Origin of the sequence: Pseudoflavonifractor sp. An184, from assembly GCF_002160305.1 — a bacterium.
In the GTDB taxonomy this organism is placed as follows: Bacteria; Bacillota; Clostridia; order Oscillospirales; family Oscillospiraceae; genus Lawsonibacter; species Lawsonibacter pullicola.
Genome location: NZ_NFKI01000031.1, coordinates 1 through 40879 on the forward strand (window position 1 = coordinate 1; position 40879 = coordinate 40879).

Sequence of the window (40879 nt, forward strand, 5' to 3'; positions counted from 1 at the left end):
GCCCCCAACTACACCTTCACGGCGGACAACGCCATGGACATCGTGCGCAAGGAGACCGGCCTGGTCTTTGCCCAGGTGCTGGAGTGCGCCGGCGTCTATAAGCGCACCCCGGAGGGACAGGCGGCCTTCCTGCGCTTTATCCAGCAGGTGTAAACGGACGCGGTCCAAGAGAACAGAAAACATCCCGGCTTCGGCAGACCGCCGAAGCCGGGATGTTTTTTGCATGCCATTTCGTCAGTAGTCGAATTTGCAGTAGTCGTAGGCGTTGATGATGTTGGTTGTCCCCCGCACCGTCCACTGGGGGATGTTGACCCCGTAATTTCGGTGGATGTGGCCGTGGACGAAGTACTTGGGCTGGTACCGGTCCAGAAGCCCCACGAAGCACTGAAAGCCCTGGTGGGAGGGGGTGTCAAAGTCGTTGATATGCCGGGCGGGGGCGTGGGTGAGCAGGATGTCGAACCCCTTGTTTTTCCACAACTGGAACTGCATTTTCCGGATGCGGCGGCTCATCTGCCCCTCGGTGTACATATTGCGGCCGTTCTGATAGCGGTGGGAGCCGCCCAGCCCCAGAATCCGCACGCCGCCGCAGACCACGATGCGGTCCTCCGCGCAGATGCAGCCCTCGGGCGGTGAATCCAGAAAGCTGTCGTTGTGGTTGCCCCGGACGTATACCACCGGGCAGCGGGCCAGGGTGGCGAGAAATTCCAGGTACTCCCGCCGCAGATCCCCGCAGGCCAGAATCAGGTCAAACTCGCTCAGCTTGCCCGGGGTGTAGTAGTCGTAGTAATAGGAGGACTCCTTGTCCGCGACAGCCAATACTCTCATGTCTCCGCCCTCCTGTCCAGACAGCGGGCGGCGTTCCCCCATCCGGTGTTAAGTGTCAGTCTGTTTTTCCTTGGTGGAGGGGACCCCCACAATGCCCACCGTGGCCTTGGCGGCCTCGCTCAGCTCCTCATAGGTGGGAATGGCGCCCACAATGTTGTCCACCAGCCAGTCCATATTGATGATGTCCTCTGTGCTCAGAGTGTCGGAGGCTCCGATCACCTGCCGGCCGCCCTGTGCGTACAGGGGACCGTGGAAAGGATGGCAGTTCCCGCTGCAGATCCCGTCCCGGAGGATGGCGGCCAGCTTCTGGGTGCTGTCCGGCAGCTTATCCGAGCAGCACAGCTCCACCACGCCGGCGGACATGCCCCAGTAGTAGTTCAGGGCCTTCCGGCTCTCCTGGTACTCCGCCTGGAAGGACTTGTTTCGGATGCGCCGCAGCAGCTCCTCATAGTACACGCCCCACCGCCAGACCGGCATGGCCAGGTTCACCTGGCCGTCCTCCCCCACCAGGGAGAGGCCGAAGCTGCTGTCCTTCCAGCCCCCCAGCTTGGTGAGGTCCTGGGCGGAGATGAGGCGGATGCCCCGGTCGGTCAGACGCTGGACCGCCGTCTCCCCGCTGGACACGGAGGACCACTCCAGATAGACCCGGGTGCGGGGATTGGTCAGCTGGACCCCCAGAGCGAAGGCGTTGATGGAGGCCACTTGGCCGAAAATGGGGTAGTCCCCCACATAGCCGATGCTGTCTCCGCCGGCCAGCGCCCCCGCGATGGCGCCGCTGATGAACTTCACCTCGTACATCCGGGCGTAGTAGGTGCGGATGTAGCGGTGGGAGGTGTTCAGCGAGCAGTTCAGGATGAGCGCCTCCGGGTGGTCCACCGCCGCCCGCAGGCTGGAGGGGAGGAGACGGGGGGAGGTGGTGAAGAGCACCTGACAGCCCTCTGCGATGGCCTGTTCCATCACCACCAGGGGGTCGCCGTCCAGGGTGTTGCAGTAGGCGCAGGTCGCCACCTCGCCGGCAAAGACCCGCTCCAGATGCCGGCGGCCCAGCTCATGTCCATAGGTCCATCCGGAGGTCTCCGGCGCCTTGTCGTGGAGAAAGGCCACCTTCAGGGGCTTTGGGGCCGCCTTCGGGAGCATCTTGGAGAGCAGGTCCCGCTTCCGGGTCTCCTCCTCGGGGGTCAGCTTCACGTCGATGGGCTCCTCCTCCTGCTGGAGGGTGATCTCCTCCCAGGCCCGGGCCACCGCCCGCCGGATCTCCTCGCCGCTGACGCCCCGAAGGCTGGGGTAGCCGTAGATCTCCATGTAGGCCAGCATGGCGTCCCCCACCGTGGAGGTGAGCTGCCGGCCGCCGTTGTCCTCATAGGCCCGGCGGAAGTAGTAGTAGGCGGTGGAGAAGCCGCTGCGCTCCTCGTCGGTCCAGGGGTCGCCCACCCGCTTGCCCACCAGCTCCTGGAGCCGGATGTAGCTGCCCGGCTTGGAGAACTCGATGAAGTTGATCCGGCTGCACCGGTAAAAATCGATCAGCTCATAGTACAGCTCGGACTCCCGGCTGTCCGTCCGCTTGGGCAGGATGCGGGTCACATGGGCGTAGATGCTGTCCGCCTCAAAATACTTGAGGACGCTGACCCGCTTGTTCCCCTCCGTCACATAGTAGCGGTTCAGGTACTCATAGGCGGAGATGGGGTCCCGGATGCCCTCCTCCAGCTGGGACTGGCACAGCTTTTTCCACTTGAAGGCAAACTCCGACTCCTCCTCCATCAACGGCATGAAGTTCCGGGCGAAGGCCTGGGTCCGCCCGTCCGTCTGGGTGCCCACCACAAACTCCAGCGGCACCTGGATGGTGCCCAGATCCACCGTCCGCAGCAGATCCTCTTGTGAGACAAATTCGTCCAGAACAGGGAGGTAGGGGTACTCTCCCTTGGCGGTGCAGGAGCGAAATTCCTTCTGCGCCCGTTTCAGAGCGTCACGGTAATACTCAGAGGGCATAGCGTCATTCCTTTCCAGCGATAGAAGCGATCGGCGGATTGAAAGGGACAGTTGGTGAGGGGGACGCGGAGCCTCAGGCTGTGCTGGGCGAGATATTCAGATTTTTCCTTGCCCTGTTGGCGGAAATACGATCTCCTCTGTCCGTCGGAGCAGGGACAGGCCCTCACCCGGGCAGCCGTCAGAAAATAGTTCCGCATGTGGATCTCCACATAGGGCGTCTCCCGTTTCCTCTATGAGGATATCACAGCCGCCCCTGAAATTCAACTGAAACGAAGCACGGTCCGTTTCCTTATGCCCGGTATGCTTGGCAGGCCCGCCGGGCCAGCTGGGCGTAGTGGTGGTAGAGCACGCCGAAGCGGTAGACATAGCCGGGTTTCCACGGCTTGGCCTTTCCGCAGAAGTGGAGGATGGCGGTGTGCTCCATCACCCAGGGCAGGTCGTGGGCCCCGGCGCTGCGCAGCCGGTAGTTGTTGTAGTTGCGGGCGTCGTAGTTCCAGAGGGCGTCGTCCAGGGGCAGGATGCGCCGGCCGTACAGGGCGTTGAGCAGGTCCTGGTCGGGGAGCAGCAGCTCCTTTTTATGATCGGCTACATAGCGGAAGATCTCCTCCGGGGCGATCTCCCGGCGGGCGGCGGCCAGGTCCATCAGCAGTACGCCGGAGTTGTAGTAGTCGCTGCCGCTGTTGAGGCGCATCCGGTTGACGCTGTTGGCCAGCTCTGTCTTTCCCGTGTGGGCGGCCGCCGCAAAGAGGTTGCCCTCCAGATCGGTCTCCCACAGGGGGCGCAGGGGGTTGAGCACCAGAATGTCCGGGTCCAGGTAGAGCACCCGGTCCAGCGTGTCCGGCAGCAGGCGGGAGGCCAGCAGCCGGTAGTACATCTCCTTGGGGTACTGACGGCTGACAGGGGCGCCCTGAAACAGGGCGTCATCCACCCGCACCGGGAAAAAGCCATAGCCGAAGGCGGCGCACAGCCGCTCCACTCCGGCCAGCCCCTCCGGAGAGACGGCGCTCTGGAGCAGATACAGATCCATGTGCTCCCCGGGGTTGTTCAAACGAAGGGAGGTGAGCAGAACATGGAGCTGAGGCAGATAGTGCTCGTCCAATGCTGCTAAAATGGAAATGGCGTCCATGAAAAATTTCTCCTTTCCGATCCCGGCCGCGCGGGAAGCGTTGGGAATCAGTTGTATGGTTGCAGTAGATGGAAGTCAAAATCACTGGGAAGAGTGGTAGAGAGGCTGTTTCCGAAGCGTGAACGTCAACCTCCAGGCAATTTGGAGGCAGGAGTCTCCCCCATCAGACGAAGAGCCGCGCCCCGGACGTGGTCCTTCAGCAGCTGATCCACAAATTGGATCAAAGCCTCCGGGCTCTCCTGGATCTCCCCCAGCAGCCAGTCCTCCATCATGCCGGCCAGCGCCCCCACATAGACCTTGGTCAGCAGCGCGACCTCCCGCTCGTCGGCCGGGTACCGCAGCTCTGCGGCGATCTCCCGGATGGTGTTCTGGATGATGGCCTGGAGATCAGTCCGGAAAAAGTCCTTCAGGTGTTCCCGGCTCATGGAGTGCAGGGCGCACAGACAGACCGCCCGGTTTTCCTGAAGATATTGGAACAGCTGAAGCAGGCCGTCCTGCCACAGGGTGACGCCCTCGTGTTCCCGCAGCAAGACCAAGGCCTCCTCCTCGAACATCCACCGCACTGCGGCGTAGATATCCTCAAAGTGGTAGTAGAAGTGCTGCCTGGCCATGCCGCAGGCGTGCATAATCTCAGTTACAGTGATCTTGGTCAGCGGCTTTTGTGCCATCAGCCCCTTGAGGGCGGCGCAGATCTCCCGCTTGGCGGTATCGCTCGCCAGATAGGTCCGTTTTTTCATACCTGCCCCCCATGCTCTCCCGATGGGATCTCTTTTTCCATTCAAACTTATCACAGATTCAAAAATAGGTCAAGTGTCAGATTTCTGACACTTGACTATATTCTGCATCTTGTATTTACCGCTTCCATCTCATATGCTGAAAGAAAATAGGGGCAGCCCGGCTGAGAGACGGAGGGCCTTCCGTCCGGCCGGAACCACAGCGGGACAGGGCGTCCCTGACCCGCCGCAAACCGCTTGCGGCGGGTCCTTTCGATTTGTCCGGCGCGCCCCGGCGGACAACTGCAGTATTCAGGAGGAATCAACATTGTGAGCAAAGACACCGGAACAACGTCCTTTTTTGAAAAACTAGCCACATTCATTGTGGATAAACGCAATCTCATCTTCTTTCTCTACGCCTGCGCCCTGATCTTCTGCCTGTTCTCCCGGAACTGGGTCAGTGTCTGCAACGACATCACGGAGTATCTGCCTGAAAGCACGGAGACCCGCCAGGGGCTGACCCTTATGGAGGAGGAGTTTACCACCTTTGCCACCGCCCGGGTCATGGTCTCCCATGTAACCTATGAGATGGCGGAGAACTTGGCGGAGCAGATGGAGCAGATCGAAGGGGTCTCCTCGGCCGCCTTTGGGAGCAGCGATGTCGGCGCGGACACGGAGGAGGACAGCGAGCCGGAGACGCCGGAGGACATCGCGGAGTATTTCAAGGGGGCGGACGCCCTGATCTCCGTGACCTTTGACGGGGAGGAGGAGGACGAAATCAGCCTCGCCGCCCTGTCCGCCATTCGGGAGCTGCTGGAGCCCTATGACTTCTACATCGACAGCGCCGTGGGAAACTCCCAGGCCGCCTCCCTGGCCAATGAGATGGGGATTATTCTGGCGGTGGCGGCGGTGATCATCGTGCTGGTGCTGCTGCTCACCTCCCGCTCCTACGCGGAGATCCCGGTGCTGCTGCTCACCTTTGTGGCGGCGGCGGTGCTGAACCTGGGGACGAATTTCATCTTCGGAGAGATCTCCTTTGTGTCCAACTCGGTGACCGTGGTGCTGCAGCTGGCCCTGGCCATCGACTACGCCATCATCATGCTCCACCGCTTCCTGGAGGAGCGGGAGTACGCCGGGGACCGGGAGGCCTGCATTGCGGCGGTCAGCGCCTCCATCCCCTCCATCTCCGCCAGCAGCCTGACCACCATCTCCGGTCTGGCCGCCATGATGTTCATGCAGTTCCAAATCGGGTTTGACATGGGAATCGTTCTCATCAAAGCCATTTTGTTCAGCATGCTGTCCGTTTTTACTCTGATGCCGGGCCTGCTGATGCTCTTTTCCAAGGCCATGGAAAAGACTCAGCACCGCAGCTTTATCCCCAAAATTGACCGCTGGGGCAAACTCACCCTGAAACTGCGCTATGTGGGGGCGCCCCTGTTCGCGGTGGCTGTTGTGGCGGGCTTTCTGCTGTCCAACCAGTGCCCCTATGTGTACGGATACAGCCAGATCGAGACTGCCAGGCAGAACGAGACCCAGATCGCGGAGCAGCGGGTGAACGAGACCTTCGGCACCCAGAATATCATGGCCCTGCTGGTGCCGAAGGGCGACTACGCCAGCGAGAAGGCCCTGCTGAACCGTCTGGAGACCTACGACCAGGTGGACTACGCCATGGGACTGTCCAACGTGGAGGTCATGGACGGCTATACCCTCACCGACGCCCTGACGCCCCGGCAGTTTTCTGAGATGACGGACCTGGACTACGAGCTGGTGTGCCTGGTATACGCGGCCTATGCGGCGGAACAGGAGGAGTACGGCCGGATCGTAGGCGGGCTGGACGACTATGCGGTCCCTCTGATGGATATGTTCTTCTTTGCCTACGACAAGGTGGAGGAGGGCTATGTGAACTTGGACGAGGAGCAGCAGGCGGATCTGGACGACCTCTACGTGCAGCTGTCTGACGCCCAGGAGCAGCTGTTGGGAGAAAATTACACCCGGATGCTGGTCAGCCTGAACCTTCCGGAGGAGGGGGAGGAGACCTTTGCTTTCCTCCAGACCATCCACCAGGAGGCGGAGCGGTACTACGACGCCGGCAGCGTCTATCTGGTGGGGGACTCCACCAGCGACTATGACCTGTCCGTCTCCTTCGCTCGGGACAACGTGATGATCAGCGTGCTGTCGGTGGTGTTCGTCATCATCGTCCTGCTGTTCACCTTCCAGTCGGTGGGGCTGCCCCTCCTGCTGATTCTGGTGATCCAGGGTAGCATCTGGATCAACTTTTCCTTCCCCGGCATCACCCAGCAGCCTATTTTCTTCATGAGCTATCTGGTGGTGACCTCCATCCAGATGGGGGCCAATATTGACTATGCCATTGTGATCTCCTCCTGGTACAACGAACTGAAGGGGAGAATGTCCCGTCGGGAGGCGGTCATTCAGGCGCTGAATCTGTCCTTTCCCACCGTGCTCACCTCGGGGAGCATCCTGTCCGCCGCGGGTTTTCTGATCGGCCGGATCACCACGGAGCCCGCCATTGTAGGCATCGGAGAGTGCCTGTGCCGGGGAACGCTCATCTCCATGTTCCTGGTCATGTTCATCCTGCCCCAGATCCTGTTTTTGGGGGACCAGGTTGTGGAGCGGACCCGCTTCAATCTCAAGGTTCCGGAGGTCGGCCGGACGGTCCACGGCACGGTCTATGTGAATGGCCGGGTTCGGGGCCGGATCTCCGGCGTGGTGGACGCCCATATTCAGGGCGTGATCTACGGCGACGTCTCCGGCATGCTGGAGACCGGAAACTATCAGAACAAGGAGGCTTCAAAAGACAATGAAACGGAACATCAGTAAAATTCTGAGCCTCCTTCTGGCGGCGGTTCTGATTCTCTCTCTCGTTGCCCCAGCCGCTCTGGCGGCTGAGAGCGCCGGTTCCATCTACCTCCGTACGACGGAAGATCTGGCGGAACTCTCCCGGAACTGTACCCTGGACAGCTGGTCCCAGGGGAAGACGGTCTATCTGGAGGCGGACATTGATCTGACCGGCGTGGATTTTTCCCCCATTCCCACCTTCGGCGGCACCTTTGAGGGACAGGGCCACACCATCTCCGGCCTGTCTATCACCGGCAGCGGCAATGTGCGGGGCCTGTTCCGGTACATACAGCCCACCGGCGCTGTGCGGGATCTCCATGTCTCGGGCAGCATCGCCCCCAGTGACCGCAAAAACACCCTGGGCGGCCTGGCGGGGGAGAACCAGGGGACCATCACCAACTGCACGTTTTCCGGGGCGGTCAGCGGGGCGGACAGCATCGGCGGAATTGCGGGCATCAACGAGGTCCAGGGACAGATCATCAACTGTTCTTTCTCCGGCTCAGTCACCGGGGAGCACTATGTGGGCGGCATCGCCGGACAGAACTACGGCTCCGTTGTCCAGTGTGAGAACAGCGGCAGCATCAACACCACAGAGGTGGACGCGGAGCTGAACCTGGACAATTGGAATCAGGACCAGCTCAACGCCGCGGAGAATGTGCCGGTCTGCACCGACATTGGCGGTATCACCGGTTTTTCTTCCGGCATTCTGCAGGGCTGCGTCAACACCGGGGCGGTGGGGTACGCCCACGTGGGATACAACATCGGCGGCATCGTGGGGCGGCAGTCCGGCTATCTGAACGGCTGCACCAATTCCGGGACGGTTTTGGGACGGAAGGATGTGGGCGGTATCGCCGGACAGCTGGAGCCGGAGGTGCGTCTGCTCTACAACGAGGGACAGGTGGGTGACCTGCTGGATGAATTGGATGTGCTGCGCGCGCTGATTGACCAGACGGGGGACGACGTCCGCGGTTCCTCCGATGAGATCTCGGAGCGGATGCAGGCCATCTCCGACCGGGCGGGGGAGGCCCAGGAGGCCATGAGCAATTTGATGGACTCCGCCACAGACTGGACCAATGAAAATATTGACGAGATCAATGACCTGTCCGCCCGGCTCTCCTGGCTCACGGATGAACTGGCCCCCATTCTGGACGACGCCACAGATGCGATGGATCTGATGGAGGAGCTGGCCGGCCAGATGAATGATGTGATGGACGAGGCCCAGGAGGCCGGCGGCCTGGCCCCAGATGCGGCGGACCGGTTTGAGGACGCCATGGGGGATTTAGGCTCCGCCGCCCAGCATGGCCGGGACGCTGTGGAGCACCTCAAAACGGCCCTGGCCCATCTGCGGAATGTGCTGGGAAAACCGGACGTGGAGACCGCCCTGTCGGAAATTCAGAGGGCAGTTTCTGAACTGTCCACGGCGCTCTCAGACATTGCCGGCTGCTTTGCGCGGATGCACCAGATCCTGCAGGAGGCGGAGAGCGAGCTCCAGGGGACGCCGGAGTGGGATGTGATACAGGAAAAGCTGGCGGCATTTCAGACCGCCTGCGGGGCTCTGCCGGGCTGTCTGCGGGAAGTCGGCGACGCGCTTGCCCAGGTGGTCCGGACCGGCGCGGACGATCCGGACGCCCTGGTACGCCTGCAAACCGCAGCCGGGAATCTGCTGGCCGCCGGTCAGGCATTTGGGGAGGCCGGCGCGGAGCTGGCCAAGGCGCTGGCGGATGCCGGCCCCGGCGGGGAGCCGGATTTGACCTCCGCCTATGAGAGATTGCAGACGGCGTCCCAGCAGCTTGCGGCTGCGCAGGCAGAGGTGGACGACATCCTGAAACATTTGGGAGACACTGAAGCCGGGAAGGATCTGCAAACAGCGCTGGATGAGCTGAATAATGCCATCGCCGCCGCAGAGCAGGCCGCTGCGGAGGTGGAGGACGCCCTTGCGGCACTGGCCGGCACGGAGGCGGCCCAGGACGCCGCCGAAGCGCTCCGGGCCGAATTGACCGCCATCTATGCCAGCCTGGGAGACGCGAAGACAGCCGCGCAGGAACTCGGAGCGGCCGCGGTGAAGCTGGTGCTGCCCTCTGTGGATACTGAGGAGCTGGAGGCCGCCCGCCGGGAGGTCCGGGCCGCCGGGGATAGTCTGGCCTCCGCGCTGCGGGCGCTGGAGCGCGGCGTGGACAGCGGAGAGGACGCCGTCCGCCGGCTGCGGGAACTGCTGGAGCAGGCCGGAGACGTTATGGATGAGCTGCAAAACGCCGGAGATACCATGGAGGAGCTGGCCTCTCTGACCTCAAATCTCAGTGAGGACCTCTATGATGTACTGCATGAGCTGTCTGAGATGCCCACCATTACCATCCACCCCATCAGCAGCGGCCTGCGGGAGCAGGGGGACGCCCTGGGGGACATCTTCTCCGGCCTGCTGGACGACGGGGACGCCCTGCGGGAGTCCATGTCCAGCAGCATGGACATTCTGCTGGACGATCTGGACGCCATCAACCAGCAGTTCGGCGTCATTACCGATCTGCTGCGGGACATTCTGGAGGGTTCGGATGAGGAATTTGAGGACCGCTTTGAGGATGTGTCGGACGAAGCGCCCGAGACCACGGATACAGGGTATCTGTCCGACGCCCGAAATGACGGAACTGTGGAGGGAGATATCAATGTGGCCGGAATCGTGGGCTCCATGGCCATTGAGTACGATTTTGACCCGGAGGACGACCTGATCCAGGAGGGGGACCGCTCTCTGGACTTCCGGTATCAGACCAAAGCCGTGGTCGCCTCCTGCATCAATACGGGAGAGATCACCGGAAAACAGAACTACACCGGCGGTATCGTGGGTCTGATGGATCTGGGACGAGTGGGGAACTGCGAAAATTACGGCGCGGTCTCCAGCAGCGACGGCGACTATGTGGGCGGCATCGCCGGGGCCTCCTGGGGCAGTATCCGGGACAGCTGGAGCAAGTGCCGCCTGTCCGGCGGGGACTATGTGGGCGGTGTGGCTGGACTGGGGGCCACTCTGGTCAGCTGCCATACTCTGGTGACCATCGCCGAGGGCTCCGCCTATCTGGGCGCTGTGGCGGGAGATGTGGACGGAGAAGGTACCATATCCGGCAACACTTTTACCAGCGAGAGCATGGGCGCTTTGGACGGCATCAGCTATGCCGGGCAGGCGGAGCCGGTGGATTTTGACGCCCTGTGCAGCACGGAGGGCGTGCCGGAGCTGTTTTCCCAGCTGGAGCTGACCTTTGTGGCCAATGGTGTCACGGTGGCCGTCATTCCCTTCCAGTATGGGGAGGGGGTCGAATCTCTGCCGGAGATCCCGGCGAAAAAGGGGTACTCCGCCTCCTGGCCGGATTTGGATTATACCCATCTGACGGCCAGCCAGACCCTGGAGGCGGTGTATACCCCCTATACTTCCGCCCTGACCGATGGAGGAGAACTGCCGGAAATTCTGGTGGACGGCAGCTTCAGCAGCCGGGCGGAGGTCTCCCACACGACGGAGGATGTAACCTGGACCGATGACCGGGGACGAACTCACGCGGGCACCTCCTATACCGTCACGGTAGAGGACCCTGACCTGGAGCAGGTGTCCTACACGGTGCACTACCGCCTGCCGGACTCCGGGAAACGGTATGACCTCTGGGTGCTGGGGGAGGACGGCTGGAACCGAGGGGAGCATGAGATCGACGGTCAGTATCTCCTCCTGACCAGCCGGCAGGCGGAAATTACATTCTGCGTTCTGGAACGGCCGGTCAACCTTCTGGCCTGGGGCGCGGCGGCAGGCGCTCTGCTGCTGGCAGCGGGAGCCTGTGCGGCTGTTCGGTTCCGAAAGCGTCGGCATTGAGCAGGCTGGAGAAAGGAATGGCGCAGTATGGGAACGGAGTAAATAAAGATTCAGGCTGAGTGCCGTCCATCTCGACCGGCGACAATCCTTACTTGGAAGTGCCGCCCAGAGCGAGCAAAAATTAAGACTTTTCTGGCGGAGAATCTGCAAAAGATGGCATATTCTGAGTGTCAGCAATCACTTGAACAAAAACACAGGATCCCGATAAAAGGGACCCTGCGGCACTTATTTTTCTGTTATATCCATAAAAATCGGATGGAGAATACATTTTGGGGGTCAAAGATAAAATATTCGCAATTATATCGATGCTTTGTCCGCTGATTTGGAACGGTCTGTTTTATCGTGAAAATACCATGATCAAATCGAGAGATTGCACGGAGTTTAGGCCATAAATGGCTGCCATCAAAGATTCCCTCAATTTGAGACTGATTAAGACCACTGCCTCAAAATAAGTTTTATCGCTTATTCTTCTTCCGTATATTCGTAAAAGGCGTTAAAAATATAACCTTGATCCAAATCCTGGTCGCCCAAATGTTTTCCAAAATACTGGCAGAAAACTCTGGGCGGTTCCTGAGAGAAAATATCGATCCATGTGTCCTCGGCGGCAATGACATAGTGAAAAAAATCAGTTTCTCCCTCAAAAAAGCCCTGCTGCATACACCAATTATAGTAATTGGAGTATTTACACCGGTAGAAGTGAAAAATAGGCTGCGGCAAGTTTGCTGCGGCAGACCGATGCTGCAGGTCAAAAAGTTTATTTTCCTGATGTACTGTCATCGCAAACATCCGCATACTTTTGATGGTACAGGGAAAGACCATCTTCAGCGTGAAGGAGCGCGGATTGAAATTGTCCCCATCATTATATTGAAAAACAATGCCGCATTCATTCCAGAAAAATCCATCAAAATAGACAGCAGTATTTGGCGACAGGTTGGGGCAAGGCGTTAGGAATTCTACGCAGTAGCGGGGGTCCATTTCTTCAAAGTCATAAATAAGATTGCCTTCGTAAGCCGGCAGCTGTTGTTCCATGACACGGTCCTCTTGTTTATTGATTTAACGGTATTTTACTGATGGTGTGCACAGTATAACATAACAAATTGTGCAAAGATTTTAATTATTTCTTAATTCCAGCTTCTTACCGCCCGCCAGAGTCAAAGAAGCGCCGGGCCGCTTACGGCCCTTTCCCACCTGTTGCCGCTGTTCAGAGATAGCTAGCAAATCTGGCTCGTACAGTCGATGGAACGCAAAAAACCCGCAGAGCCCGATCTGATGGGCTCTGCGGGTTTGAAATTCTAATTATTCCCACTCGCCGAGTTAAATCCATTTCTAAACTTTTTTGTATAGGGAATTTAATTCGTCGTGGTTTTATTTGATGCAGATTATCCTTATCCTAAGGTCTATTCGGACTTTTGCTATCAAAAATCTATCCGGGCCATCCTATCAAGGGTTTTGCTTGAGACGGACGATTGGGTGGCTTAGGAGTATTATAGCATGATTTTATCGAATTTTCCATAGAAATTTCATTTTGCCTAATCAGACATTACTCGCTCATATAATCCAGCATTTGCTGATTCAGGGTTTCCTTTACTACTCGCCACTCCGGAAAAAAGGTATCCATATACTTCTGGAATTGCTCGTTGTGATTTCGCTCCAGCAGGTGTACCAATTCATGGGTCACAACATAAGCGAGACACTCTGGAGTTTTCTTTGCAAGCTGGAGGTTAATCCAAATTCTTTTCCGGTCTATATTGCAGGTTCCCCACTTGGTACGCATGTTTTTGACCTTCCACTCATATGCATGGACACCTACAACCTGTTCACATTTTTGAACTACTTCCGGCAGCTTGCTTTTTAGCTGCTCCCGATACCAATCATTCAAAACACGCTCGCGCTGCTCCGGGGTGCTTTCAGGCCGCACTTGTAAAATCAGATGCCCGCCTGTAAGGGATACCTCATTCCTAACATTTGAGTATTGCACATCCAAACGATAACGCCGCCCCCAGACATAGTAACTCTCGCCAGTCACATACTGTCGCTTTGTTTGACGTGCTTGAGCCTCAAAGCTCGCACGCTGCTTTTTAATCCAGGAAATTCTGGATACCGCAAACATTCGGATCGCGTCATCCCCAGCAGAGTGCGGTACAGTAATTTGGACTTTCCCATCGGGCGGCAGAACGCGGATGTACATATTCTTGATGTTCTTTTTTGTAACGGCAATACTCATGTTGCCGATTTGCAGTTCATCCACTAGAATTCACTCTGCTCCTTTACCAATGCAAGCAACTGATCGGCTTCCTGGTCATCTTTTACGACAGCACGAATAGCCCGCCAGATTTTACGCTCTTTGATTTTGCTTCCCCGGAAATTGTCCTGTTTGCTTGACATGACTGCGTCATATATCTGATTGGCAACAGCCGTATCCCCATTAAGATGGTCATAAAAGGCTCGCTTGGCAGCACTCTCCCGGATTTCCGGAGGATATTCTGCGCCGCTTTCCGGCTTATGTACCTTTCTTGCCAGTTCCACAATCTGACGCAAATACTCCTCATAGTTGATCACGTCATTTTTGCGCTTTTCAATCAATTCTCGAAGAAGCGCAGACATCTTCTCGTAGTATTTGGGGTTACTTTGGGTTCTTTCAACAATTTCCTTGCCAATATTGTTTTCAATAGTCTCTGCAACTGCTTCCTGCTCTTTGGGTGTGGAGGCAGGCATATCCTTCAGCGCGGAAATCCCGTTGTCTACCAGCAGCTCGACCAGTGTTGCTCCTCCAAAAGAGGTCAACACACGACTGGGATCAGCCGACAAATAGGTATCGATTAAATGGCGCATGTCCGGATCATATTTCTTCAAATCCACATAGTCACCGCTGGCCAGACGCACATCGTCACGCACCTTGATGTAGTAGGTAACTTCTCTCTCCAGCGCTTTGATCTGTTCCACAGTATAGTGGTACTTTTCCTGTAATTCGCCCGATACTTCACCAAAAGCGCGAAGAGCTGTCGCTGACAGATTGTAAAGCTGTTCCCGCTTAGGCATATTCTCTTCCAATTCATCCAAGTCAAAGGCTTCGGTATTGGTACCGCAGAAATAATGGTAGTAGTCCACCATATCTTTAGGTGGAGCTACAGGCTCGCACAGCGCGCGCAGAGCTTCCAGTGAATCCTCCAACTGTTCCTTAGCCTTGTCCAAGCGATCTGTCAGCAGGCCGGAGACATCTTCCTTATCGTAGCTGTCAAATGCTTCGGAAGTATAGTCTGCAACCGCATTTTCCAAGGAGCGAAACAGGTCTTTGTAGTCAATAATATATCCAAATTCCTTATCTTCACCATCCAGGCGATTGACACGGCAGATTGCCTGGAACAAGCCATGGTCTCGCATAGACTTATCAATATACAGATAAGTGGCAGGCGGAGCATCAAAGCCCGTCAGCAGCTTGTCCACCACGATCAGCAGTTTCATCTGTTCCGGCTGCTTGATAAACTTTTCCTTGACCTCCTTTTCAAATGCCTTCGGGTCTTTTCCACCCAGCATCTTCATGTAGATCTCGTATTGCTCCACCGCCTCGGTCTCGCCATCATCACCTACGGTTTCAGTGCGAATATCGCCCACCGCCGGTTCGTAAGAGGTCACGATAGCGCACTTCCCCTTCAGCTCGGTCTCCTGGAACAATTCATAAAATTTGCACGCCTGATAGATACTGCCAGCCACCAGCATAGCATTACCCCGCCCATCGTGCAGGCGTGGTTTTGTCTCCATATCGAAAACAATATCCGCTACAATCTGTCCCAATCGGGCCTTGGAACTGAACATCTTTTGCAGATTGCCCCAACGCTGTTTCAGCTTAGCTTTTGCCACACCGGTCAGCCCGCGCGTTTTTGCCTCAAACCAGGCGTCGATCCGATCCTGCTGGACAACATTCTGCTCCACCTCTCGGGCCTCATAACGCAAATCCAGAACTACCTTATCCCGCACCGCTTCATCAAACTTGTAGCGATGAATATAAGGGCCAAATACCTCCAGACTGGTCTCCTTATCCTTTTTCATCAATGGAGTACCGGTGAAACCGATAAAGGTGGCATTCGGCAAAATGGTTTCCATCGCTTTGTGGAGCTTGCCGGATTGGGTACGGTGACATTCATCCACAAAGACATAGAAATCGCCTTTGGGAGAAAAGTTTTCCGGCAGCGAGCGTTTCAGCTCCTCAATAAATCCAGTATAATCGGACTCGCCGCTTTTGCCTCTGTTTTTCTTGCCAAACTTGTGAATCAGGGAGCACATCATGACAGGCGAGGTGTCGTTGATCTTCTGAATCAATTCGCTTCCCCGGCGAATACGGACAATGCTCTCATTGACCCCGGCAAACACCTGCTCGATCTGCACATCCAGCTCGTCCCGGTCGGTGATAATCAGAATACGGCTGTCAGAAATATTTTCCTTAATCCACTTGCTGAGCCACACCATGGTCAAGGATTTTCCGGAACCTTGGGTGTGCCAGATAATCCCGCCATCATGACGCCGCACAAAATCCCGCGCTGCCATATTGCCAAAGAACTGATTAGGCCGACAGGTCTTTTTCACTCCGCTGTCAAATACGATAAAATTGTGCAGCAGCTCTACAAGCCGCTCTTTCCGGCACAGAGAAATCAGGTTTTTGTCCAGACGCAGGGGATATTTTTCGATTTGAGTGCGTACCGCTACGGAAACCTCATCTTTGGCATTGGGATCTTCTTTCCAGGAAAGATAATACTTTTCTGGTGTGCCGGTGGTACCGTAACGCGCCCCCTCCGAATCATTGCCAGCCAGGACAAGCCCAATGGTGGCAAAGAACTGCATGATCATATCCGGGCGCTGGTTGGTCAGGTTCTGGCGGATGCCCTCCGACATGGAAACTGTGCTGCGCTTCAGCTCAATGACGGCAAAAGCGATGCCGTTGATGTACAGCACCAAATCAGGGCGCTTGTGCTTGATGGTTACTTCCTCAGCGATGTAAAAATCATTTTCAAGGGGATGCTCCCAATCCACAAACTGGACTGTGACCTTATGCTGGCCGACAGACTCGCTGACCTTGACGCCGTAGCGCAGCTTTTTATAGGTCTGCTCATTCAAGTCGTAAAGGTTCACCGACTGATCTCCGGCAGCATCCTGCAGCTCCTTCAAGGCGCGGCTGATAAGTACCGGCGAATAGCCCTTGCGGATCAGAAACTTCGTCAGCAGTTCGGTTTCAATATTGGAGTTTTTCCGCTCGGTGAAATCGCCCAGATAAGTATAACCGAGTTCCTGGGCAAATAGCTTTATGACACGCTTCTGCGTGGCTTTTTCCCGTTGTCCAACAGCCATCTTTATCCCTCCTTGTCAGGGAATAGTTCTTGGCAGTGTTTGATGGCTCGCTGAATATCTGCGTCCTTGAAATAAGCCTTTTTCAGCTTATCTCTCCATTCTTTATTGGAATGGATCAAGTCTTTAATCGAGGCTACGGAAGTTTCCTTACCTTCCCGCCGCAAGTCGCAGATGGCCATATCCACCGTTGCCAAAAGCTCCAGTTCATTGACACTTGTGTACTGGAACTGCGACACCAGCCAATCCACATCCCCCTGCTTTCCCCAGTCCTGCAAATAGGTCAACGCCTGCTGCATCTGCACACCTTTTTCAAAACGGCTGCCCTTTTCGCTTCTTTTGACCTGGATATACTTGTTTTTCTGAGCAATCGGCTCGCCACCTTTATAGCGGATCTCATCAGCGTATGGACCGGCCGCTTTTTTATGGAAGGCAGAAATATCCGCCTGCTCCTTGCGGCGAACCAGATAGAGCAGCTTCTGAACTTTTTTGCGCCCCAGGGGATACTTCTCGGAATAGAATGCATTCACAATTCCTGCAATCATGACCGCATCATCAAAATGCTGATTGTGTGTCGGTTGATGCTGTTTTTCCCGAACCATGTGTGCCTCCGGCGACTTTTTGACATCTGCATCTACCAGCCGAATCCGTCCGGTGAGCAGTTCCTGCATCATGCCCTGCTTGATCTGTTGATACTTTGCCAGCTTCTTTTCCAACTGCTCAATTTCACTGTCCATATCAGAGAGAACTTGAGCAACTGCCTGTTGTTCAGGAACTTCTGGCATATAGATTTCGAGATTTGAAATCAGCCCTTTTGTTAATCCTCCGCGACCGCCATCACCAGAAGATAATTCTCTCAAACTTTCATACATACTGTCGATGATATAATACAGAAACCGAGAATCAAATTTTTTATCGTTAGGATAAATTGCTGCAATCGACTGATTCGTGCATAGCGAAATATAATTATACGCTGCCGTTCCTCGAGTTTTTCCTTGTCCAGCAAGCCCAATCAAAACACAGTATTTAGGAATTAAATGCGCACTTGAGTTTTGCATTCCCTTCTGTGTAATTCTCCCCTCAACATCGTAAATCTTTTTGTTATTAAGTTCTCCCGAACTCATCCATGGAATGCTTCCACCCCAATATTCTGATATTGTGGTGCTAGGAGTTCCGCCAGAGTAAATTTCTGTCATTTCTCCTAAGCGAAATTGATTCCATTCCCCAGAAAACTCCGGCAGGCGTTTTTTACCGGTGAGCAGTTCCTGCATAGTCCCCTGCTTGATGGCTTTCTTTTTCTCAATCAGCTTTTGCAGGGAGGAAATCAGGCTATCTACATCGGAAAGGGCTTCCGCAATAGCGGCTTGTTCTTCTAATGGTGGAAGTAATATTTCCGTATCACAGATAATTCCATTATACAATCTTGAAATCGTACTTCCTTCAGATGAAGCCCACTTTATAACTTTGTAATAATGGGCCAGATAATCGTTACAAAGCTGGCTCTTATCAATTTTAAGCCAAACAATATTCGAATCTTGAAAATAAGCGGGACGCCCGTCAAATACAACGGTTCTGCCCAATGTTCCTGCTGCCGAAATGAGCACATCCCCTTTTTCCGGGTATGAATATTTAGCCTTATATTCTTCGTATAATTGGCTCGATATATAGGCATCAGCTTCTTTTCCAAACGTGCCTATTTTGTAAAATGGAATATTTCCAATTTTACTGGTCTGATGCGCAAAAATACGTTTACACATGCAAACTTCTGCAACTTCACCCAGCTTTTTTGTTTTCCATCCGTTCACCATACAAACCCCATCCTTTCCAGATGAGATTTGACCTTGGCCTCGTACTGGTCTACTTCATCCTCACATTCCTTCAAGGTATACTCATACCGCTCCACCAGTTGGGTCACACGGGCAGAAAGGTGATGAGACACTGCCTCGTGAATGGCGTCTATCCCGCTGTAAATAGTGGCAAACCACTTTTCCTCCACCAGCAGATGGCGAATCTCCTCCAGCGTCAGCTGGGGGTATTTTTTCTCCAGTTTGGTATCCAGATCTGCCTCGGCTTGCTTGATTGCCTTCCTGTAATTGCTTTCAGCATCCAACAGAGACAGATACTCTTTCAATGCAGCCAGTTCTTCCTTGGCGGTGGGGTCTTTCTTGATTGCCTTGATACGGGCACTGATAGTGGCCTTTTTCAGATTATCCAGCTGAGCAAACAGTCCGTCCTCACCGCCATTTTCTTCGGCCAGTTCTTCCAGCTTGGCGGACACCTCATCCAGTTGGCCCCGAAGGGTCTCCAGCGCCTTGACATCCTCCTCAAAAAAGTGTGCAGCAATCAAAGCCTTGGGGAGCAGCTTTCCCTCAAAGCCCTTGATCTTATCGGTCTTGACCTCAATGGTCTGGCCGTTTTCTTTTTTCTTCTTGGTCACATACTCATAGGCAATTTCTCGCCCGGCCTCATAGCCGTCATAGCAGACCGCATACACATCGTCCTGCATGGTCTCCGCCCAGTACTCCATCAGCACTTCATAGACATCGTATTTGTCGAGGAGCGATACCTGGGCAAAATCATCAAGGAGCTGCTCGGAAATTTTGGCAATCAGCTCTTTGGGGTGAATGGCCCGGCTGAGTTCCATCAAATCGTGGGTAACGGTCGCCTTCCATCGGGCATAGGCATCGTCCACCTGGTCGGCATGGCGGATAAACTCCGGGTGGGATGTAATCGTGGAAACCACTTCGTCCTTGCCCACCGCCGGACACAGATATCCCGGACGCAGCGGCTGAAACAGGATTTCCTTCAAAGATGGATATACCGCCCAATATTCCGCCATGCTGTCCACATCGGGTTCCGGAATGCCGCCGTTCAGGTGAGCATTGATGTCCTGTAAATCTTCCGGCTCGCTGCTATCAATATAGCGTGGGATATTCAGGTTGTACTCGTTGGTGACTTTGATCTCCTCGTTCGGAACAAACCGGGCATACTTGGGGTCCGATTCATCCATTGTAAGGAATGTAGTTACGATCTTATGAATGTCCTGTTCTCGCAGACGGTTTTTGTTGCCGTCCTTCACATAGCCTTTGCTGGCATCAATCATAAAAATGCCGGTACGATCAGCAGCATCCTCTTTGTCCAGCACCAGGATACAGGCAGGAATTCCTGTGCCATAGAACAAGTTGGCAGGCAGACCAATAATGCCTTTGATATAACCCCGGTCAATGATCTTTTTGCGAATCTCAGCCTCGGCATTGCCACGGAATAGCACACCATGGGGCAAAATGATTGCCGCCTTGCCGGTAGATTTCAAGGATTTCAGGACATGCAGCAGCCAGGCGTAGTCGCCGTTTTTCTCCGGCGGCACGCCCAACACAGTCTCACTGTATCTCCCATAAGAGTCAGGTATCGTAATGCCGTCCATCCAAGATTTATCTGAGAAAGGCGGATTGACTACGATGTAGTTGAAGGTTTTCAGCAGTTCCGGGTTGTTCTCATCTTTATACTGGGGTGCAGACAAGGTGCTTTTATTGCCGACAATGATACCAGCACCCTTGTTGTGCAGGACCAGATTCATGCGTGCAAGACCGGCGGTGGAGTTGTCCTTTTCCTGTCCATAGATAGAGATCTCACAGGGTGCCTCATCCGCTGCACGAATCAACAGCGAACCGGAACCGCAAGCCGGATCGTAGACTGTCATGCTGGGATCGGTGGCTTTATCAATACCAATCACCTTTGCCATAATCCGAGAGACTTCGCCCGGCGTATAGAACTGGCCCTTGCTCTTGCCGGAATCCTGGGCAAATTTCCGCATCAAAAATTCGTAGGCGTCGCCCAAAATGTCATCACCGCCAGCGCGGTTGTTGGTGAAGTCCAACTCCGGTTTCTGGAAAATTTCCACGAGACCAGAGAGCTTATCCACCGCTTCTTTGTCGGTGCCCAGTTCATCGCTGTTGAAGTCGGCAATGTCAATAATACCTTTCAAGTCGTTGGCTTCTGCCAGCTTGCCAATGATGATATTGATGCCTTCACCAATGTTTTTCTTGTATTTCAGCGCAGAAATATCGTCAAAACTACCGCCTTCCGGCACTTCAATGTCCCAGTTATCGCTGCTCTTGAAGCGGTCGGACACATACTTTACAAACAGCAGCGTCAGAATGTAATCCTTATAACGAGCCGGTTCCACACCGCCCCGCAGTTTATCACACGCAGCCCATATCTGGCTGTAAATTTCGCTCTTTTTGATTGCCATCGGTACCTCTCCGTTCTCTTTTTAAATTCCTGTCAGGTTCCCATTTACTCCTCTGGGGGAACGGGGATGTACACCATTTTCAGGGGGATCATTTTGCGGTATTTGACACTGAGCTGGTCGTAATATTTCAAGACCAGATCCACAAGTTCTGTGCCGTTAATGCCGCGAATAATAGGGGTGTTATCCAGGTATTTCTGCGCATTTTTGGTATAGTTGGATAGTGTCACAAACAGGCCATAATCTCCTTCACGCATAGCACCTTTCAGAGACTGGATGGTAGTCTCTTTAATATCTCCATCCTGGCTTTTGACCTGGACAACAATGCGGGGCGGTAGCTCATCTTTATAGGCGGTAATGTCGATACCGCTGTCTCCACCATGCGGAGACAGGATCGTGCGGTAGCCCATGGCCTGCAAAAGATTTGCGACAAACGGCTCCAGATCATAGCCTTTCAGATTTTTGCTCAGCTCTTTTAAAATAAAATCTCGGGTAGCCTCGATAATTTCATCCGCCGTTTGTGCCACTGTCTCATCGGTATCCGGCTCCATGATATTACCTTTGAAGTCTTTATCTAGCGCCTTCAAATACTCATCCGCGTAGTTCTTCACCAAGAAAAAAGTCAATGCCGATCCTACTTCATGCAGAGCCCCTTGCGAAAAAGCCGTACGAGGCAGATGTTTGAGCCACTTTACTTTCCGACGATTGTGATACTGTGCAGCTGTACTATCATAAAAATAGGCGCTCTCAACGATTCCAATATTGATTTTACGGTCGATCTTAGATGGGAACACGACATAATCGCCTTCTCGCACTTCATGAACAAACCGGTACAGCATTCCAGCACTTGTGGCAATCGAACCTTTTTTAGCATCCGGATAGGTCGCAATATATTTTTCTTTGTAGGCATCACGAGATGCACTTATGACCGACAAGTCGCCCATCTCTTCCCAGCCAATTGCAATTAGATTCTGATGCAAAAAAAGGGGATCGTCCATCGTATGAATTCCCCAAACTGTTTTGTTTGCTGCTGCCATCACAGCCACACTCCTATCCAATCTTTCGCAGCTTTTCAGCTGCAAAGGTCTTGTGTCCCGAAATTTACCTTCAAATATCAAACCACTTTGTCAAAATTCATGCTTATTTTTCTTCCGGAACAAACTCCAGAATATCGTCCACGCCACACTCCATCACGCGACAAATCTTCTCGATGCTTTCGATGGAAACATACTCGTTGCGCTTTAGGCGGGTGATAATATTGGCACTAAAACCGGCCTTCTCTTTTAGCTGTGCATTGCTTATCTTTTTATCAATCATCAGGTGGAATAAGCGGTCATAACAAATCGCCATTTTAGTCCCTCCAAAGCAAGAAATGCTTGGATTTATTTTATCACACTTTCGTGAAAAACTCAACTTTATGTCGAATCATTATGCTTTATCACTGTTATGAAAAGAGAGCCTTTCTTTACTCGCCTTTGAGCATGCTCCAGTAACTCCCGCGCATTGCTGGCGGGGTGCCACGCATAGGCGATGAGGTAGTCTACATGATCCACAACATAGCGATTTGCTCTCACGATTGCGACCTTGCGCGGAACGCTTTCCATCCCTGGTGGATAGAAGGTGCTGTCAAATCCATCTGGAGTTGGGATGGGCCGCTCTGCCGGATGATATGACAATAGCAAAGTGAGCTTCACTTCTGGGTAGAAACGCTTTGCTTCTTTGACTGCTGACGCTGCAAGACGGTCAAATCCGCCGTAGTGGCCAACGATAAATTCTGTAACGCCATATTCCAAAATGTGCTGCTCCACAACCGCATACAATGCCGGGTAAATTGCCTCCGATGTTTCCCTGTGACCGATGAAAAAACAGCTTTTTCCTCCCAAATTTCTCCCTCCTTTTAGTTGTGTTTATCGTTAAAATTATACGATATAAATGATTAAATCACAACGATTTATCAAAGTATAATTTACGAAGAACACAAGCAAAGGAGTGATGCAGGTGAAGGATATTCTCTCGGTTATAACCGCGTATCGAGAGGAGCGGGGCTGGACAGAGTATCAGCTTGCAGAACGCTCCGGTTTGCCGCAATCCACGATCTCCTCATGGTATCGCAAGAATATGGTTCCGACCATTCCATCCCTGGAGAAAATCTGCACAGCCTTTGGCATTACGCTATCTCAACTGTTTGCCGAAGAAGATGCACCGGTTTCCTTAACTGAGGCGCAGAAAAAGCTTCTGGAACGCTGGTCAAGACTAAGTGAAGAACAGCAGGCTGTTGTATTTGCTTTGATTGATAAGATGTAAAAAATCCGTCAGAGGCGCACCCTTTAGAGTGCTGCTTCTGGCGGATTTTCTTTGCCATCAATCTAACGGAGTTTTCTTTGTTACTGCTTTTAGATACAATTCAGGGTCCCCATTCAAAATCAGTTCGGCATAAGACAGCGGATCATTATAGATCAGCCAGTCCAGTTCTGACCGCTGGTACATACTGTTCGCTACCTCGTTCTCCACGGCGGTACAGTCGATGGACAACAGGGTTCCATCTTCCATGCACAGCTCCACGCAGGCAGTGTCCGGGTTGAACTCACAGGACAAAATCTTTCTCATACTCGTTACCTCCCAATACTTGAATTTCAGTTGATTTTCCGCAGCGGCACAAGGGCCGTTTCGGTTGTTTTAGATACAGGCAAGCAATGCGTGTGGATAGCCACACACAAATCCGGCAAGCAATGCGAGTGTTAATACACACTCACATTTCCTGCCGTCTGCTTGTTGAGGGCAGCGCCCCCAAGCCCCTTCTGAACACAGAATTTCATTCTGTGGCTGCGCGTTCTCCGAACGCTTTTTGCCCCTGTACCCGGTGCCCTGTTTCGGGGCATAGGGTGTCGTGAATCGCGACATCCTCTGATACTTTTAGGGTGTCCTAAAATGGGGCATCCTCCTTGAAGATGGGGTGGCAAAATACCACCCCATCTTTTTCTTTCCGCGACGGTGGCGACGGTCGCAACGGTGCTGGGAGCACCCCTCAAAACACCGTCGCGACCGTTGCGAGCGTCGCGCTTTACTCGATTACTTCAAACGCAGGTGCTTCCACCACCATGTAGGTCAGCCGGATACGCCGCCCGGCGTGCTTGGTTTTGTTCTCATACTTTACCTGATGTTCTTCCAACAGGCGGCTGGCATTCACATTCAGATGCTTGGTGAGCCGATTTACCGCCATATCTGTTTGAATTGCCTGGGCCAGCTCGGTGGGACTGCCTTCCCATTCGCGGTTGTCAGCAGATACGATCTTTGCTACGGCTTCCAGTACCGGGTCTGGAGGCTGCTTCCAAAGCTCATTCTCTGCATGGTCAAGCCCCCAAACTAGGCTCTCTTGGTCTTTGCTCAGATACAACCGCTGATCCGGCTGGTCTCTGCCTACCACTTCCAAGGTGGCCCTGCTATCCGTCCGCTTTTCCTTCTGCATCAGGAGCGCACCATCCGCACAGCCCAGCAAGCCCGTGGTGCCGGAAATCATTTCAAAGCTATCTCCCGCAGGTTGCTTTCTGGTGTGGTGGACAATCAGGACGCAAACGCCATATCGGTCAGCAAATTGCTTCAGCTTGCCGATTACCTCATAGTCGCTGGAGTAGCTGTAACTATCGCTCACTGCCTCCCGGACTTTTTGCAGGGTATCCACGATAATCAGCTTGGTATCACTGTGTTCCCGAACAAACTTTTCCAGCTGTTCATCTAGGCCACCACCGATCATTTTAGCGCTGGTAGCGAAGTGGAGGGAGCTTGTCCCCTCCACACCGAACATACGGAACATCCGGCGCTGCAGGCGGCTCTCGTCATCTTCCAGCGCCAGATAGAGAACCGTTCCCTGATGTACTTTGTAGCCCCACAGGTCTTGCCCGGTACTGACATGGTGGGCGATCTGTGCAACCAAGAAGGACTTGCCGATTTTGGGCGCTCCGGCAAGGATGTACGCTCCTGTATAGAGCAGATTTTCAATCACCGCAGACTTGCCCTCGAACACATTGTCCATCAGCTCGTCCAGGGTCACAGTATGCAGGTAAGCTGGGTCGCTCATGCGGCGCATCTTTCGGTAAAGTTCCTCCAAATCTCTTCCTGGGGAATTGCTTTTTTCGTCCGGGTCTGGTATAGTGGTCTTGGAATTTTGAGAGATTGACTGCCCATCATCTGCGCCAACAGATGAGCCCTGGGCGGTCATTTTCTTTTTTTCATTGATCATAGGCGAAATCCTCCTGCATCCCGTTCATAATGGTGGCGATCATCTGGATGGTGTCCAGCAGCTCGCCGTTTACGCCCTGCCCAGCTTCGATCCGGCGGAGTTCGTCCAGCACGGCGGCCAGCTGGTCCCGCAGGGCCTTGTAGACCCTGGGGTTGCCCTGGACCACCACATCCCGTTCCAGCAGCCGCCGGATGATGTAGTCCTGCTTGGTCAGGCCTGTGAGCTTCACCAGGGCTTCCAGATGGAGGTCTTCCTCCGCCGACACCCGGAAAGCCACCGTCTTGTTCCTCCAGCGGTTGTGGTTATCGTAGTTCTTCTTGGACATTTTCTTACACTCCCTTCTCATTTTTCAGTGAATCCAGCTTATCGGCCATTTCCACCTGACGGGTGGGGAACAAATGAGCGTAGCGGTAGGTGATGTCGATGCTCTCGTGTCCTACGCGCTCCGCAATAGCCAGGGCAGTAAAGCCCATGTCGATCAACAAACTGATGTGGCTATGTCTCAAATCGTGTATGCGAATCCTTTTCACCCCAGTTTGCTTGCAGCCACGGTCCATTTCCCGGTGAAGATAGCTTTTGCTGATGGGGAACATCCGGCTGTCCGGCTCCACGCCATAGAGCTGCTTAAGGTAGTCCTGAAGCTCGTCACAGAGAAACTGGGGCATCTGAATCACCCGGTTGCTCTTTGGTGTCTTGGGGGTGGTAATGACATCCTGCTTGTTGAGCCGCTGATAGGACTTATTGATGGTGAGGGTGCGCTTCTCAAAATCGAAGTCCGCCGGGGTCAAGGCCAGCAGCTCACCCTCCCGGATGCCGCACCAGTAAAGCACCTCAAAGGCGTAGAAGGACAGCGGCTTATCCATCATGGCCTCGGAAAACTTAGTGTACTCCTCCCGGGTCCAGAACAGCATTTCCTTCCGCTCCTCCGCCCCCATGTTGCCCGCCTGCCGGGCCGGGTTGAGGTTCAGGCCGTAAAACCGGGCAGCATGGTTGAAAATTGCACTAAGTTGATTGTGAACGGTTTTAAGGTAAGTTTTTGACAGGGGTTTGCCGTGACAGTCCCGCATCTCCCGGATCTCGTTCTGCCAGCGCATAATGTCCTTGGCTGTGATCTCCGAAAGCTTCCGCTTGGCAAAATAGGGCAGGATTTTCTTTTTGATAATGCTCTCCTTGGTGAGCCAGGTGTTGAGCTTCAACTTGGGCTTAATGTCCCTCTCATAGAGGGCGACGAAGCTCTCGAAGGTCATGTTCACATCGGCCTGCTTTTCCATCAGGAACTCCCGTTCCCATTCCAGCGCCTCTCGCTTGGTGGCAAAGCCCCTTTTGAGCTTCTGCTGGCGCTCACCTTTCCAGTCGGTGTAGCGGAACTGCACATACCAGGTGCCGTTGTCCTTGTTCTTAAACGCTGCCATGATTACTCCCCCTTTCTCGCTGTTTCGGTTCTCGTGCCATAAAACTTCTCGTGGAAGAACTTGCGGTCGATCCGGCCGGAAATCGTGATGCAGCCGGTTTTCGCCAGTTCCTCGTTCATCTGCCGGATGAGCTTATAGGCGTAGGGTACGGACACCCCCAGCTCCTCGGCCACTTCATTGACGCGCATAAAAATCTGGTTTGCCATGATAAATACCTTCCTTTCTTAGTCGTTGGTGACTGTGGACTGCAAGCGTTGTGTTTCATAAATGCCTCCTTACTTATGTCCGCCACTTTTTCTCTGTTTCGCAACCAAAAATCTGGCGGGCCATTTGATGCGCTATATTATCTAAGCTTATATGCTTAGTATTCTTATGATACTATACATATAAGCTTAGTTCAAGCCTTTTAGAAGAAATATTATTAAATAAATTTGCTTAGATTACCTTGACAACACTAAGCAAATATGCTATGTTTCATATAAGAACAACCATAGATGGGAGCTGGATGTATGGCGATTGGCGAACGGATTCACTTTTTCCGTCTTCTGCGGGGGATGACACAGAAATATCTTGGTATGGCGCTGGGCTTCCCGGAGAAGTCTGCCGATGTGCGTCTTGCGCAGTACGAAACAGGGTCAAGAACCCCTAAGGCCGATCTGACTGCTGCCCTGGCGCAGGTACTGGATGTCTCGCCCCATGCCCTTTCCGTCCCGGATATAGACTCCTATATAGGGCTCATGCACACCCTGTTTACCCTGGAGGACAACTACGGGCTGAAGATCACGGAGCAAGATAGTGAGCTTGCCTTGCAGGTGGATTTTCGCAAAAACAAGGATGCTGCCCGGCTGCATGAGATGCTCTGGGCCTGGCGGGAACAGGCAGCCAAACTGGAGGCCGGTGAGATCTCCCAGGAGGAGTACGACCGCTGGCGTTACCACTACCCGGAGTACGACAGCAGCCAAATCCGCGCCAAGGTGCCGCCGGAGGGTCTGATCTAACCCTCTCACTTGTAGGCCACGGGAAAGGCCGTTTGTTGCGTAAAATCAGAAAATTCAGATAAATGAGAGCAAAATAAAAAAGGTCTAACTGATCAGCAAAAATCAGTTAGACCTTTTACTTATGAATAAAAAGATAAGGATTTTTAGGCTACTCGCAAGCCACCCGATTTTTCTTTTCAAACTCAATAAATCGGGATTTGACGAGTGCTATCAATCTGCTATCAAATGGGGATTTGAAAAATCAAAAAGTCAGTATTTTCAAGGGTTTGCGGGCCCTCATATCCACTTTTTGCTTATTCCCACTCGATCGTGGCGGGGGGCTTGCTCGTGATGTCATAGCAGATGCGGTTGATGCCCTGCACCTCGTTGACGATGCGCACGCTGATGCGGTCCAGCACGTCGTAGGGGATCCGCGCCCAGTCGGCGGTCATAAAGTCGCTGGTGGTGACGGCGCGGAGAGCCAGAGTGTAGTCATAGGTACGCCCGTCGCCCATGACGCCCACGGAGCGGGTGTTGGTGAGGACAGCAAAATACTGGTTCAGGTTCTTGTCCTCGCCGGCCTTGGCGATCTCATCCCGAAAGATGAAGTCGGCATCCCGGAGCAAATCGGCCTTCTCCTTGGTGATCTCCCCGATGATGCGGATGGCCAGGCCGGGGCCGGGGAAGGGCTGGCGGGAGACCAGATACTCGGGCAGGCCCAGCTCCCGGCCCAGCTGTCGGACCTCGTCCTTGAACAGCAGGCGCAGGGGCTCGATGATCTCTTTGAAATCCACATAGTCGGGCAGGCCGCCCACGTTGTGGTGGCTCTTGATGACGGCGGCGTCGCCGGAACCAGACTCGATCACGTCGGGGTAGATGGTGCCCTGGGCCAGGAAGTCCACGGTGCCGATCTTCTTGGCCTCCTCCTCAAAGACCCGGATGAACTCCTCGCCGATGATCTTCCGCTTGCGCTCGGGCTCGGAGACACCGGCCAGCTTACTCAGGAAGCGCTGCTCCGCGTCCACCCGGACGAAATTGATGTCCCATTTGGCGAAGGCGGCCTCTACCTCGTCGCCCTCGTTTTTCCGCATAAGGCCGTGGTCCACAAAGACGCAGGTGAGCTGCTTGCCCACCGCCTCAGCCAGCAGGGCGGCCACCACGGAGGAGTCCACGCCGCCGGACAGGGCCAGGAGCACCTTGCCGGAGCCAACCTTCTCCCGGACCTGCTGGATGGCGGTCTTGCAGTAGTCCTCCATGGTCCAGTCACCCTTGGCGAGGCACACCTCATAGAGGAAGTTGCGGATCATGGCGATGCCGTTCTCCGTGTGGTTGACCTCAGGGTGGTACTGCACGCCGTAGAAGCCCCGGGCCTCGTCGGCGATGGCCACATTGGGGCAGGCGTCGGAGCGGGCGGTGAGGGCGAAGCCCTCAGGCACCTTGGCCATGTAGTCCCCGTGGCTCATCCAGGAGATGCCCTGCTGGGGCAGGCCATGGAACAGCTTGCAGGTGGTGTCGTAGTAGGTCTGGGTCTTACCGTACTCCCGGGCGGAGTCGTCCTGGGCCTCGGTGACCTGGCCCCCCAGCAAGTGAGCCATCAGCTGGCAGCCGTAGCAGATGCCCAGAATGGGCACACCCCAGGTAAAGATCTCCGGGTCCACCTTGGGGGAGGAGTCCAGATACACGCTGTTGGGGCCGCCGGTGAAGATGATGCCGATGGGATTCATGGCCTTCAACTCAGAGAGGGGAGTGGTGTAGGGCTTGACTTCGCAGTACACGCTGCACTCCCGCACCCGGCGGGCGATGAGCTGATTATACTGTCCGCCGAAGTCCAGCACGATAACAGTCTGATGAGACATAAGAGCACCCTTTCTTAAAAATTTTACCTGAGTTTTACTCCAGGATTCTTGTTGGGTGGAACGGAACCAATTATACTAAAGAAAAACAAAGGAGGTGAACAATATGGAGCTTCACTGGGACGCCGCCGCCGATCTGGAGGACCTGATCTACGAGTGCAAGGAAGTATCCGCCAGCGAGCGGTGAGCATACATTTTCTGGAGAACCACACCGGAGGGTGTGGTTTTTTCGTATCCGGAAAAACAGCCGGGGAGGGGAAGTATCCCCTCCCCGAAGTGTTTGGGTTTAAATCTTGGTGATGTCGATGGGGGTCAGGTCCTCGCTGCGGCTCTGCTCCCGGACGGTGAGAACGGCCCGGGCGGTGTCGATGGCGGTGACACAGGCCACAGAGTGCTCCACGGCGGAGCGGCGGATCTTGAAGCCGTCGCTGTCGTGCTTGCGGCCCTTGGTGGGAGTGTTGATGATCAGGTCCACGGTGCCGCTCTGGATCATATCCAGAATATTGGGGTGGGACTGGGACACCCGGTTCACCCGCTTGCAGGCGATGCCGGCGGCGGTGAGAGCGTCGCAGGTGCCGGAGGTGGCGTAGATCTCAATGCCCATCTCCTCAAAGCCGCGGGCAATGCCGATCATCTCGGGCTTGTCCTCGTCCTTCACAGTGACGATGATCCGGCTGCCCCGCTTGGGCACCCGCAGGCCGCAGCCCTTGAAGGCCTTCAGAAGGGCCTGGGGATAGGTCTCGGCCAGGCCCAGCACCTCGCCGGTGGACTTCATCTCCGGGCCAAGGCCGGTGTCCACGTCGGTGAGCTTCTCGAAGGAGAACACAGGGGCCTTGACGGCGTAGTAGTCGGCTTCCTTGTAGATGCCGGTGCCGTAGCCCAAGTCCTTCAGCTTCTGTCCCAGCATCACCTTGGTGGCCAGGTCGATGATGGGCACGCCGGTCACCTTGGAGATATAGGGGATGGTGCGGGAGGAGCGGGGGTTGACCTCGATGACATAGATGTCGTCGTTGTAGAGGATATACTGGGCGTTGATCAGGCCGATGACGTTCAGGTGCTTGGCCATGTTCTTGGTGTGCTTCAGGATGAGCTCCCGGTGCTTGTCCTCCAGGTTGATGGGGGGGTACACCGCGATGGAGTCGCCGGAGTGGACGCCGGCCCGCTCCACGTGCTCCATGATGCCGGGGATGAGGATGTCCTCCCCGTCGAACACGCCGTCCACCTCCAGCTCCCGGCCCATCAGATACTTGTCGATGAGGATGGGGTGCTCCTGGACGGTCATGTTGATGATCTTCATGAAGTCCTCAATGTTGCGGTCGTTGTAGGCGATCTCCATGCCCTGGCCGCCCAGCACGTAGGAGGGGCGGACCAGCACGGGGTAGCCCAGCTCGTTGGCCGCCTGCAGGGCCTCCTGGGTGGTGAAGACGGTGCGGCCCTTGGCGCGGGGGATGCCGCACTTCTCCAGAATCTCGTCAAAGCGCTCCCGGTCCTCGGCGGCGTCCACGCCGTCGGCGGAGGTGCCCAGGATCTGGACGCCCATCTCGGTCAGGGCCTTGGCCAGCTTGATGGCGGTCTGGCCGCCGAACTGGACCACGGCGCCCCAGGGCTTCTCCTGCTCCACGATGTTCTGCACGTCCTCGGCGGTGAGGGGCTCGAAGTACAGCTTGTCGGCCACGTCGAAGTCGGTGGAGACGGTCTCGGGGTTGTTGTTGATGATGATGGTCTCATAGCCCATGCGCTTGAAGGCCCACACGGAGTGGACGGAACAGTAGTCAAACTCAATGCCCTGGCCGATGCGGATGGGGCCGGAGCCCAGCACCAGCACCTTCTTGCGGTCGCTGGTCTCCACAGCCTCGTTCTCTCCGTCGTAGGAGGAGTAGTAGTAGGGGGTCTCCGCGTCGAACTCGGCGGCGCAGGTGTCCACCATCTTGAAGGAGGGGACGATGCCGTACTTCTCCCGCAGGGCCTTGACCTCGGCCTGCTTCATGCCGCACAGGGTGCCGATATAGCTGTCGGCGAAGCACATCTCCTTGGCCCGCTTCAGGGTGTCGGCGGAGGGCACGTCCTTGCACCGCTCCAGCTCGTTCTCCATGTCGATGATCCGCTGGAAGCCCTCCAGGAACCAGATGTCCATCTTGGTGATGTGGTTGATCTTCTGGGGGGAGAACCCGCGCCGCAGGGCCTCGGCCACCACGAAGAGCCGCTCGTCGGTGACCTGGACCAGCAGGTCCTCGATCTCGTCGGTATAGAGCCCCTCCAGCTTGTCCAGCTTCAGAGCCCGCACGTTCAGCTCCAGGGAGCGGATGGCCTTCATCAGGGCCCCCTCGAAGGAGTTGGCGATGGCCATGACCTCGCCGGTGGCCTTCATCTGGGTGCCCAGGGTGCGGCTGGCGGTGGTGAACTTGTCGAAGGGCAGACGGGGGATTTTCAGCACGCAGTAGTCCAGGGTGGGCTCGAAGCAGGCGGTGGTCTTGCCGGTCACCGCGTTGGGGATCTCGTCCAGGTGGTAGCCCAGGGCGATCTTGGCGGCCACCTTGGCGATGGGGTAGCCGGTGGCCTTGGAGGCCAGGGCGGAGGAACGGGACACACGGGGGTTGACCTCGATGACCGCGTACTCATAGCTGTCGGGGTTCAGGGCGAACTGCACGTTGCACCCGCCCTCGATCTCCAGGGCGGTGATGATGTCCAGAGCGGCGGTGCGGAGCATCTGATACTCCTTGTTGGCCAGGGTCTGGGTGGGGGCCACCACGATGGAGTCGCCGGTGTGCACGCCCACGGGGTCGATGTTCTCCATGGAGCACACGGTGATCACGTTGCCGGCGCCGTCCCGCATGACCTCGAACTCGATCTCCTTCCAGCCGGCGATGCACCGCTCGATGAGCACCTGGCCCACCCGGGAGAGGTGGATGCCCCGGTCGGAGATCTCCTCCAGGGAGGCCCGGTCATAGGCGATGCCGCCGCCGGTGCCGCCCAGGGTGTAGGCGGGACGGACGATGACCGGGTAGCCGATCTTCTCGGCGAAGGCCACGGCGTCCTCCACGCTCTCCACCACCTCGGAGGTGACGCAGGGCTGGCCGATGGACTCCATGCAGTCCTTGAAGCCCTGGCGGTCCTCCGCCTTGCGGATGGAGTCGGGGCTGGTGCCCAGCAGCTTCACCCCGTACTTCTCCAGGGTGCCGTCCTCATACAGGGCCATGGCCAGGTTCAGGCCGGTCTGGCCGCCCAGAGTGGGCAGGATGGAGTCGGGCTTCTCCTTCTCAATGACCTGAGTGACGGAGGGGATGTTCAGGGGCTCGATATACACATGGTCGGCGATGTCCTTGTCCGTCATGATGGTGGCGGGGTTGGAGTTCACCAGCACCACCTCAATGCCCTCTTCCTTCAGGGCGCGGCAGGCCTGGGTGCCGGCGTAGTCAAACTCGGCGGCCTGGCCGATGACGATGGGGCCGGAGCCCAGCACCAGAACTTTTTTGATATTCGGATTCTTCGGCATTACCGGTCACCTCCCATAGAAGCCACAAAGCGGTCGAACAGGTACTCCGTATCCTTGGGGCCGGGGCTGGCCTCGGGATGGAACTGTGTGGTGAAGCAGTTGGGGCGCTTGTAGCGCAGGCCCTCGCAGGTGCCGTCGTTCACGTTGATGTGGGACACCTCGGCCACGGCGGGGTCCACCGTCTCGGACAGCACCACATAGCCGTGGTTCTGGCTGGTGATGAACACCCGGTCCTCGGCCAGGTCCTTCACCGGGTGGTTGCCGCCCCGGTGGCCGTAGGCCAGCCGGCCGGTCTTGGCGCCGGTGGCCAGGGCCATCAGCTGGTGGCCCAGGCAGACGGCGTACAGGGGGAGGGTGCTCTCATAGAGCTTCTTGACCTCCCCGATGATGGCCACGTTGTCGGCGGGGTCGCCGGGGCCGTTGGAGAGCATCACCCCGTCAAAGCCGCCGGTGAGGATGGTCTCGGCGGGGGTGGCGGCGGGGAACACGGTGACATGGCAGCCCCGGCGGCGCAGGCACTCGATCATGTTCTGCTTCACGCCGTAGTCCATCATAGCCACCTTGTACTTCTCCTCGCCGTAGGCGGGGCAGTCCTCGGGCTCCTTCCGGGAGACACGCTCCACGGTGCCCTCCACCCGGTAGGCCTTCAGCTTCTCCAGAATCTCCGCTACATTAAAATGCTCCGCACAGGTGACCATGCCGTTCATGCTCCCCTGGCTGCGGAGTATTTTCGTCAGGGCACGGGTGTCTACTCCCTCAATGCCCGTGATGTCGTGTTTTTTCAGGTAGTGGTCCAGCGTCTCCTCACAGCGGAAATTGCTTCCGATGGGGGAGAGGTGGCGGACCACAAAGGCCTCCGCCCAGGGACGGCTGGACTCGTTGTCCTCATGGTTGACGCCGTAGTTCCCGATGAGGGGATAGGACATCACGATCCCCTGTCCCGCGTAGGAGGGGTCGGTCAGAATCTCCTGATACCCGGTCATGGAGGTGTTGAACACCATCTCGCACACCCGGTCGGAGGTACTGCCGATGCTGGTCCCGGAAAATACGCTTCCGTTGGCCAGGATCAAAGTCGCTTTCATCAATTCTCTCACACGCCCTTCCGTTCCAGTTCACAATTCAGATACGATCCACGCGCAAAGTGTTTCAAGATATTGTATCGGAAATCGACGCGCTTTGCAAGGGGTGGGGGAATCTTTTTTCATAAAACTTTTTCCGCAGTACGGAGGATCTCTCGGATACTTTCTCCAAGAGAGGGAAAGACTGAACCAAAAGCGCACTCGCGCTCCGCAGTGAGGTGACCGACATGTTTACCGGCCTGATCCGGACCATCATCCTATACCTGCTCATCATCGCCGGCATCCGGCTCATGGGCAAGCGCCAGGTGGGGGAGCTGGAGCCCTCGGAGCTGGTGCTCTCCCTGATCATCGCCGATCTGGCCGCCGTCCCCATGCAGGATTTCGGTATCCCCCTGCTCACGGGGATCGTGCCCATTCTGACCCTCCTGTCCCTGACCATGATCCTGTCGGTGCTCACCATGAAGAGCACCCGCTTCCGCACCCTCATGTGCGGCCGGCCCAGCGTCATCATCCGCAAGGGAAAGATCGACCAGGGGGAGATGCGCCGCAACCGGCTGACGGTGGACGAGCTGCTGGAGGAGCTGCGGGCCCAGGGATATGCGGGCCCCGCCGGAATCGAATATGCCATCCTGGAGACCAACGGTCAACTGTCCATCCTGCCCTGGGAGCGGGAGAAGCCCCCCACTCAGAGCCAGCTGGGGCTTGAGGCGGAGGAGACCGGACTGCCCCTGGTGCTCATCAGCGATGGAAAGCTCCTGACTCGGAACCTGACCGCCCGGGGTTATGACGGGGTGTGGCTGCAAAAGCAGCTCGCGAAGCACGGGCTGAAGGACCCGGGGCAGGTATTTTTGATGACAGTGGATGAGGCGGGCGGCGTCTATCTGGCGCCCAGGTCGGGGCAGGAAGAGGGGAGGAGGAGAGCATGAAACGTCTGTGGGCGGCGGCGGCCATTCTGGCGGTTCTGCTGGGGGGCACCCTGTGGAACGCCTGGTACGCCGAACGGCTGACCGGCGGAATGATCCAGCAGCTGAAGCAGGCCCAGGAGCGGACCGCCCAGGGGGACTGGGAAGGGGCCGCCGAACTGAGCGAGCAGGCGTTCCAGAGCTGGCAGGACCATGAGGCGTATCTTCACATCCTTATGCGGCACAGCGACACCGACGAGATTTTGAGCTCCTTCCGGGCTCTGGAGCAGTACCTGGCCCTGGAGGAGACCGACCAGTATACCGCCGCCAACGCGGAGCTGATGACTCAGCTGGAGCTTTTGGCCGAGATGGAGCAGCCGTCGCTGGTAAACATTTTTTAAGGAGGGAAGGGTTTCGCCGCCTGCGGGCGGCGACCTTCTTTTTCTATGGCGAAAAAGAAGGCAAAACGCCACCGGGGAAGGCTCAAAATGAGCGCTGACGCTGAGGGTCCGGCAGCCTTTGCGGGATGCTCCTGCGGATGAAAAGCGCGCCTTTTGGCGTGGGTGGGACTCAAGTGCGGCTCAGAGAGACGGCGGAGACGCACCGGGCGCGTTGGCTGGAAACATCAAGGCGCGGACCTTGAACTGCAACAGCGGCAATTTTTGCAAACCCAGGGCCCAGTGGCCCGGCGGGAATTTAGATACCCACTCATATTTTCACGCGCCGGAAGGGCTGTTTTACGTACAGGAGAGCACTCCCGTAATTGGGGGTCCGGGGGAAAGCGGTCCTATGGACCTAGGCGGAGCCGTAGTCCATCGGCCGCGTCCCCCGGTGGCGTTTTGCCTACTTTGCCGCCACGGGCAAAGTAGGTCGCCGCCGGGGCGGCGAAATCCCTCTCGAAAAAGTGAAAGACAGCCGCCCGGGAAGCCCCAGGCGGCTGTCTTGTACCTTATTGATAGGAGCCAATATGACAAAATCGAGCGGTTACTCCTCCAGAAGCCCGGCGCTGACCAGGAACTCATGGGCCACTTCGTCCACATCCCGGCCCTCCACGTCCACGTAGTAGGTGAGCTCGCTCATCATCTCGTCGGTGAACTGGTTGTTGAGGAGCTTCAGGGTGTCCTCCAGGCCGGGGGCCTGATCGGCGAAGCGCTCAAACACGTCGTTGCGCACCAGGATGGTGCCGTAGTAGTCGGGGAAGAAGTGCTGATCGTCCTCCAGCAGGGTCAGGTTGGCCCGCTTGTTCAGACCGTCGGTGGCGTAGACTACCATGACATCGTAGGCCCCCTGCTCCACCAGGGTGTATTTCATCATAATGTCCACCGGCTTGACCTCGGCAAACTCCAGGCCGTAGGCCTCCGCCATGGGGCCGAACTTCATATTGCCCGCGTCGGTGAAGAAGTCCTGCTCGGCGCCGAAGCGCAGCTCCCCGGCGATGGGGACAAGGTCGCTGATGGTCTTGGGGTTGTAGGTGTCCACCACCTCCTGGGTGACGCCCAGGATATAGGTGTTGTTGACGCCGATTTTGCCCAGCATGTGCATATCGTATTCGTCGTTCATCTTCTCATTGACAAAGTCATAGAGGGTCTGCCCATCCGGGATGTCGGTGGTGTCCAGCCCCATAATCGTCGTCAAGAGGGTGCCGTCCCAGGTGTACATCAGGTCACAGGTGTGGCCGTCTCCCGTCATGGCGTTAAAGTTGTTCACTGCGGTCATCTCGTCCTGGATGGTGACGGTGAGGTCGTGGCGGTCCTCCACCAGCTGCTTGATCATGCTGTTGACCAGCTTTATTTCGGAATACTGCCCCTCATAGAGAAGCAGGCCCTCAGTGCTCTTGGGCAGGAAGGCGTAGACGCACAGCACCACCGCGGCGGCGGCAGAGAGGACGGCCGCACCCCGGGCGGCGTACCGGCTGCCCTTGGAGCGCTGGCTGCTCCGGCTGTTCAGGTACCGCTCGGCCAGCCCCATGAGCAGGTCCAGGATCAGGGCGGCGGCCATCAGCACCCCGGTGCCGCCCAGGATGGCCGTCATGTCCTCCTGGCGGATGCCGGTGGTGATGACGCTGCCCAACCCGCCGCCGCCCACGAAGGAGGCGAACACCGCGGTCCCGATGGCGGTGACGGTGGCGATGCGGATACCGGTGAAGATGATGGGAGCGGCAATGGGAATCTCCACATGGATCAGGCGGTACATCCGGGTCATGCCCATCCCTTTGCCCGCCTCAATCAGATGCTCCGGCACCTGATCCAGTCCCAGACAGGTGTTGCGTACAATGGGCAGCAGGGAGTAGAGGGCCAGGCCCACGATGACCGTGGGTTTGCCCGGGTTCATGATGACCATGATGATGCCCAGCAGGGCCAGGGCGGGGGTGGTCTGGATCAGGTCCACCACCCGGAGGATCACCTTGCGGGTGGAGGGATAGAAGTAACAGATGATGCCCAGGGGAATGCCGGCCAGAATCGCGAAGAGGAGAGCGGCCACCACCAGGGACATGTGCTCCAGAATCATGGTGAAAGTCATGCGGCGCTCCCTCCCCTCCGGATTCCCTTGGGAACCACTTTTCGCTGAAGGGCGTCCACCAGGGAGCCCAGCACAAAGGCCAGCAGCGCAGCCGGAATCGCTCCCATGAGGATGAGCTCGCTGTTGTCCGAGCTTAGACCGGCATAGATGAAATCACCCAGGCCGCCGCCCCCGATCATGGAGGCCAGCACGGCCCAGCTGACGGTGTAGACGGTGGACATGCGCAGCCCGCCGATGATGGTGGGCATGGCCAGGGGGAGCTCCACCTGGGTCAGGCTCTGTATGGCGCTCATGCCGCAGCCCTTGGCGGCTTCAATATACTGCGGGTCCACCGATACCAGCCCCGCGTAGGTGTTTTTCAGCACCGGGAAGGTGGCGTACACCCCCAGAGCCACCAGCACCGTCGCCGACTGGGCCCCCCACACCAGCACCAGCAGTCCGATAAAGACGATGCCAGGGATGGTGTTGAATACTGAGAGGATGGGCAGGACAATGCCGGAGAGCTTAGGCTTCCGGGACAGCAGGATGCCGATGAGCACCCCCAGCAGGAAACCGATGGCCACGGGGACCAGGGTGAAAAAGAGATGCTGCACTAATTTGGCGGGAAGATCTTGAATCGTCAAAACGTCTCACCCCCAGAGCTGTTCCGCCATGGCGGAGGTCATGCTGGTCTTGGTGATGAGACCGTCCACCTTCTCCTCCTCGTCCAGAACAATGAGATAGGGGGCGCCGCTGGAGATGAGCAGGTCAAAGCAGTCCTTGGCGCTGTCGCCGGTGTGGACGGTGGGGGTGTTGCAGCGGATGAGGGGCTCGATGGTCTTGACCACGTGGCCGGTGAGACGGATGTCCGCGATGGACACCGTCCCCTGGTACCGGTCCTGGTCGTCCACTACAATGAGGGTATCCACGTTGCGCCGCTGCATCTTGCTGACGCACTCATTGACCCCTCGGGTGGCCGAGACCGTGGACACGCCGGGGCGCATGAAGTCGGCGGCGGTGAGCTCCTTCTGGGCATGGGTGTCGATGAATTTGCCGAGGAAATCCTGGATCTGGCCGCTGGCGGGGTGGGCCAGCATCTCCTCCGGGGGCGCCATCTGGACGATCTTTCCGTGGTCCATAAAGATGATGACGTCGGCCAGATCCAGAGCCTCCTCCATGTCGTGGGTGACAAAGACGAAGGTCTTGTTCAGCTTCTGCTGGAGAGAGCGCACCTCCTGCTGGAGGGACCGGCGGGTCATGGGGTCCAGGGCGGAGAAGGGCTCGTCCATGAGTACGATGGGGGGCGAGGCCGCCAGCGCCCGCAGGATGCCGATGCGCTGCTGCTGTCCGCCGGACATCTCAGAGGGGTACTTGTGGGCGTACTGCTCATAGGGCATGTTGACCAGCTCCAGCAGAGAGTGGACGATCTTGTCACACTCCTCCTTGCTGTATTTCAGCAGGGTGGGCACCACGCAGATATTCTGGGCCACCGTCATGTTGGGAAACAGGCCGATCTGCTGGATCACATAGCCAATATGGCGGCGCAGCTCCACCTTGTCCTTGGCGGTGATGTCCTCCTCGTTGAGGTAGATCTTGCCCGCCGAGGGCTCGATGAGGCGGTTGATCATCTTCAGCGTGGTGGTCTTACCGCAGCCGGACGGCCCGATCAGGACAGCCATCTGGCCCTCCTGGATCTCGAAGGACAGGTCGTCCAGAATCTTCTGGCTGCCGTAAGACAGCGATACGTGTTCAAAACGAAGCAACAGGGCACCTCCTTAAAACGTCGCGTTGACAGGCCCGGACGCCGGTATTCCGGCCCACGCGGGCGGGTCAACCTGTGGTTCGGTCGAAAGTGTACAAATACAGTATAGCAAAATGTTGTAATTTAGTCAAATAAACAAGCTGTAAATTCAAAGCAGGGATGCCCTTTTGGAAACCTTAAAAAATTTTCAAAAAAACTTAATAAAGTTTGTGGCAGAACCTTAACATTCCTCTGGTACACTGGGAACACAAAGAGAGAAGGAGGGAGCCCATATGGCGTGGATGGCATATTTGTGGATGGGAGCGGCGGCTCTGGTAGGAGCGGGCATGACCCTGTGGGGCGGCTATTATCTGGTGACCGCCCTCATGTCCTGGCGCAAGCCTATGGACTATGGCCGGCACCCGGCCAGCACCCGCTTTGCGATTCTGGTGGCCGCCCGGAATGAGGAACTGGTGATCGGCAATCTGATCAACAGCCTGCTGGCCCAGGATTATCCTCGGGAGCTGTACGACATCTGGGTTATCCCCAACAACTGTACCGACCATACCGCCCAGGCCGCCCGGGATTTCGGGGCCAATGTCATGGAGTGCACCGTCCCCGTGAAGTGCAAGGGAGATGTGATGCGCTTTGCCTACCGGCAGCTGCGGGACAAGGGGTACGACGCCTTCTGCGTCTTTGATGCGGATAATGTGGCCGATCCCCGGTTCCTGCGGGAGATGAACAACGCCTACCGGGCGGGGGCCCGGGCGGCCCAGGGCTACCGGGACAGCAAGAACCCCTTTGACAGCGCCATCTCAGGCTGCTACTCCATCTACTATTGGATGATGGACCGGTTCCACAACCAGGGCAAGGCGGGGCTGGGCATGTCGGCCATGCTGGGAGGCACCGGATTCATGGTGTCCGCCGCCGCCTTTGACAAGATGGGCGGCTGGTGCACCCAGAGCATCAGCGAGGACCTGGAGATGTCCGCCCAGTGTGCCCTGGCCGGAGTGCCCATCGCCTGGGTGCCCAAGGCGGTGACCTATGACGAGCAGCCCCTCACCTTCCGGGAGTCCATCAAGCAGCGCCGCCGCTGGACCAGCGGCACCCTCCAGATCGCGGGGGAGTGGCTGCCGGTGCTGGGCCGGAGCCTGGCGGAGCGCCCCGCCGTCCAGCCTCTGGACATGGGGGCCACCATGCTGATCCCCGCCTATCAGGCGGCCGCCCTGGTGAGCATGGCGGTGACCGCCCTGGCGGCCGGTTTCGTCCATCCGGGGCACTTCTCCCTGCTGCTGTGTCTGGGGTACATCGCGGGCAATCTGCTGATTACCGTGCTGGGAGCCACTTTGTCGGCGGTGCTGGTGATTACGGTGGAGAACAAGTGGGACCGGCGGCTGCTGCCCGCCCTGGCGGTGTACTGGTTTTTCCTGCTCAGCTGGGTGGTGCTCACGGTGGGCTGCATCTTTAAAAAGACCACCGTGTGGGAGGAGATCCGCCACACCAGAAATGTGTCCCTGCCCAAGGGCGGAAAGATGAAGCGCAGCAATCAGGTCCTGGCTCCCTAAAGCAAATCGACTGGGTACCAAGGGAAACAGAGCTTGTATATATAAAAGCAGGAGCCCGGGGCAGCCGCCCCGGGCTCCTCAGGCTGTCAAAAAAGTCTAAGGACTTTTCCGACAGCCTGCAAAAATGCCGTTACTTTCCCGCCGCTGTGCGGCGGAAAAGTCCTCGCTGCGCTCGCTGAACGCCTTGC

At 56.5% G+C, this 40879-nt stretch carries 30 protein-coding genes; 7 read left to right on the plus strand and 23 right to left on the minus strand.

Going from position 1 to position 40879, the window contains the following annotated elements:
* Positions 1-234: 234 nt before the first annotated feature.
* The 4 genes from B5F19_RS10805 to B5F19_RS10820 form a co-directional block, all read right to left on the minus strand.
* The gene (locus tag B5F19_RS10805) at positions 235-825 is read right to left on the minus strand and encodes a metallophosphoesterase (protein WP_087290399.1); all 591 of its coding nucleotides are present in this window, start codon (positions 823-825) and stop codon (positions 235-237) included.
* A gap of 48 nt (positions 826-873) precedes the next feature.
* Positions 874-2811 carry a BMP family ABC transporter substrate-binding protein gene (locus tag B5F19_RS10810; protein ID WP_087290401.1) on the minus strand — a complete coding sequence of 646 codons (1938 nt, stop codon included), beginning with the start codon at positions 2809-2811 and terminating at the stop codon, positions 874-876.
* 289 nt (positions 2812-3100) lie between these two features.
* Positions 3101-3937 carry a glycosyltransferase family 8 protein gene (locus B5F19_RS10815; protein ID WP_087290402.1) on the minus strand — a complete coding sequence of 279 codons (837 nt, stop codon included), beginning with the start codon at positions 3935-3937 and terminating at the stop codon, positions 3101-3103.
* A gap of 125 nt (positions 3938-4062) precedes the next feature.
* Positions 4063-4674 carry a TetR-like C-terminal domain-containing protein gene (locus B5F19_RS10820; protein ID WP_087290403.1) on the minus strand — a complete coding sequence of 204 codons (612 nt, stop codon included), beginning with the start codon at positions 4672-4674 and terminating at the stop codon, positions 4063-4065.
* A gap of 306 nt (positions 4675-4980) precedes the next feature.
* Between B5F19_RS10820 and B5F19_RS10825 the strand changes: the two genes are divergently transcribed.
* Together B5F19_RS10825 and B5F19_RS10830 are read left to right on the plus strand one after the other, a co-directional pair.
* A complete protein-coding gene (locus tag B5F19_RS10825; RefSeq protein ID WP_087290405.1) occupies positions 4981-7488 on the plus strand; it encodes an MMPL family transporter in 2508 nt (835 codons plus the stop codon).
* The gene (locus B5F19_RS10830) at positions 7469-11347 is read left to right on the plus strand and encodes a GLUG motif-containing protein (protein ID WP_087290407.1); all 3879 of its coding nucleotides are present in this window, start codon (positions 7469-7471) and stop codon (positions 11345-11347) included. Before B5F19_RS10825 ends, B5F19_RS10830 begins: the two co-directional genes overlap by 20 nt.
* A 462-nt stretch (positions 11348-11809) precedes the next feature.
* Here the strand turns inward: B5F19_RS10830 and B5F19_RS10835 are convergent, their stop codons facing one another.
* The 8 genes from B5F19_RS10835 to B5F19_RS10870 form a co-directional block, all read right to left on the minus strand.
* The gene (locus B5F19_RS10835) at positions 11810-12376 is read right to left on the minus strand and encodes a hypothetical protein (RefSeq protein ID WP_087290409.1); all 567 of its coding nucleotides are present in this window, start codon (positions 12374-12376) and stop codon (positions 11810-11812) included.
* Positions 12377-12887: 511 nt separating this feature from the next.
* Positions 12888-13595 carry a SprT family zinc-dependent metalloprotease gene (locus tag B5F19_RS10840; RefSeq protein WP_087290411.1) on the minus strand — a complete coding sequence of 236 codons (708 nt, stop codon included), beginning with the start codon at positions 13593-13595 and terminating at the stop codon, positions 12888-12890.
* Positions 13595-16687 (minus strand): HsdR family type I site-specific deoxyribonuclease, encoded by a 3093-nt coding sequence (locus tag B5F19_RS10845; RefSeq protein WP_087290413.1) that lies wholly within the window; start codon positions 16685-16687, stop codon positions 13595-13597. The genes B5F19_RS10840 and B5F19_RS10845 overlap by 1 nt, the downstream gene beginning before the upstream one ends.
* 2 nt (positions 16688-16689) lie before the next feature.
* Entirely contained in the window at positions 16690-18492 is a 1803-nt protein-coding gene (locus B5F19_RS10850) for a restriction endonuclease subunit S (protein ID WP_087290415.1), read from the minus strand.
* Positions 18486-20936, minus strand: a complete 2451-nt coding sequence (locus tag B5F19_RS10855) for a type I restriction-modification system subunit M (RefSeq protein WP_087290417.1) — start codon at positions 20934-20936, stop codon at positions 18486-18488. Before B5F19_RS10855 ends, B5F19_RS10850 begins: the two co-directional genes overlap by 7 nt.
* A gap of 44 nt (positions 20937-20980) precedes the next feature.
* Positions 20981-21970: a restriction endonuclease gene (locus B5F19_RS10860; RefSeq protein WP_087290419.1), complete on the minus strand. Its 990-nt coding sequence runs from the start codon at positions 21968-21970 to the stop codon at positions 20981-20983.
* A 103-nt stretch (positions 21971-22073) separates the two neighbouring features.
* Complete coding sequence (locus tag B5F19_RS10865) at positions 22074-22283, minus strand: helix-turn-helix transcriptional regulator (RefSeq protein ID WP_054338619.1); 210 nt, start codon at positions 22281-22283, stop codon at positions 22074-22076.
* Between the two features lie 65 nt (positions 22284-22348).
* Positions 22349-22816, minus strand: coding sequence for a hypothetical protein (locus tag B5F19_RS10870; RefSeq protein WP_087290421.1), 468 nt, complete (start codon positions 22814-22816; stop codon positions 22349-22351).
* 109 nt (positions 22817-22925) lie between these two features.
* On the opposite strand from B5F19_RS10870, the gene B5F19_RS10875 reads away from it, so the two are divergent.
* A complete protein-coding gene (locus B5F19_RS10875; protein ID WP_050624078.1) occupies positions 22926-23237 on the plus strand; it encodes a helix-turn-helix transcriptional regulator in 312 nt (103 codons plus the stop codon).
* A 57-nt stretch (positions 23238-23294) separates the two neighbouring features.
* On the opposite strand, the gene B5F19_RS10880 is transcribed toward B5F19_RS10875, so the two are convergent.
* From B5F19_RS10880 to B5F19_RS10900, 5 genes are all read right to left on the minus strand, one after another.
* Positions 23295-23540 carry a DUF6061 family protein gene (locus B5F19_RS10880; protein ID WP_054338622.1) on the minus strand — a complete coding sequence of 82 codons (246 nt, stop codon included), beginning with the start codon at positions 23538-23540 and terminating at the stop codon, positions 23295-23297.
* Positions 23541-23994: 454 nt separating this feature from the next.
* Positions 23995-25170, minus strand: a complete 1176-nt coding sequence (locus B5F19_RS10885) for an AAA family ATPase (RefSeq protein ID WP_054338623.1) — start codon at positions 25168-25170, stop codon at positions 23995-23997.
* Positions 25160-25495 carry a hypothetical protein gene (locus B5F19_RS10890; RefSeq protein WP_087236779.1) on the minus strand — a complete coding sequence of 112 codons (336 nt, stop codon included), beginning with the start codon at positions 25493-25495 and terminating at the stop codon, positions 25160-25162. Before B5F19_RS10890 ends, B5F19_RS10885 begins: the two co-directional genes overlap by 11 nt.
* Positions 25496-25499: 4 nt before the next feature.
* Complete coding sequence (locus B5F19_RS10895; RefSeq protein ID WP_054338625.1) at positions 25500-26582, minus strand: site-specific integrase; 1083 nt, start codon at positions 26580-26582, stop codon at positions 25500-25502.
* Between the two features lie 2 nt (positions 26583-26584).
* Positions 26585-26788, minus strand: coding sequence for a DNA-binding protein (locus B5F19_RS10900; protein ID WP_087236778.1), 204 nt, complete (start codon positions 26786-26788; stop codon positions 26585-26587).
* 303 nt (positions 26789-27091) lie between these two features.
* Here B5F19_RS10900 and B5F19_RS10905 point away from each other — a divergent pair, with 303 nt between their 5' ends.
* Positions 27092-27580 (plus strand): helix-turn-helix transcriptional regulator, encoded by a 489-nt coding sequence (locus B5F19_RS10905; RefSeq protein ID WP_087290423.1) that lies wholly within the window; start codon positions 27092-27094, stop codon positions 27578-27580.
* 293 nt (positions 27581-27873) lie between these two features.
* Here B5F19_RS10905 and guaA read toward each other — a convergent pair whose 3' ends face one another.
* From guaA to B5F19_RS10920, 3 genes are all read right to left on the minus strand, one after another.
* Entirely contained in the window at positions 27874-29415 is a 1542-nt protein-coding gene (gene guaA, locus B5F19_RS10910) for a glutamine-hydrolyzing GMP synthase (RefSeq protein ID WP_087290425.1), read from the minus strand.
* A 283-nt stretch (positions 29416-29698) separates the two neighbouring features.
* Complete coding sequence (carB, locus tag B5F19_RS10915) at positions 29699-32905, minus strand: carbamoyl-phosphate synthase large subunit (RefSeq protein WP_087290427.1); 3207 nt, start codon at positions 32903-32905, stop codon at positions 29699-29701.
* Positions 32905-33987, minus strand: a complete 1083-nt coding sequence (locus tag B5F19_RS10920) for a carbamoyl phosphate synthase small subunit (protein WP_087290428.1) — start codon at positions 33985-33987, stop codon at positions 32905-32907. The genes carB and B5F19_RS10920 overlap by 1 nt, the downstream gene beginning before the upstream one ends.
* 224 nt (positions 33988-34211) lie before the next feature.
* Between B5F19_RS10920 and B5F19_RS10925 the strand changes: the two genes are divergently transcribed.
* On the plus strand, positions 34212-34910 hold the full coding sequence (locus B5F19_RS10925) for a DUF421 domain-containing protein (protein WP_087290430.1): 699 nt from the start codon (positions 34212-34214) through the stop codon (positions 34908-34910).
* Complete coding sequence (locus tag B5F19_RS10930) at positions 34907-35287, plus strand: DUF4363 family protein (protein WP_087290432.1); 381 nt, start codon at positions 34907-34909, stop codon at positions 35285-35287. Before B5F19_RS10925 ends, B5F19_RS10930 begins: the two co-directional genes overlap by 4 nt.
* A 583-nt stretch (positions 35288-35870) precedes the next feature.
* On the opposite strand, the gene B5F19_RS10935 is transcribed toward B5F19_RS10930, so the two are convergent.
* Genes B5F19_RS10935 through B5F19_RS10945 form a run of 3 tightly spaced genes read right to left on the minus strand, consistent with a single transcriptional unit; the run spans position 35871 to position 39148 of the window.
* Positions 35871-37406 carry a glycine betaine ABC transporter substrate-binding protein gene (locus tag B5F19_RS10935; RefSeq protein WP_242972792.1) on the minus strand — a complete coding sequence of 512 codons (1536 nt, stop codon included), beginning with the start codon at positions 37404-37406 and terminating at the stop codon, positions 35871-35873.
* Entirely contained in the window at positions 37403-38029 is a 627-nt protein-coding gene (locus B5F19_RS10940) for an ABC transporter permease (RefSeq protein WP_087290434.1), read from the minus strand. Before B5F19_RS10940 ends, B5F19_RS10935 begins: the two co-directional genes overlap by 4 nt.
* A 6-nt stretch (positions 38030-38035) precedes the next feature.
* Positions 38036-39148 (minus strand): ABC transporter ATP-binding protein, encoded by a 1113-nt coding sequence (locus tag B5F19_RS10945; protein ID WP_087290435.1) that lies wholly within the window; start codon positions 39146-39148, stop codon positions 38036-38038.
* A gap of 271 nt (positions 39149-39419) precedes the next feature.
* Between B5F19_RS10945 and B5F19_RS10950 the strand changes: the two genes are divergently transcribed.
* Positions 39420-40691 carry a glycosyltransferase family 2 protein gene (locus tag B5F19_RS10950; protein ID WP_087290437.1) on the plus strand — a complete coding sequence of 424 codons (1272 nt, stop codon included), beginning with the start codon at positions 39420-39422 and terminating at the stop codon, positions 40689-40691.
* Positions 40692-40879 lie beyond the last annotated feature (188 nt).

Coding starts and splice junctions, on each gene's coding strand:
- B5F19_RS10805 (WP_087290399.1), bottom strand. CDS start 825: ATGAGAGTATTGGCTGTCGCGGACAAGGAGTCCTCCTATTACTACGAC.
- B5F19_RS10905 (WP_087290423.1), top strand. CDS start 27,092: ATGGCGATTGGCGAACGGATTCACTTTTTCCGTCTTCTGCGGGGGATG.
- B5F19_RS10880 (WP_054338622.1), bottom strand. CDS start 23,540: ATGAGAAAGATTTTGTCCTGTGAGTTCAACCCGGACACTGCCTGCGTG.
- B5F19_RS10865 (WP_054338619.1), bottom strand. CDS start 22,283: ATGGCGATTTGTTATGACCGCTTATTCCACCTGATGATTGATAAAAAG.
- B5F19_RS10830 (WP_087290407.1), top strand. CDS start 7,469: ATGAAACGGAACATCAGTAAAATTCTGAGCCTCCTTCTGGCGGCGGTT.
- B5F19_RS10820 (WP_087290403.1), bottom strand. CDS start 4,674: ATGAAAAAACGGACCTATCTGGCGAGCGATACCGCCAAGCGGGAGATC.
- B5F19_RS10815 (WP_087290402.1), bottom strand. CDS start 3,937: ATGGACGCCATTTCCATTTTAGCAGCATTGGACGAGCACTATCTGCCT.
- B5F19_RS10890 (WP_087236779.1), bottom strand. CDS start 25,495: ATGTCCAAGAAGAACTACGATAACCACAACCGCTGGAGGAACAAGACG.
- B5F19_RS10930 (WP_087290432.1), top strand. CDS start 34,907: ATGAAACGTCTGTGGGCGGCGGCGGCCATTCTGGCGGTTCTGCTGGGG.
- B5F19_RS10860 (WP_087290419.1), bottom strand. CDS start 21,970: ATGGCAGCAGCAAACAAAACAGTTTGGGGAATTCATACGATGGACGAT.
- B5F19_RS10925 (WP_087290430.1), top strand. CDS start 34,212: ATGTTTACCGGCCTGATCCGGACCATCATCCTATACCTGCTCATCATC.
- B5F19_RS10850 (WP_087290415.1), bottom strand. CDS start 18,492: ATGGTGAACGGATGGAAAACAAAAAAGCTGGGTGAAGTTGCAGAAGTT.
- B5F19_RS10835 (WP_087290409.1), bottom strand. CDS start 12,376: ATGGAACAACAGCTGCCGGCTTACGAAGGCAATCTTATTTATGACTTT.
- B5F19_RS10810 (WP_087290401.1), bottom strand. CDS start 2,811: ATGCCCTCTGAGTATTACCGTGACGCTCTGAAACGGGCGCAGAAGGAA.
- B5F19_RS10935 (WP_242972792.1), bottom strand. CDS start 37,406: ATGACTTTCACCATGATTCTGGAGCACATGTCCCTGGTGGTGGCCGCT.
- B5F19_RS10855 (WP_087290417.1), bottom strand. CDS start 20,936: ATGGCAATCAAAAAGAGCGAAATTTACAGCCAGATATGGGCTGCGTGT.
- B5F19_RS10900 (WP_087236778.1), bottom strand. CDS start 26,788: ATGGCAAACCAGATTTTTATGCGCGTCAATGAAGTGGCCGAGGAGCTG.
- carB (WP_087290427.1), bottom strand. CDS start 32,905: ATGCCGAAGAATCCGAATATCAAAAAAGTTCTGGTGCTGGGCTCCGGC.
- B5F19_RS10895 (WP_054338625.1), bottom strand. CDS start 26,582: ATGGCAGCGTTTAAGAACAAGGACAACGGCACCTGGTATGTGCAGTTC.
- B5F19_RS10875 (WP_050624078.1), top strand. CDS start 22,926: ATGCAGGTGAAGGATATTCTCTCGGTTATAACCGCGTATCGAGAGGAG.
- B5F19_RS10845 (WP_087290413.1), bottom strand. CDS start 16,687: ATGGCTGTTGGACAACGGGAAAAAGCCACGCAGAAGCGTGTCATAAAG.
- B5F19_RS10885 (WP_054338623.1), bottom strand. CDS start 25,170: ATGATCAATGAAAAAAAGAAAATGACCGCCCAGGGCTCATCTGTTGGC.
- B5F19_RS10950 (WP_087290437.1), top strand. CDS start 39,420: ATGGCGTGGATGGCATATTTGTGGATGGGAGCGGCGGCTCTGGTAGGA.
- B5F19_RS10920 (WP_087290428.1), bottom strand. CDS start 33,987: ATGAAAGCGACTTTGATCCTGGCCAACGGAAGCGTATTTTCCGGGACC.
- guaA (WP_087290425.1), bottom strand. CDS start 29,415: ATGTCTCATCAGACTGTTATCGTGCTGGACTTCGGCGGACAGTATAAT.